Annotated in this window: 36 protein-coding genes and 1 pseudogene (1 of these 37 running past the window's edge); 24 read left to right on the top strand and 13 right to left on the bottom strand. The window is 69.7% G+C overall.

All coding sequences use genetic code 11. The features are described 5' to 3' along the window. Together B100_RS0130750 and B100_RS0130745 are read left to right on the top strand one after the other, a co-directional pair. Window positions 1–1,212, top strand: partial view of a glycosyl hydrolase gene (locus B100_RS0130750; RefSeq protein WP_024888217.1) — the final stretch only. The gene continues 1,575 nt to the left of window position 1, outside the view; the window shows 1,212 of its 2,787 coding nt (coding positions 1,576–2,787); its start codon lies off the left edge, out of view; it ends in the stop codon at window positions 1,210–1,212. A 116-nt stretch (window positions 1,213–1,328) separates the two neighbouring features. Then, window positions 1,329–2,066 (top strand): hypothetical protein, encoded by a 738-nt coding sequence (locus B100_RS0130745; protein ID WP_024888216.1) that lies wholly within the window; start codon window positions 1,329–1,331, stop codon window positions 2,064–2,066. A 34-nt stretch (window positions 2,067–2,100) separates the two neighbouring features. Here B100_RS0130745 and B100_RS0130740 read toward each other — a convergent pair whose 3' ends face one another. Genes B100_RS0130740 through B100_RS34960 form a run of 4 tightly spaced genes read right to left on the bottom strand, consistent with a single transcriptional unit; the run spans window position 2,101 to window position 12,012 of the window. Next, a complete protein-coding gene (locus B100_RS0130740; RefSeq protein WP_024888215.1) occupies window positions 2,101–3,183 on the bottom strand; it encodes a DNA helicase in 1,083 nt (360 codons plus the stop codon). Then, window positions 3,180–5,030 carry a DUF1998 domain-containing protein gene (gene drmB / locus B100_RS0130735; RefSeq protein ID WP_024888214.1) on the bottom strand — a complete coding sequence of 617 codons (1,851 nt, stop codon included), beginning with the start codon at window positions 5,028–5,030 and terminating at the stop codon, window positions 3,180–3,182. The genes B100_RS0130740 and drmB overlap by 4 nt, the downstream gene beginning before the upstream one ends. Continuing rightward, entirely contained in the window at window positions 5,027–8,155 is a 3,129-nt protein-coding gene (locus B100_RS0130730) for a helicase-related protein (RefSeq protein ID WP_024888213.1), read from the bottom strand. The genes drmB and B100_RS0130730 overlap by 4 nt, the downstream gene beginning before the upstream one ends. A gap of 53 nt (window positions 8,156–8,208) precedes the next feature. Next, window positions 8,209–12,012 carry a sigma-70 family RNA polymerase sigma factor gene (locus B100_RS34960; protein WP_078541270.1) on the bottom strand — a complete coding sequence of 1,268 codons (3,804 nt, stop codon included), beginning with the start codon at window positions 12,010–12,012 and terminating at the stop codon, window positions 8,209–8,211. A 223-nt stretch (window positions 12,013–12,235) separates the two neighbouring features. Here B100_RS34960 and B100_RS0130720 point away from each other — a divergent pair, with 223 nt between their 5' ends. The 4 genes from B100_RS0130720 to B100_RS0130705 all read left to right on the top strand — a co-directional run bounded on the left by B100_RS0130720 (window position 12,236) and on the right by B100_RS0130705 (window position 26,960). Continuing rightward, window positions 12,236–18,571 carry a protein kinase domain-containing protein gene (locus B100_RS0130720; RefSeq protein ID WP_024888211.1) on the top strand — a complete coding sequence of 2,112 codons (6,336 nt, stop codon included), beginning with the start codon at window positions 12,236–12,238 and terminating at the stop codon, window positions 18,569–18,571. A gap of 38 nt (window positions 18,572–18,609) precedes the next feature. Then, on the top strand, window positions 18,610–21,558 hold the full coding sequence (locus tag B100_RS0130715) for a helicase-related protein (RefSeq protein WP_024888210.1): 2,949 nt from the start codon (window positions 18,610–18,612) through the stop codon (window positions 21,556–21,558). Then, on the top strand, window positions 21,558–25,586 hold the full coding sequence (locus B100_RS0130710) for an Eco57I restriction-modification methylase domain-containing protein (protein ID WP_024888209.1): 4,029 nt from the start codon (window positions 21,558–21,560) through the stop codon (window positions 25,584–25,586). The genes B100_RS0130715 and B100_RS0130710 overlap by 1 nt, the downstream gene beginning before the upstream one ends. Before the next feature lie 123 nt (window positions 25,587–25,709). Continuing rightward, the gene (locus tag B100_RS0130705) at window positions 25,710–26,960 is read left to right on the top strand and encodes a hypothetical protein (protein WP_024888208.1); all 1,251 of its coding nucleotides are present in this window, start codon (window positions 25,710–25,712) and stop codon (window positions 26,958–26,960) included. Between the two features lie 64 nt (window positions 26,961–27,024). On the opposite strand, the gene B100_RS0130700 is transcribed toward B100_RS0130705, so the two are convergent. Continuing rightward, window positions 27,025–27,213: a DUF397 domain-containing protein gene (locus tag B100_RS0130700; protein WP_024888207.1), complete on the bottom strand. Its 189-nt coding sequence runs from the start codon at window positions 27,211–27,213 to the stop codon at window positions 27,025–27,027. Further along, on the bottom strand, window positions 27,210–28,070 hold the full coding sequence (locus tag B100_RS0130695) for a Scr1 family TA system antitoxin-like transcriptional regulator (protein ID WP_024888206.1): 861 nt from the start codon (window positions 28,068–28,070) through the stop codon (window positions 27,210–27,212). Before B100_RS0130695 ends, B100_RS0130700 begins: the two co-directional genes overlap by 4 nt. Before the next feature lie 230 nt (window positions 28,071–28,300). Here B100_RS0130695 and B100_RS0130690 point away from each other — a divergent pair, with 230 nt between their 5' ends. After that, window positions 28,301–29,749, top strand: coding sequence for a hypothetical protein (locus tag B100_RS0130690; RefSeq protein WP_024888205.1), 1,449 nt, complete (start codon window positions 28,301–28,303; stop codon window positions 29,747–29,749). Window positions 29,750–30,026: 277 nt separating this feature from the next. Beyond that, a complete protein-coding gene (locus tag B100_RS0130685) occupies window positions 30,027–33,578 on the top strand; it encodes an nSTAND1 domain-containing NTPase (RefSeq protein WP_051490101.1) in 3,552 nt (1,183 codons plus the stop codon). Here B100_RS0130685 and B100_RS0130680 read toward each other — a convergent pair. Further along, the gene (locus B100_RS0130680) at window positions 33,572–33,871 is read right to left on the bottom strand and encodes an NIPSNAP family protein (protein WP_024888203.1); all 300 of its coding nucleotides are present in this window, start codon (window positions 33,869–33,871) and stop codon (window positions 33,572–33,574) included. The two genes, B100_RS0130685 and B100_RS0130680, sit on opposite strands and share 7 nt — an antisense overlap. 1 nt (window position 33,872) lies before the next feature. After that, window positions 33,873–34,058 (bottom strand): DUF397 domain-containing protein, encoded by a 186-nt coding sequence (locus tag B100_RS0130675; protein WP_024888202.1) that lies wholly within the window; start codon window positions 34,056–34,058, stop codon window positions 33,873–33,875. Window positions 34,059–34,659: 601 nt separating this feature from the next. Between B100_RS0130675 and B100_RS0130670 the strand changes: the two genes are divergently transcribed. The 4 genes from B100_RS0130670 to B100_RS34485 all read left to right on the top strand — a co-directional run bounded on the left by B100_RS0130670 (window position 34,660) and on the right by B100_RS34485 (window position 38,797). After that, the gene (locus B100_RS0130670; RefSeq protein WP_024888201.1) at window positions 34,660–35,178 is read left to right on the top strand and encodes a hypothetical protein; all 519 of its coding nucleotides are present in this window, start codon (window positions 34,660–34,662) and stop codon (window positions 35,176–35,178) included. Window positions 35,179–35,244: 66 nt separating this feature from the next. Next, entirely contained in the window at window positions 35,245–36,861 is a 1,617-nt protein-coding gene (locus tag B100_RS34955) for a hypothetical protein (protein ID WP_024888200.1), read from the top strand. A 232-nt stretch (window positions 36,862–37,093) separates the two neighbouring features. Continuing rightward, entirely contained in the window at window positions 37,094–37,597 is a 504-nt protein-coding gene (locus tag B100_RS0130660) for an ATP-binding protein (protein WP_024888199.1), read from the top strand. Between the two features lie 708 nt (window positions 37,598–38,305). Then, window positions 38,306–38,797: a hypothetical protein gene (locus B100_RS34485; protein ID WP_037723826.1), complete on the top strand. Its 492-nt coding sequence runs from the start codon at window positions 38,306–38,308 to the stop codon at window positions 38,795–38,797. Between the two features lie 15 nt (window positions 38,798–38,812). Here the strand turns inward: B100_RS34485 and B100_RS0130650 are convergent, their stop codons facing one another. Further along, complete coding sequence (locus B100_RS0130650) at window positions 38,813–39,328, bottom strand: tellurium resistance protein (protein ID WP_051490100.1); 516 nt, start codon at window positions 39,326–39,328, stop codon at window positions 38,813–38,815. Between the two features lie 404 nt (window positions 39,329–39,732). On the opposite strand from B100_RS0130650, the gene B100_RS0130645 reads away from it, so the two are divergent. From B100_RS0130645 to B100_RS0130625, 5 genes are all read left to right on the top strand, one after another. Further along, window positions 39,733–41,172 (top strand): hypothetical protein, encoded by a 1,440-nt coding sequence (locus B100_RS0130645; RefSeq protein ID WP_486585742.1) that lies wholly within the window; start codon window positions 39,733–39,735, stop codon window positions 41,170–41,172. A gap of 62 nt (window positions 41,173–41,234) precedes the next feature. Further along, window positions 41,235–41,663, top strand: a complete 429-nt coding sequence (locus B100_RS0130640; RefSeq protein WP_051490102.1) for a hypothetical protein — start codon at window positions 41,235–41,237, stop codon at window positions 41,661–41,663. Between the two features lie 37 nt (window positions 41,664–41,700). Beyond that, window positions 41,701–42,366 carry a VWA domain-containing protein gene (locus B100_RS0130635; RefSeq protein WP_024888195.1) on the top strand — a complete coding sequence of 222 codons (666 nt, stop codon included), beginning with the start codon at window positions 41,701–41,703 and terminating at the stop codon, window positions 42,364–42,366. Window positions 42,367–42,662: 296 nt separating this feature from the next. Then, window positions 42,663–43,463 carry a protein phosphatase 2C domain-containing protein gene (locus B100_RS0130630; RefSeq protein ID WP_486585741.1) on the top strand — a complete coding sequence of 267 codons (801 nt, stop codon included), beginning with the start codon at window positions 42,663–42,665 and terminating at the stop codon, window positions 43,461–43,463. Further along, a complete protein-coding gene (locus tag B100_RS0130625; protein ID WP_024888193.1) occupies window positions 43,460–44,413 on the top strand; it encodes a hypothetical protein in 954 nt (317 codons plus the stop codon). The genes B100_RS0130630 and B100_RS0130625 overlap by 4 nt, the downstream gene beginning before the upstream one ends. Before the next feature lie 45 nt (window positions 44,414–44,458). Here the strand turns inward: B100_RS0130625 and B100_RS0130620 are convergent, their stop codons facing one another. Both B100_RS0130620 and B100_RS0130615 read right to left on the bottom strand, forming a co-directional pair. Continuing rightward, window positions 44,459–44,959: a hypothetical protein gene (locus B100_RS0130620; RefSeq protein WP_024888192.1), complete on the bottom strand. Its 501-nt coding sequence runs from the start codon at window positions 44,957–44,959 to the stop codon at window positions 44,459–44,461. Between the two features lie 48 nt (window positions 44,960–45,007). Then, window positions 45,008–45,406 (bottom strand): hypothetical protein, encoded by a 399-nt coding sequence (locus B100_RS0130615; RefSeq protein ID WP_024888191.1) that lies wholly within the window; start codon window positions 45,404–45,406, stop codon window positions 45,008–45,010. A 326-nt stretch (window positions 45,407–45,732) separates the two neighbouring features. Here B100_RS0130615 and B100_RS37830 point away from each other — a divergent pair, with 326 nt between their 5' ends. From B100_RS37830 to B100_RS0130590, 6 genes are all read left to right on the top strand, one after another. Beyond that, the gene (locus B100_RS37830; protein ID WP_486585740.1) at window positions 45,733–47,334 is read left to right on the top strand and encodes an AAA family ATPase; all 1,602 of its coding nucleotides are present in this window, start codon (window positions 45,733–45,735) and stop codon (window positions 47,332–47,334) included. Window positions 47,335–47,430: 96 nt separating this feature from the next. Then, window positions 47,431–48,201: an AAA family ATPase gene (locus B100_RS37825; protein ID WP_486585739.1), complete on the top strand. Its 771-nt coding sequence runs from the start codon at window positions 47,431–47,433 to the stop codon at window positions 48,199–48,201. Next, entirely contained in the window at window positions 48,198–48,605 is a 408-nt protein-coding gene (locus tag B100_RS0130605) for a hypothetical protein (RefSeq protein WP_024888190.1), read from the top strand. The genes B100_RS37825 and B100_RS0130605 overlap by 4 nt, the downstream gene beginning before the upstream one ends. 97 nt (window positions 48,606–48,702) lie before the next feature. Further along, a complete protein-coding gene (locus B100_RS0130600) occupies window positions 48,703–50,541 on the top strand; it encodes a DUF4357 domain-containing protein (RefSeq protein ID WP_024888189.1) in 1,839 nt (612 codons plus the stop codon). Continuing rightward, window positions 50,538–51,749: a 5-methylcytosine restriction system specificity protein McrC gene (locus tag B100_RS0130595; protein WP_024888188.1), complete on the top strand. Its 1,212-nt coding sequence runs from the start codon at window positions 50,538–50,540 to the stop codon at window positions 51,747–51,749. Before B100_RS0130600 ends, B100_RS0130595 begins: the two co-directional genes overlap by 4 nt. A gap of 39 nt (window positions 51,750–51,788) precedes the next feature. After that, window positions 51,789–53,918, top strand: a complete 2,130-nt coding sequence (locus B100_RS0130590) for a UvrD-helicase domain-containing protein (protein WP_024888187.1) — start codon at window positions 51,789–51,791, stop codon at window positions 53,916–53,918. 31 nt (window positions 53,919–53,949) lie between these two features. Here the strand turns inward: B100_RS0130590 and B100_RS0130585 are convergent, their stop codons facing one another. Both B100_RS0130585 and B100_RS37820 read right to left on the bottom strand, forming a co-directional pair. After that, window positions 53,950–55,608 (bottom strand): N-6 DNA methylase, encoded by a 1,659-nt coding sequence (locus B100_RS0130585; RefSeq protein ID WP_037723823.1) that lies wholly within the window; start codon window positions 55,606–55,608, stop codon window positions 53,950–53,952. A gap of 685 nt (window positions 55,609–56,293) precedes the next feature. Continuing rightward, window positions 56,294–56,639: pseudogene (locus B100_RS37820) on the bottom strand (esterase family protein); the annotation flags it as partial. A gap of 362 nt (window positions 56,640–57,001) precedes the next feature. Between B100_RS37820 and B100_RS0130570 the strand changes: the two are divergent. After that, the coding region (locus B100_RS0130570; RefSeq protein WP_037723831.1) for a putative T7SS-secreted protein at window positions 57,002–57,671 on the top strand (670 nt) is incomplete at its 3' end.

Genomic DNA, 57,671 nt, shown 5'->3' with positions numbered 1-57,671 from the left:
AACCAGGAGTCGTCCTCGGAGTCGACCAACCTGAGCGCAGCCCTCATCCTGTGGGGCTCCGCGACCGGTGACACCTCGCTGCGCGACCTCGGCACCTTCCTGCTGACCACGGAGTCGGAGTCGATCGCCCAGTACTGGTTCGACGCCGACGAACAGGTCTTCCCGTCCTCGTTCGGGCACGACACGGCCGGCATGGTGTGGGGCAGCGGCGCCGCCTACTCGACCTGGTGGACCGCGAACCCCGAGGAGATCCACGGCATCAACGTCCTTCCGGTCACCGGCGGTTCGCTGCACCTGGGCGGTGAGAAGGCCGCGATCCGGCGCAACCTCGCCGAGATGGAACGGGAGAACGGCGGTCCCGCCGTCGAGTGGCGCGACCTCCTCTGGGAGTTCGAGTCGTTCGCCGACCCGGCCTCGGCGAAGGCGAAGTGGGACGCGGGCAACGGCGGCTACACCCCGGAAGAGGGAGAGTCGAAGGCGCACACCTACCACTGGATCAACAGCCTCGCCACTCTCGGTGCACCGGACGCGACGGTGACGGGTGACATCCCCACCTCCGCCGTGTTCACCAAGGGCACGACCCGGACCTACGCGGCCCACAACCACGGTTCGACCGCCCGCACCGTGACCTTCTCCGACGGCAAGACGCTGTCGGTGCCGGCTCGTTCGACGGCGACCAGCACGGGGACCGGCTCCACGGACCCCGACCCGGATCCGGACCCGGAGCCGCCGACCGGCAACACCTTCCAGCTGCGCGCCGGTGGTGTCCTGACCACGGCGACCGGCGGTACGGCGGGCAGCGACACGATCGCCTCCGCCAACGGCGCCAACCGCGACGGCACCCCGTACCAGCCCTTGGTCTACGAGGTGCGGGGCGTCAACGGCACCCTGGCCTCGGGCGCCCAGACCTCCTTCCGCCTCCAGATCGACGCGGGCACGACGGTCGGTCTCGGCCAACAGGCGCGGGTGAGCTACGACTTCACCGGTGACGGCAGCTTCGACCGGACGGAGACATACCAGTACTTCGCTACCGACCCGGTGACGGGCTGGGAGGAGTACACCCAGGCCCGCGGCCTCAAGTCCGCCACAGGCACCCTGAGCGACCTCAGGGGCGGCACGGTGCGCCTCGAGGTGTGGAGCGCCATCGGCAACGGCACGTCGAAGCTGCAGACGGGCACGGACAAGTCCGTGGTGGTGATTCCGTACAGCTGAGTCGCTGTGAGCGGTGGTGGGGGCCGGGCCTGCGGGGGCCGGTCCCCACCGAGCCGGGCGTGGGGTCGGGATAGGGTCACGCCCACGGTCAGAAACCCTTCCCGGTAGCAGGAAACATGGACGTACTCACCACACTCGCCGGCTTCCCGAACGCCGCCCCGCTCGCCGGCCTCGACCAGGCATGGACGTGGTCACTCGGCCCGGTCCTGCACTTCGCGGGCGCGGTGACAGCGGACGGGAGCCGGCTGTGGCAGACGAATCAGCGCGGCGCGCATGACGAGGACCTCGCGCGAGCTGTACTCGCTTTCGCGCGGCAGCATGAGGTGGGGCTGATCGTGGAAGACCGCCCCATCGCGGCGGTACGCGGCTTCTCCGCAGCCGGTTACGTCTTCGACGCGGTGACCGCCGCGGCTCCCGAGGTGCACGGCCACCACAAGGCGCAGAACCCTGACCTCACCGCCGTCACCCACATCGTGTTCCCGGCGTACGTGACAGAGGTCTCCGGACGCGAGTCACTGGAAGAAGCGCAGGCTCGGTACCAGAAGATGCTCAGTCCGGCGGACATCGGCCGGGATGCCATGCCCTTCCTGAAGATGCGCTTCGGCAATCCCCGAACCGGCGGCGGCAGCATGAACCCCGGGCGCGCGCTGACGTACCCCCGGATACTGCGCCAGGAGATCCCTCAGCTGGAGGGGGTACCCGGTGGATACGTGGAGTGGGAGAACCGGGCCGACGAGGTGTGGCGGGTCGCGTGGGACGGAGAGTGGGTGCTTGCCGGAGCGGCAGGTGAGAGGCGTGGCATGAGCCTCGACGACGTGTTGGACTTCGCCGACCGCACGCTGCTGCTCAGTTGACGAGGGCTGGTCGGAAGTCACGCAGCCGCTCGTCCTATCCCCGGTGCAGCACCCGTGGGTTCACCTGAGCCAGCAAAGGCGGCTCCACGTCCCCCTCGTAGCCAAGGTGCAGTTCCTGCCGGGCCCGGGTGGCCATGACGTAGTAGGACATCCGTATCCCCGCGGAGGTGGGGTCCGTCGCCGCGTCGTGGTGCGTGTCGGGGATGACCACGGTGTCGAAGCTGAGTCCTTTCGCGCTGGCGCGATGCACGATCACGATGCCGGGACGGGCCAGGTCCAGATTCCGGTAGAGGTTCCCCTTGGACTCCGAGGTGTACAGCTGAGGTTTGAGCCGTGGGGCACGGTTTTGGACGCTGCCGAGCAGTGAGAACTGCATGTGCTTGGTGGCCGCGACGACTCCGATGCTCTTGCTCGGCTGTGTCTGGGCCAGCAGGATGAGCAGGTCCGCTGCGCCCCGCTCATGGAAACGGTGGAGGCGTGGGACCGGTCCCTGCCGTCCCGGGAGGACCGGCGAGCCCTTCCCCGTGTGGAAGTGAGCGGCGAGTTCCGCGATCTGCTCAGCGTTGCGGTGGTTGCCGTCGAGGTCGTGCCGCGTGCACCGGCCGAGGTTGCGGACGATCTCGTCGAGGGTCGAGTTGGTGTCCGTGAGCCGCTGGCACTCATCCGCGAAGACGGTCGTACGAGCATGGAGCATGCGGCAGAGCAGGTAGAACTCGGGCGGCAGGTCCTGGCCTTCGTCGACGACCAGGGTGGGCGCGGTGGACGCGGGATCGGCGGCCCGGTTGTGGAGCGCGTCCCAGTCGTACCATCCGTCTTCGGTGCGGGGCGGTGTCGCGCCGTACCACTCGGCGAGCCAGCGGTGTGCCGTCATGACGCGGACCGACCGGTCCGCCGCCCCCAGCGCGTGCACGGTCCCCGCGAGCGACTGGCGCAGTAGGTTCGAATAGGTCAGCAGGGCCACGGGTGTGCCAGTGAGGGCGAGCATGATGGCGCGCTGCGCGGCCAGGATGCTCTTGCCGCTGCCCGGTGGCCCGCTGACCAGATGGTTGCCGTCGAAGGGCAGGCCGTCGAGTTCCGCGCGCTGGTCGGGGGCGAGGTCGAGGTAGGTGATGGTCATGGCTGCTCCAGGGCGTCGGCCGCGGCGGCGCGGGCCGCGCTGACGATGGGTTGCAGGTAGCCGGGGACCCGCTCGCCGCCGATGACGAGGGCCCGGTCCAGGAGGCTGTTCCCGGCCTCGCAACTGGTCTCCGGCAGCAGAGCGCAGGCGTGGCAGGCAGCCCGGTTGAGGTTGCCGAACCCCTGGCCCGTGTGTTCGGCGCACAGCGGGTCGGCGGAGCACCAGGCGGCCGACTCGGTCATGCGCAGCAGCGTTTCGGCCAGCCGGGGTGGTTCGCCCTGGCGGACGAGTCCGCCCAGGGTGCCCTCGGCGTCACCGGCGGCCGTGTACACGAGGACGCCGTACTGGTCCTGCTCGGGTCGGGCGTAGATCCGCTCGCGCAGGCTCGCCGTCGTGTAGCCGGACTCGAAGGACAGCTGCCGGATGAGCAGGTGGGCCAGGGTGTGCAGGAGGACGAAGCGGGGTGACAGTTCCGGTCCGGTCACGCTCTCCAGTCGGTCTCTCTGGAAGGAGCGGTCGAGGTCGGCACGCATGCCCTGGACGCGCCTTCGTACGTCCGGATCGTCCTCCCAGTCCTTCAGCGCGGCGCGGTCAAGGGTGAGGAAGATGCCTTCGCCGAAGACCTCGACGGCGGGCAGCCACTTCAACCGGCGGGAGGTGTTGGCAGGGACGACGCCGGCCTCCGGGGAGACCCGCGTGAAACCCGACAGGGCGCGGACCTCGCGGAGCCGGTCGGCGAGGACGATGCGGCCGAAGCGGGCAGCGAGACCGGCCCAGGGTTCAGCGGTCTCCCCCGCCAGTCCGAGCGTCGTCTCGCGCAGCGCGAAGTCTCGGGTGGCCGGCGGGACCGGTGCCGTGAACGCGGCCCATTCCTCCCTGCTCAGGTCCGGCTTGGCGAGGCCTTCGGACGCGGCAGCGGTGGCGGTCGGACCCATGGCTCCCGTCTCCTCGGCGAGGAGAGCGTCCAGCAAGGCGTCATCGGCCCCCGTGTCCTCCTGGATCATCTGCCGGAAGAGCACGGCGCGCGGTGATGCCGTGTCCCGGCACAGTGACACCCACAGGTGGTGTTCGCGCACCTGGTCCGCGAGCGCGTCGTCGGCGTGGGCGGGTACGTCGGTCTCAGGGATGTCGAGCGCCGAGTGCACGATCGGGTAGTACAGGTTGCCGGCGGTGCGTTGCACGATCTGCACGGGCCTCGTGCACGGTACGGCCTCACTCGCGCGCTGCCACGGGTTGCGGCCCGAGCAGCGCATGCCGTGCGTGCCGAGCACGTCGAGCAGGTCCCGGACGGCCCCGCAGTCCTTCGCTGTACAGGCGACGGACAGCGCTTCGAGGCCGGAGGCCCGTTCCGAGACGAGGAACTTCAGTTTCTCGCGCTCCCCGCACTGCCGCCGCTCGCCCCCGTCCCGCCGTGAGTGCGCCCAGAACCACCAGTCGACGTCGCTGAGATGACCGGCCTGGCAGATCTGCACGAACCGCATGGGTGCGAGCGTCCGCGCCGGGGAGCAGGACGGGCAGCGTGGTGCCTGTCCGTGTTTCTCATCGGCGATCCGCCATCGCTTCATGCGTCGGCACGCCCCGCAAAACAGCCAGGAGGGGAAGCGGATGTAGGGCGCTCCGGGCGCGTCGGCGATGTCGAAGCGGTCGTTGGCGGTGGCGGGTGCGGCGAAGAAGCCGGAGACGCCCAGGCGGCCCGCGAGCCGAGCCGACTCGATCGGCTGCCTGCCGCGTGACGGCCAGTCGCCGATGCCGGTGGCGACGAACGACTCGCCCTGGATGTCGAAGACGGCCCCGACGCCGAAGGGCACCACGGTCTGCGACTGACGTACCCGGAGTGTGCGGCTCACAGGTCGGCTCCCTTCACTGTCACCTGGCATTCCCGGTCGACGCTGCGCATGGAGTTCGGTGTCTCCCACAGGCCGTGGACCTGCTCGAAGCTCTTGATGAGGTTGGACTGGCCCTTGCCCTGGCTGCGGTAGTACAGCTCGCGGCCGTCCTTACGGGCCTGGCGCGCGAGGTCCTCCCACTCGGATAGCAGCCCGGCGAGTTCCTTGCGCACCGCGTCACCCGCGTCCGGCTCCGCGGTCTCGGCGCGGGCGGCCAACTCCTCGATCAGCATCTCGGCTTCCGGTGTCCGGTCGAGGACGGCTCCCGCCTGGTTCTCGGCCGCGAGTCCGAGCCGGTGCCGTACGAGGACGATGAGCACGGCGTGCAGGGCGCGACGTCGGGAGGGAACGGACCAGGGGGTGACGCTGGTGGGTTCGACGTGCCGGTAGAGCGCCCGGTGGTAGACGTCGAAGGTCTCGTAGTGCGAACGGTCCCTGGGACGGGTGGCGTTGAAAAACGTGACGACCAGTCCGGGTACGGAGTGCCGGCCCACGCGGCTGGTGGCCTGGATGTACTCGGCGGTCGTCTTGGGCTGGCCCTGCATCAGCATCAGCGCGAGCCGCTTCACGTCGACACCCACGGACAGCATGTTGGTGCAGGGCAGGAACGACACGGACTTGGTGTCGTCCCAGCTCTTCTCCAACCGGTCCAGCAGCACGGGCTGCTCGGAGCGGGGCAGGTTGCTGGTGAGTTCCTCGACCTGCTGGTCCGGCAGGGGGCGTACGCCGTTGCCGCAGTCGAGTCCGGCGAGCTGGGAGGGGATGTCGTCGGCGGCGGCGGTGACCGTGCGGCCCAGTTCGCGCAGGCTGTGGTGGTAGGCGACGAGGGTCCAGTAGGCGTCCCGGTGTTCCTCGGGCAGTTCCCAGGCTCCCTGGAGCAGGGCGGCGGCGGTGGCGACGGACGCGCGGCCGGCCGTGTGTCCCTGGGCCATGACACCGACGTAGCGGCGGCCCGGCCGGGAGGTGTCGGGCTCGGCGAAGTAGGAGTGGCGGGCGTCGAGCCCGGCGGGCGGGAAGAGCTGGACGTCTCCCCCGTAGAGGGCGCGCACCTGTTCTCCCGAGCGGCGGATGGTGGCCGTGGACGCCACGACCTTCGGGCGGGTTCCGTCCGGTGCGGTGCACAGCCCGAGGACGGCGGCCTCGTAGAGCCCGACCGTGGTGCCCAGCGGGCCGGTGAGCAGGTGAAGTTCGTCCTGGATGACAAGGGACGGAGGACGGTTCCCGGTGCCGGACCCGAAGAGCCGCCCGGCTCGGGGTTCCCAGGCGAGCCTGGCGAACTTGTCGACGGTGCCGAGGACGAAGGTGGGCGGACGGTCGTACAGGTGTTCGTCCACGACGGCGATGGGCAGCTCGTCGTGGAAGAGGCACGCGTCCCTCGGGCAGAAGAAGACGAAGGAGTCGGCGGCGGCGCGCACCCCGTAGTCGCCGATGTCCGGCGACTTGTGGGCGGGCAGGATGCGTGTGCCGCACCACGGGCAGCGGTCGAGGATGAACACGTCGTCCGGGGTGGCGGCGGCCCGCGCGGTCTCGAAGTCGCGGCGCGCCTTGTCGTAGCTGTTAGCAGTGGTGGTCTCACCGACCCACAGCCCGATGGAGAACGGCTCCTCACCGTAGGTGGCCGGGTCGGCGCGGCGCATGGACTCGAGGGCGCACACGGTCGTGGCGGCACGCTGGAACTGCTGCGTCGTCAGCAGGCTGAGGGTGTAGCGGCTGAGTACGGCGGTGCCTCCGCCGTCCTGCCCGCCCCGTCGCAGCACCATCACGAACGCGGCCAGCAGCAGGTACGCCTCGGTCTTGCCGCCACCGGTGGGGAACCAGATGAGGTCCGTGACGGCGCGGTCCGGGTGCCGGGGGTCGGCGGCGCCGTCGACGGCGAGCAGGAAGAACGCGAGCTGGAAGGGGCGCCAGGTGGCGTCCGGGAACGGCTCCGGGTTCGGCGGTACGCCGTTGTCGCGGCGGGAGCGCCGGGTGCCGGCGAGGTCGGCGGCGGAGTGGCGCATCTGCAGCGCCATGGCGTGGTTGGCGGCCCGGAACGCGTGCAGCAGTTCAGGGCGCCGGGGGTCGCAGAGGGTGCGTACGCCGGACTCGATGCGAGATACGGCAGTGCCGATCCGTGCGAGCACGCGCTGGGCGGCCTCGCGTCCCCACTCGGGCACCTCCGTGCTGAGCTGACCGACGTACCAGGCGCGGTAGGCGGAGGCGAACTCGGCTATTTCCTCGCGGAGTTGGTCGACGGAGACGGCCGGGTCGGCGAGGTGGGCGAGGTTGAGCACCGGTGTGTCGGTCAGTCCGGCGGCTCGTACGCCCGTGACCTCCGCCTCGGGCATCACGGCCGCCCGGAGTCCGGTCACCGCCTGCCCGCTGTCGTCGCGCAGTTCCTCGACGGCGCACCCGTGGCCCACGGCGTGGGTGCGCACGTGGCGGTACTGGAGGCGCAGTTCCTGCTCCTCCAGGTCGCGGCTGGCGAGGCGCACGCTCGGGTACTGGAGCACTTGACCGTCGACGGGCCGTGCCCGCAGTTCCACCTGGAACAGCATCCCGTCCCAGTGGGCGGTCTTCCCAGTGGCGGGGTCGTACTGGGCCGCGTTGACGAGGGCGACGGTGACGAGCTTCCCGGAACCGAAGTTCCTGCGCGTGATACGAAGTTCGGCTCGCCCGTCCAGTACGGAGACGTGATGGCGGTCGGAACCGAGGAGGTGTGTCTCTGCGGGGATCGCGACCCGTTGCCAGGTGCGGCCGCGCTGACCGCTGCGCGACCGGGTCAGGTAGCGGGCGGCGGAGCACTCGACCTCGAGGGTCTCGGCGTCGGTGTAGAAGCTGAATCCGAGCGAGGACGGCAGCCAGGAGTTCGACTCCGGTACGGGGTCGCCCGCCGGTGCGGTGTCCTCGGCTCCCCGCTCGGTGCCGGCACCCTCGAACTCCTCCCTGGAGAGGTCGAGCTGACCCTGCAGATCGGCTTCCTGCGGATAGAGGGTGCCCATCAGGTACTGCCGGTCGGGCGGTGCGTCGAGCGTCTCGTCGTCGCCGTCGACGGGACCGACGAGTTGCCGCCGCAGGTAGGAGACGAGTTCCTGTCTGGGGTCCATGGCATTCCTGGTCTTCTTGAAGGGGTGAAGGGACGAGGGGAGGGTCGGCGGGCTCAGGACCTGCGCCACCGGTCCCGGAGGAATCCGCGGCCGCGTTCCGCTTCCTGCGCTGCGGCCAGTTGCGCCTGGGCCTGGTCGAGCTGTGTCTGCAGGGCCGTGATGCGCAGCCAGGCGTCGTGCTCACTCTGTGCGATGCGCTGTGCCGCCTGTTGCTCGGCCTCCTCGGCGCGCCAACGGGCCGACTCGGCGAACGCCACCCGTTGCACGAGGGCCTCCTCGGCGTCCCGCAGTCGGGCCTCCAGTTCGGCGATGCGCAGGTGAGCACCCCGGCGGTACTCCTCCCGTGCCGACGCGGCGGCACGCTCCCGTTCGGCGACGGCCGCCTCGGCCCTCTGTACTCGGGTCTCCAGTTCGGCGATCCACGCGCCGGCGGCGCGTTCACGCTCGGCGGCAGCCGTCTCGGCTTCACTCAGCCGCGACTCAAGGTCCGCGATCCGCGCCTCGGCACCCTCGCGGTACTGACGCAGACGCAGTTCCAGGACGCCGGTCCGGTCCCGCTGCTCGTGCGCCGACCGGGCGGCCTCCTCGGCCTTCTGCGCCCTGTCCAGCACCGACCGGTACGCCGCGTGGTGCTGTTCCTTGAGCTGTGCGACGCGTACCTCGGCCTCGGCACGGACGCGCCGCTCACGCCGGAGCAGGAGGGCGTCCATGCGCGCGAACAGCACCTCCTCCCACGCGTCGAGTTCACGTTCGGACTCCACCCGGACGGCCGCGACGCGCTCTTCCGCGGCGCGCCGCTCCTCGTTCAGCAGACGCTCGTGTTCCCGCATCAGTGAGGCGAACCGGTCCTCATCCAGGGCCTGGTTCTCGGCCGGCAGCCGCTCGGGCCCTGCCGGCAGCTGTGCCTCCCGCGCCGAATCCGAAGGTTCCGACGCCTGATTCCCGTCCCTCGCGCCACCCAGCGGAGTCCTGGGGGTACCGAGGTCGTCGCTGCCTTCTTCCGCCGTGGGACCGACCGACTCCGGCGATGCCGCCATGAACCTCCGGAGCGCATCACGGACGGCGACGCGCGACGCGGCGCGGACCAGGGGCTTCGTGGCGAGGTAGGCGCGGGGAGTCACCCCGGCCAGCACGTCGGCGGGCGACTCGAAGAAGTGCTCAGGTCGCAGCCCTCTCTGCTTGACCGCGGAGACGACGTCCACGAGCGTTTCCAGGGCCTGGATGACAGGGCGATCGAGCATGCCCCGTTGGCGTGCCGCCCGCACCACGGCATCGGCGGCCGGTGAGCCGAGGAGCACGGACAACTGGAGATGCCCCAGGGCCAGCAGCGCGTACTCGGCAAGCCAGGACACTCCCCCGCCCAGCGGCGGTTCCGGCAGAGCCAGGGCCTTGTCCCAGTCGGCGGTGATCTGCGGGGACGCGACCGGGGTGTCGGTAGCGACGACGTCAGAAGCCTGTCCTGCCGTGTCCATGACCGTCTCCGCTGCCGCCTCGGGCCGCAGCGCCTTGGAAGCGTCCGCCTCCACTACTCGCGTCCGCTCCCGCGCGTCGGCGTCCCGGTTCCTGGTTGGCACGGTGGCGAGGAATTCGCGCAGGGCGTCCCGCACGGCCAGTCGGGACTCGCGGTTCACCAGGGGCCTACGTTCGAGATAGTCGCGGGGCGTCGCTCCGACGAGCGCCTTGGTGGGACGGTCGAGGAAGTCCTCCGGCGTTCGCCCGGCAGCCACCAGTGCGTCGAAGACGCGGCGCAGCACTTCCAGCGCAGTCAGTACCTCACGCGACAGGCGTTCGCCTTCACGGGCATCCCTCACCGTCTTGTCGGCGGCCGACCGGCCCAGCAGTGCCGCAAGACCATCGTGGCCGAGCGCCGCCCGCACGTAGTCGACGAGCCACCAGAGCTGGTCGACGGGTGCCTCGGCCATCTGGCACGCACGCTCCCAGTTGGCTGCGACGACGTCCGGCACCGCGTCAGTGGTGACGACAGCCGGCGCCGCACCCGCGTCGACAGCCTCCTCTGTGGCCAGCGCCGCACAGGCGTCGACGGCCTCCTGCGTCTGAGCAGCCGCACGGGGATCGACCGCGTCCTCGGCATCGACAGCCGCAGCGGCGCCGGCGTCGTCATGGGCGTCCGTCGTCACCGTGTGTCCGGGCTCCGCCTCGACGACCGGAACGGCGTCGGCATCCTCGGCCTGTTGTGCGGCCAGCCGGGCAAGGCGCTCCGCCCTCATCCTGCGCAGGGCGAGCCGTATGCGGAGGGACCGGGCCGCCTGAGCGGAACGGGCGACCCGTGCCGCCCTCTTGGCCTCGGCGTCGCGTTCCGCCTCACGCTCGGCCTTCTCGCACGCGGCCTCGATGCCGACAAGGCCCGCCTCGCGCAGCCGGACGCGCAACGCCGGTCGCGCCTTGCCCTCGATCTGCCGGATGCGCTCCCTCGTCACCCCGAACTCGCGGCCAAGTTCGTCCAGCGTCGAGGGCTCGTCCCCGTCGAGCCCGAGCCGCCGCACGAGGATGCGCGCCTCCCGTTCGGTGAAGGTGTCCACCACGGCCAGCACGTCGTCCACATACAGAGCACCGACCACGTGCGTCTCCACCGGCGGCAGGGTGCAGGTCTCCTCCACGAAGTCCGCCAGTGTCGCCCCGTCGCCGATGACACGGTCCAGGGAGTCGGTGCGGTGGGTCAGGCGTCGGATCTCCTGCACCTTCTGCAGGGTCATGTCGCACCGCACCGCGACATCGGCGTCGCCCGCGCGCCGCCCCTCGGCGGCGAGGGCCCGTTCGGCCCTGGCGACTTTCCGCATCTGTTCGTGCATGTGCACCGGGACCCGGATCAGCGCGCCCTCGTCGGCGATGGCCCGGGTGATGGCCTGGCGGATCCACCAGGTGGCATAGGTGGAGAACTTGAAGCCCTTGGCGGGATCGAATTTCCGGACGGCCCTGAGCAGGCCGAGGAAGCCGTGCTGGAGGAGGTCCTCGTAGTCGAGCCCTTGCTCCAGATGGGGCCGCACCAGCGCGTGCACGAGTCGCTGGTTGTGCAGGACGAGGCAGTCCCGTGCCCGGATTCTGAGGTCGTCCGGCGGGAGGGCCGTCAGCTCGTCGTCGGTCGGTTCCTCGGCGATACGGTCCGGCCCGCCCCGCACCAGCACGGCCAGACCCACCTCGGCCTGCGCGCTCAGCAACCGGCCGCCGGGGTTCCGCACGCGTCGGTCGGTGTCCAGAACGGCGTGCGCCGCGGCTACCGACTCCGCGAGGTCCCCCTGCACCACCGGTCCGGCAGGCGGCTCCTCCAGGTCCACCCCGTCGACTCCGGCATCCTCCGGATCACCGGCTGCCGAGCCCTCCGAATCACCGGTGTCTTCTCCTGCCGCTGCCGACGACGTTGCCGTCTCACCGGTTCCCTCTCCGTCCCCGGTGCCCTGCTCCCCTTCTGGCGCCCGCACCAACGTCTCGGTCCGCAGCTGAGCGGCCTCACGCGCACTGAGTCCGGCGAGCCGCACCACACCGTCGATGACCCGCGAGGTGACGTAACCGTCGGCGTCCGCGTACCGGGTGAGCAGGTGTCGCACCGGAGACAACCGTGGGAACACACTTTCCCCACAGTTCTGTGCAACCTTTCCACCGTCTCGACGGTCGCCTTCTGTGTGCACGTGCAATTCCCCCACGGGCAGTCCCAGCCGGGCCAGCTCGTGCCGCAGTCGCTCCCGCTCTGCGTCCCCCAGGGCGAGGTTCCGCACGCTCTCGGCGAAGACGCGTTCCGGTACGACACCCTCCACGGCCGCACTCCGCAACTGCGTCAGCAGCGCACCGAGCGCCGCGCGCAGAGCGGACGAGCCACTGTCGTCCGCAGCCAACCGCGCCATGAGTCCCCTCCCGCCGATTCCACAGCCACGCTAGGGGTGATGCGTTGATGATGTCAACAGATACAACGGCTACACCTTCACCCCTCCTTCGTGTACGGTAACGCCTACTGCCGCTTGCCCTCTGTCACGATGAGTGGGCGCAGCGACACGTGAGGGGGGTTCCCGTCGGCCCGGGCAGGGCAGGACGCGGGAACGTGCACGAGGGACGAAGGAGCGAGGGGCAGTGAGCAAGGAGCTGGTCGACGGCAGGTTCCGCATCGGACAGGTCGTCGGCAGGGGCAACATGGGGGAGGTTCACCGGGCGGAGGACCTGCACGCCCCGGAGGGCACTCCCGAGCGCGCCGTGGCCGTCAAGACGATCCTGCGCCGCCGCACCGGCTCGCAGATCGACACCGGTGGCGACACCAAGGCCGTGCAGCGCTTCTCCCGCGAGGTGCGCATCACCCGGAGGCTGCGCCATCCCAACCTGACCCGTCTGGTGGCGGGCGGCATCGACGAGCAGGCGGGCGGCCTGCCCTACCTGGCCATGGAGTTCCTGGACGGCGAGACCCTGCGCGACCTGATCGAGGAGGAGTCCCAGCTGCCCGTCTCCTGGGCCGCCGCGATCGGCGCGCAGATAGCGGCCGGCCTCGCCGCCGCCCACACCGCCGGTGTCGTGCACCGCGACCTGAAGCCGGCGAACGTGATGCTCACGCAGGGCGGCACGGTCAAGGTGCTGGACTTCGGCATGGGCAGCATCGCCGACGACCCGGACCAGACCCGGCTGACCAGCACCGGCGTCAGCGTGGGCACCGCCCGCTACATGGCCCCGGAGCAGTGCCAGGCCAAGCAGGTGACCCAGGCCGCCGACCTCTACGCGCTGGGCTGCGTGCTGTACGAGATGCTGGTCGGCGTTCCCCCGTTCACCAGCGAGTCCGCATTCGAACTCGCCGACCGCCATGTGAACCAGCAGCCGGCCCCGGTACGCGCGATCCGCCGCGAGGTCCCGGTGGAGCTGGCCCGACTGGTGGAGCGTCTGCTGGCCAAGGATCCGGCGGACCGTCCCGCAGACGCGGTGACCGTCCGGGAGGCGCTGCTGCCGCTCGCCGTGCCCGACGCCGGGGCGTCACTGCTGCCGCACTGGGCTGCGCTCGACCCGACCGTGCCCGTGCGCGAGGCGGCGCCCGCCCCGGCCTCCGCCCCTGCTACGGCCGCCGACGACGAAGGCGAGGAGCCCACCGCCGCGCAGGCCCCGGCCGCCGGAGCCGGCATGGACGTCTTCGGCGTCCACCGGGCCCTCATCAAGGACTACCGCTCCTTCACCGAGGGCGGCACCGTCATCCGTGACGACCGCATCGCCGGCTTCGTCGAGCAGGACCTCGACGACAAGTCACAGTGGCCGGACCCCTGGCTGTCGCTGAACCCGTTCTTCCAGGGCGGCGGCACCGTCGTCGAACTCGCCCAGCAGAAGGTGCTGCACGCCGAGTGCGCCCGTATCTTCCAGGCGAAGAAGACGGAGGGCGGCACCGTCTGCGACGGCCGCCCGCTCACCCTCCACCGCCACCAGCGCGACGCCATCGACGCCGCCGCCTCCGGCGCCTCGTACGTGCTGACAACCGGCACGGGGTCCGGCAAGTCCCTCGCCTACATCGTGCCGATCGTCAACAAGGTGCTGCACCAGCGGGACGAGGAAGGCCCGAACGCCCCCAAGCGCGTGCGCGCGATCATCGTCTACCCGATGAACGCGCTCGCCAACAGCCAGCTGCGCGAGCTGGAGAAGTACCTGCGCGACGGATACGGCACCGGGAAGGAGCCGGTCACCTTCGCCCGTTACACGGGCCAGGAGGACGACGAGAAGCGCAAGGAGATCCGCGACAATCCGCCGGACATCCTCCTCACCAACTACGTGATGCTGGAGCTGATGCTCACCCGCCCCGCCGACCGGGCGAGCCTGATCCGGATGGCGCGGGGCCTGGAGTTCCTGGTCTTCGACGAACTGCACACCTACCGGGGCCGTCAGGGCGCCGACGTGGCCCTGCTCATCCGCCGTGTCCGCGAGGCCTGCCAGGCCGAGGAGCTTCAGTGCATCGGCACCTCGGCGACCATGTCGACGGAGGGTACCTGGGAGGACCAGCGCCGTGTGGTCGCCCAGGTCGCGAGCACCCTGTTCGGTACGAAGGTGCGGTCCGAGCACGTCATCGGCGAGACCCTGGTCCGCGCGACCCGGGAGGCACCCGACACCGTCCCGGCCGAGCGCCTCACCTCCCCCGCCGCCCCGCGCGCCTACGACGACCTCGTCCGCGACCCGCTGGCCCGCTGGATCGAGAGCCGCTTCGGCCTGGTCGAGGACGCGGAGTCGGGACGCCTGGTCCGCCAGCAGCCGGCGAAGATCGAGATCGCCGCGAAGGAGCTCAGCGAGCAGTCCGGCGTGCCCGAGAAGGACTGCGTAGCCGCCATCCGCGCCACCCTGGAGGCGGGTTCACAGGCCCGCCACCCGCTCACCGAGCGCCCCCTGTTCGCGTTTCGGCTGCACCAGTTCCTCTCCAAGGGCGACACCGTGTACGTCACCCTGGAGGACAAGCTCTCCCGCCACCTCACCCGCTCCTACCAGCTCGAACAGCCGGGCAGCGGCGGCAAGTTGCTGATGCCGCTGGCGTTCTGCCGGGAGTGCGGCCAGGAGTACCTGACGGTGTGGCGCACCGAGAAGGACGGTGAGGTCCGCTACGAGGCCCGCCGCGACACCTCGGCGACCGGCGGCCGGCAGGGCGACGGCTACCTGTACGTCGACCACGAGCGGGAGTGGCCGTCGAACGTGCAGTACGCCGTCGACGACCGCCGGCTGCCGGAGTCCTGGCTGGAGGTGGACGACCGGGGCCAGGAGGTCGTCAAGCGCACCTACCGCGACCGGGTACCGCGCGCGGTCACCGTCGACCCGTACGGCCAGGAGGGCCAGGGCGAGCTGAAGGCCGCCTTCATCCCGTCCCCGTTCCTCTTCTGCCTGCACTGTGGGGTGGCGTACGAGCAGACGCGCGGCCGTGACTTCGCCAAGCTGGCCACGCTGGACCAGGAGGGCCGTTCGTCGGCGACGTCACTCGTCTCGGCGTCCATCGTGCGGTCGCTGAAGTCGGTGCCGGAGGAGGCCCTGGACAAGGAGGCGCGCAAGCTCCTCACCTTCGTCGACAACCGGCAGGACGCCTCCCTCCAGGCGGGTCACTTCAACGACTTCGTGCAGATCACCCAGTTGCGCGGGGCCCTGTACCGTGCGGCGCTGGACGCGGGCGAGGGCGGCCTGCACCACGAGGAGCTGGCCTCGGCCGTCACCAACGCCCTCGCCCTCGCCCCCGGCGACTACACCGGCGACACGGACCTCTCCCCCGGCCTGGCCCGCAACGCGGCCCGCACGCTGCGCGACATGGTCGCCTTCCGGCTCTACCTCGACCTGGAGCGCGGCTGGCGCATCACCATGCCCAACCTGGAGCAGACGGGCCTGCTGGAGATCGACTACGAGGACCTGCACTGGGTGGCCGGCAAGCAGGACCGCTGGGAGACCACGCACCCCGCCCTGCGGGACGCCGACCCGGCACTGCGCGCGGAGATCGTCAAGGCGCTCCTCGACGAGATGCGCCGCTCGCTGGCGATCGACGTGTCCTACTTCCGCGACGACACCTTCGAGTCGTTGCAACGGGCCACCGAGGAACGGCTGGTGGACCCGTGGGTGTTGTCGGCCGGTGACAAGCCGAAGGTCGGCACGGCGTACCCGCACCCGTCGCGTCCGGGCGCCGACCGAGCCAGCCTGTTCCTGTCGGCGCGCGGCAAGTACGGCAAGTACCTGAGGCGAACGGACACTTCCTTCGCCGGGCTGGACCAGGACGACCTCCAGCTGATCATCACCCAGCTGCTGACGGTGCTCGCGAAGGCGGGCCTGGTGAAGGAGGTCGAGACCGCCCCGCAGCGCCCCGGCCGCTTCCGCCGCCCGTCAGGACCGACGACGACCGGCTACCGGGTCGCCGCCCAGTCGCTGGTCTGGCGGGCGGGCAAGGGCGAGTCGGGCGCGCACGACCCGCTCACCCGCACCTACCAGAGCGGCGACGGCCCGCGCATCAACACCTTCTTCCTCAAGCTGTACCGGGAGACCGCCGACGCGCTCGCGGGCCTGTTCGCCCGCGAACACACCGCGCAGGTGGCGCCGGAGGACCGGGAGAAGCGCGAGGAGGCGTTCCGCAAGGCGGAGTTGAAGCTGCTGTACTGCTCCCCCACGATGGAACTGGGCGTCGACATCTCCTCGCTGAACGCGGTGATGATGCGCAACGTGCCGCCCACGCCCGCGAACTACGCCCAGCGGTCCGGCCGTGCGGGCCGCAGCGGCCAGCCCGCGCTGGTGACGACGTACTGCGCGACGGGCAACAGCCACGACCAGTACTACTTCCGCCGCTCCGAGCGCATGGTCGCGGGCGCGGTCGCCCCGCCCCGCCTGGACCTCGCCAACGAGGACCTGGTCCTCTCCCACCTCCAGGGCATCTGGATCGCCGAGGCGGGCCTGCGTCTGGGCCGCTCCATCCCGGACGTGCTGGACGTGTCCCACCCGGACACCGGCGACCGCCCCGACCCGGCCCTGGAGCTGCTGCCCGACATCCTGGACGCCTCGCACGACGACGGCGCGCAGCGCCGCACGGTGGACGCGGCCCTGGCCGTCCTGGGCCCGCTGCTGAAGGAGTTCGCCGACACCACCTGGTGGCACGACGACTGGATCCAGGACAAGGTGCGCACGGTCCCGGAGCGCTTCGACCGCGCCTTCGACCGCTGGCGCAGCCTGTTCCGCGCCGCGCTGGACGACCAGTATGTGCAGAACAAGCGCCGTCTCGACTACAGCCTCACGGAGACCGACCGCAACCGCGCCAACGCCCGCCGCCGCGAGGCGGAGACACAGCTCAACCTGCTGATGAACGAGAGCGTCGACAGCAAGTCGGTCCTCTCGGACTTCAACCCGTACCGCTACCTGGCCTCCGAGGGCTTCCTGCCCGGCTACAGCTTCCCGCGCCTGCCGCTGGCCGCGTACATCCCGACGATCGGGCGCCGTCGCGGGGACGGTGACTACCTCCAGCGGCCGCGTTTCCTCGCCATCCGCGAGTTCGGCCCCGGCTCACTCATCTACCACGAGGGCGCCCGCTACCAGGTGACCCGCATCCAGCTCCCCCCGGACTCCTCCGGCGAGCTGACCACGGGCGAGGCCCGCCGCTGCGCGTACTGCGGCTACCACCACGACCCGAAGGACCGCGAGGACCGCTGCGGCTTCTGCGCCGAGCCGCTGAGCTCAGCGACGTACGGCCTGCTGCACCTGCACACCGTGTACACCACGCGCCGCGAGCGGATCTCCTCGGACGAGGAGGAGCGGCGCCGGGCCGGCTTCCGGCTGGAGACGTCGTACCGCTTCCACGACCACGGCGCCCGCCGGGGCCGCCTGAACGCGACGGTCGCCGACGCGGCAGGCGGGCAGCTCGCCGAGATCGCCTACGGGGACTCCGCGACCATCCGCATCACCAACACGGGCCGGGTGCGGGCCAAGAAGGACGAGCCGCCCGGCTACTGGCTCGACCTGGCGGACGGCCGCTGGATGAACGACAAGGACGCGTCCGAGGCGTCCGGCGACTCCAGCGAACTCCCGGTGATCGACGCCGACGGCAACGAGCGGCGCCGCAAGAAGCGGGTCATCCCGTTCGTGGAGGACCGCCGGAACATCCTCGTCGTCACCCTCGACGAGGCGCTGCCCGAGCCGGTCGCGCTGACGCTGATGTACGCGCTGGAGCGGGGCATCGAGGCGGCCTTCGAGCTGGAGGACGCCGAGCTGACGGCCGAGCTGCTGCCGCCGGACGACGGTCCGCGCCGCCGCATCCTGTTCATGGAGGCCGCGGAGGGCGGCGCGGGCGTCCTGCGCCGCTTGCAGGCGGAGGACGACGCCATGGCGAAGGCGGCCCGCCGCGCCCTGGAGATCTGCCACTTCGCCGCCGACGGCACGGACGAGGGCGGCAAGGCCCACCGCGGCGACCGCGCCTGCGCGCTCGGCTGCTACGAGTGCCTGCTGACGTACGGCAACCAGCTCGACCACGCGCGGATCAACCGCCACACGGTGGCGGCGCTGCTCGTGCGCTTCGCGTCGGCGACGGCCACGCGGGAGGTGCGCGGGGAGTCGCGGTCGGAGCAGTACCGGCGGCTGGTCGCCGGGACCTCCGTCCCGGCCCCGGCCGAGCCCACGGTAGTGGAGGCCGCCGCGGCCGCGGAGCTGGTGGAGCAGGGTGACTTCCTGGGCTGGGTGAAGGCCAAGGGCCTCAACCTGCCGACGGAGACCAGCGCCCTCCTCACCGAGGCCAACGCCATGCCCGACTACGTCTACCGGCAGCCCGGCACCCGCCTGGCCGTCTTCGTCGACCTGCCGGACACGGAGCAGACCGCCCTGCGCGACGAGGACGCCGAGGAACGCCTCTTCGATGCCGGCTGGGAGGCCGTCCGCTTCCGCCCCGGCGACGACTGGGACGCGCTCGCCGGCCGCTACGCCGACTGCTTCGGCAACCCGACCACCAACTGACCGCCGCACCTCTCCGTTCCGAGGATCTGACGACTGACATGGCACTCACGTACTCCGCAGGCTCCCTGGTCACCGCACGCGGCCGGGAGTGGGTCGTACTCCCCGAGAGCGAGCCCGACCTGCTGGTGCTGCGCCCGCTGGGCGGCTCGGACGACGACATCGCGGCGGTGTTCCCGGCCTTCGAGACGGTGAAGGGCGCCGAGTTCGCCCCGCCGGTCCCCGGCGATCTCGGTGACCAGCGGGCGGCCGGTCTGCTGCGCACGGCGCTGCGCGTCGGCTTCCGCTCGGGCGCGGGCCCGTTCCGCTCGCTGGCCGGGATCGCGGTGGAGCCGCGCGCATACCAGCTCGTCCCGCTGCTGATGGCGTTGCGCCAGAAGACGGTCCGCATGCTGATCTCCGACGACGTCGGCATCGGCAAGACGGTGGAGGCGGGCCTGATCGCGGGCGAGTTGCTGGCGCAGGGCGAGGCGACGGGCCTGGCGGTGCTGTGCTCGCCCGCGCTGGCGGAGCAGTGGCAGCAGGAACTGCGGTCGAAGTTCGGCATCGACGCGGAACTGGTGCTGTCGTCGACGGTCTCCCGTCTGGAACGGGGCCTGGACCTGGGCCAGTCGCTGTTCGACAAGTACCCGCACGTGATCGTCTCCACGGACTTCATCAAGTCCACCCGCCACCGTGACGACTTCGTACGGCACTGCCCCGACCTGGTGATCGTCGACGAGGCGCACACCTGCGTGACCTCCGACGACTCGAAGGTGAGCACGCAGAACCAGCTGCGTTACGAGCTGCTGCGCCGTGTCGCGGAGGACGCCGAACGGCACCTGCTGCTGGTGACGGCGACCCCGCACAGCGGCAAGGAGTCCGCGTTCCGCAACCTGCTGGGCCTGGTCAGGCCGGAGCTGGCGCACGTGGACCTGGACTCGGAAAAGGGCCGCAAGCTCCTCGCCCAGCACTTCGTGGCCCGCAAGCGGGCGGACGTACGCCAGTACCTGACGAAGGAGGACGGTCTGGCGGACGACTCGCTCGCCGAGCGCACGGCGTTCCCGTCCGACCGCTACTTCAAGGACGAGACGTACAAGCTGTCCCCCGAGTACCGGGCGCTGCTCGACGACGCGATCGCGTACGCGAGCGAGCGCGTGGAGGAGGCGGACGGCCAGGGCCGGCGCGAGGCTCGCATCGCCTGGTGGTCGGCGATCGCGCTGCTGCGCTCCCTGGTGTCGTCGCCGAGGGCGGCGGCGCAGACCCTGCGCACCCGGTCCGCGGCGGCGGTGGCCGCGTCGGCGGAGGAGGCGGACCGGCTCGGCGCCCCGCTGACCAGCGACTCGGCGGACAGCGACGCGCTGGAGGGCATGGACGTGGCCCCGGGCGCGGAGACGGAGGAGAACGCGGGCTCGCGCCTCGCCGAACTCGCGAAGCGGGCGCAGGGGTTGGAGGGCCCGGCGCAGGACCTGAAGCTGAAGGCGCTCATCAAGCACCTCAAGGCCCTGCTGGCCGACGGCTACAACCCGATCGTCTTCTGCCGCTACATCCCGACCGCCGAGTACCTGGCGGAGCAGCTCGGCAACGACCCGGAGACGAAGAAGCGCAGCCCGCTCGGCGCGAAGACGGTCGTCAAGGCGGTCACCGGCACGCTCTCCCCGCAGCAGCGCATCGACCGCATCGAGGAGCTGGCGGCGGAGGCCGGCGAGGACGCTGCCGCGCGCCGCGTCCTGATCGCCACCGACTGCCTGTCGGAGGGCGTGAACCTCCAGCACCACTTCGACGCCGTCCTCCACTACGACCTGGCGTGGAACCCGACCCGCCACGACCAGCGCGAGGGCCGCGTCGACCGGTACGGGCAGAAGCGTGACGAGGTCCGCGTCATCACGCTGTACGGCGACGACAACGGCATCGACGGCAAGGTCCTGGAGGTGCTGATCAAGAAGCACCGCCAGATCAAGAAGGACCTGGGCATCTCGGTGTCGGTGCCGGACGAGATGTCGACGGGTGTCACGGACGCGATCGTGGAGTGGCTGCTGCTGCGCGGCCGGCAGGGCGAGCAGGCGGCACTGTTCGAGTCAGACTCCTTCCAGCAGAGCTTCGCGGACCTGGAGCAGGACTGGAACTCGGCGGCCGACCGCGAGAAGGCGTCCCGGTCGCGGTTCGCGCAGCGCTCCATCCACCCGGAGGAGGTGGCCCGCGAGGTCGCCGCCGTTCGGGAGGCGCTGGGCGGTGCGGGCGAGATCGACACGTTCGTACGGGAGTCGCTGAACGCGCTGGGCGCGGTGCTGCGGGACTCCGGCGACTCCGGCGCGGACTTCACGGCACAGGTCGGCGGCACGCCGGTGGGCCTGCGGGACGCGCTGGCGCCGGTGGTGGGGGCGGAGACGGTCGAACGGGACCGTCCGATCCCGTTCCGGTCGACCCCGGCGGTGGCACGGGGCGAGGCGGCGCTGGTCCGCACGGATCCGGTGGTGGGCGCGCTGGCGTCGCACGTGCTGAACGCGGCCCTGGACACGCAGGCGGACGGCGCCCGTCCGGCCCGCCGGTGCGGCGTGGTGACGACGGACGCGGTGACGACGCGGACGACGCTGCTGCTGGTCCGCTACCGCTTCCACCTGACCCTGCCGTCCCGGAACGGCGAGAAGCAGGTGGTGGCGGAGGACGCCCGCCTGCTGGCCTTCGAGGGCGCCCCGAGGAACGCGGTGTGGCTGCCGCAGGAGCGGGCGGTGGAACTGCTGGAGGCGCGGGCGACGGAGAACACGGCCGCGGCGTCCGGCGAGCGCACGATGACCCGCATCCTGGACCAACTGGGCGAGGTGACGCCGTACCTGGAGTCGTACGGCGACGAGCTGGCCGCCGAGCTGGACGCCTCCCACCGCCGGGTGCGCGCCGCGTCGGGCGAGATCGTCCGGGGTCTGTCCGTCACCGCCCAGAAGCCCGCCGACGTCCTCGGCGCCTACGTCTACCTGCCCGCGACCGCCTCTGTTCCCGCTGGAGTGTCCGCCTGATGTCCGCCACCACCCGCAACCAGGTGTTCACCGCCGTCCACACCGTCGGCGGCCTGCTGCCGGCCGACATGCTGGTCCGCATCTCCGAGGGCAGGGACGTCCCCGGCTCCAAGCCCGCCGACTACGGCCTGCCGTCCTCGCGGTCGGTACGGGACGAGGCCGAGCGCAGCTGGGAGTACCTGAAGCCGCTCTGGCGCGACCTGCGCAAGCACCTCCCCGAGGACACGGAGACGGGCGTTCCGGCCGGCGACCCGACCGGCCGCGCCGACACCGACTGGCTGGCACCGCTCTGGCGGGAGCTGGGCTTCGGCCGGCTGACGCCGGTCGGCCCGGCGGGCATCGCGGCCGACTCGGACGCGGAGAAGAAGTTCCCGGTCTCCCACCGCTGGGACCACGCCCTGATCCACCAGACCGCCTGGAACGCCGAGCTGGACAAGCGCCCGGCCGGCGCGGGCACGGTCCCGCCCCAGTCGATGCTCCAGGAGTGCCTGAACCGGACGGAGGCCCACCTGTGGGGCGTCCTGACGAACGGGCGCCAGGTGCGCCTGCTGCGCGACTCCAGCGCGCTGGCCACGGCGTCGTACGTCGAGTTCGACCTGGAGGCGATCTTCGACGGGGAGCTGTTCAGCGAGTTCGTGCTGCTGTACCGGCTGCTGCACGTGTCGCGGGTCGAGGTGGCGGAGGGGGCGGCGCCGTCTTCGTGCTGGCTGGAGAAGTGGCGGACCGAGGCCATTGCCAGCGGCACGCGGGCGCTGGACCAGCTGCGGAAGGGCGTCCAGGAGGCCATCACGGCGCTGGGCACGGGTTTCCTGCGGCACCCGGAGAACGGCTCACTGCGCGAGGACGTCCGCCCGAAGCCCTTGCAGAAGGCGCTGCTGCGCCTGGTGTACCGGCTCCTGTTCGTCTTCGTGGCGGAGGACCGCGACGCGCTGCTGTCGCCGGGCGCAGACGGAATCGCGCGCGAGCGGTACGAGACGTACTTCTCGTCGGCCCGCCTGCGCGCCCACGCCCGGAAGCGGCGTGGAACCTCCCACGGTGACCTGTACGAGGCCCTGCGCATTGTCCTGACGGCTCTCGGCGAGGAGAAGGGTCGTCCCGAACTGGGTCTCCCCGGCCTCGGCGGCCTGTTCAACGACACGGACACGGACGCCCCTCTGCGCGGCCTGAAGCTCTCCAACGAGGCACTGCTGACGGCCGTACGCCACCTGTCTCAGGTACGAGACAGCAGCTCGGGCCGCTGGCGGGCGGTTGACTACCGGCACCTCGACGCCGAGGAGCTGGGATCGGTGTACGAGTCACTGCTGGAACTTGAGCCGAAGTACAGCGCGGCCGAGCGGACGTTCACGCTGATCGAGGTGGCGGGCAACACCCGGAAGACGACAGGCAGCTACTACACGCCGTCGTCGCTCATCGAGTGCTTGCTGAACTCCAGCCTGGACCCGGTGATAGAGGACGCCATGAAGCGCGGCGAGGAAGCAGCCGCGCAGTCGGGTGCGGCCGACCCGTCGGACGCGATCGTGAACGAGCTGCTGTCGTTGACGGTCTGCGACCCTGCCTGTGGTTCCGGGCACTTCCTCGTGGCGGCGGCCCGCCGTATCGCCAAGCGGGTCGCGGCGGTACGGGAGCGCAACCCCGAGCCGACGTTGAACGCAGTCCGCCATGCACTGCACGAGGTCGTGGCCCGCTGCATCTACGGCGTGGACCTCAACCCGATGGCCGTGGACCTGGCGAAGGTCTCACTGTGGCTGGAGGCTCTGGAGCCCGGTAGGCCGCTGAGCTTCCTGGACGCCCACGTGAAGCAGGGCAACGGCTTGATCGGCGCCACGCCCAAGCTCCTCCAGGGCGGTATCCCCGACGAGGCGTTCATCGCGACGGAGGGCGACGACAAGAAGCACGCGAAGGCCCTGGAGAAAATCAACCAGCAGGAACGGGTCGGCCAAGGCAGCCTGTTCGACTTGGGTAGCGAGTCAGTCAAGGTAACCAACACGGCGTTCGCCAAGCGCCTGCGGTCCATCACGCTCGTCGATGCGGAGGAGTTGACCGACGTACGTCGGCAGGAAGACGCCTACGAGAAGTGGACCGGCTCGTCCGAGTACCAGCGTGCTCTGCGCGTGGCCGACGCCTGGTGCGCTGCTTTCGTGTGGTTGAAGACTCCCGAGGCGCCTCGGCCAGTGACGTACGCGGTGTTCAAGGCCCTGGAGGACTCCAGCAGTCAGGGGGTGGCAGCGGAGACCAAGGCCGAGATCGACAGGCTGCGCGAGCAGTTCGCGTTCTTCCACTGGCACCTAGAGTTCCCCGAGGTATTCTCCGTGCCGGAGGACGGCCGAGGTGTGTTTCCGGACACTGGCTGGGCGGGAGGCTTCGACTGTGTCGTGGGGAACCCGCCGTGGGACAGCGTGGAGTTCAAAGAGCAGGAGTTCTTCGCGCAGCGGGCACCCGAGGTCGCGGGAGCGTCGAGGACAGCCGTACGGAAGAAGATGATCGAAGCGCTCAAGGACTCCCCTGACACGCTTCCTCTGTACGAGGAGTTCGAAGCGGGCAAGCGGAAGGTCTACGCCGAGAGTCACTTTCTGCGGAGGTCGGGCCGGGTGCCTCTGACGGGGCAGGGAAACCTCAACACGTACGCCGTCTTCACAGAGACGGATCGCATACTGCTCGGGCCGAAGGGACGGGCGGGGGTGATCGTCCCGACGGGAATCGCCACGGACGCACGAACGCAGCACTTTTCTGGCGATCTGGTCCGGCGTGGGTCGATTGCGGCACTATACGACTTCGAGAACCGCAGTGGCCTCTTCCCTGCCGTGGATTCTCGCATGAAATTCAGCATTCTTTCCATGGTCGGCAATTCGCTGCGTGAGCCGGCGGCTAGATTCGCGTTCTTCCTGCACGACCCAGCAGAACTGGATGATCCGGACAAGACGTTTGCGCTGACGCCCGAGGAGATCGCTCTACTCAACCCGAACACCGGGACACTTCCGGTGTTCAGGTCGCGCCGAGATGCCGAGATCACGCTCGGCGTCTATCGGCGGCACCCAGTCCTAATCAACCGCCACGCCACCAGAAGTAACCCTTGGGGGGTGTCCCTCATGCGCATGTTCGACATGTCCCATGACTCCCATCTACTCCATTCACGCGCGGAGCTTGAATCGGACGGATGGCTCCTTGAAGGCAACGTCTTCACCAAGGGAGAGAAGAAGATGCTCCCTCTTCATGAAGGGCGGATGGGCCACCAGTACTCCCACCGTTTCGCCGACTCCGTTAGTTCCCGTGAGTTCACCGCCGCCGACCTCGCATCTGCGGACTTCGTCGTCCAGCCGCAGTACTGGGTCTCGGACGAAGACACCGCCGCACGACTGGCTCGGCGACACTTCGGCTGCACCAGTGCATTGCTCGGTCATCGCCGAGTGGCACGCAACAACGACGACCGGACGAGCATCGCGACCCTCATCCCGTGGGGCGCCGCATCGTATGGATGGATCATCTCCGCAGGGCCGGACGCGAGGCACCTCGTCCTGCTGGAGGCAACTCTCAACTCGTTCGCATATGACTTCACTCTGCGCAATAGCTTTAGTCAGCCGAGTATTCCGCAGAGTACGTCTGAGCAGATCCCTGTACCTTCACCCGAGGTCCTCATGACGCACTCAAGGTTCATTCAGAATCGCGTCGTAGAACTTTCGTATACAAACCATGAACTGCAGCCGCTTGCCGCCGACCTAGGTGACACCAAGGCACCCTTTCAATGGGACGAGGACCGCCGTCGACACATCCGGATCGAACTCGACGCCCTCTTCTTCCACCTCTACGGAGTCTCCCGCAAGGACGTGGACTACATCCTCGACACCTTCCCCATCGTTCGCCGCAAGGACGAAGCAAAGTACGGCACCTACCGCACCAAGGAACTGATCCTCATCGAGTACGACCGCATGGCCGCCGCTGGCCTCACCCTGGAGAATCCGCTCGTCGACGGCGAGAACTACACTTCCACCCTCACCCCGCCTCCGGGCCACGGCCCTCGTCACCTCGCCTGACCGATCTCGTATCCCGGGGTGCCGATGTCTCGTTTCAACGAAGGCACCCGCAAGGCTCAAACGGCGATCGCCGCGCGCACCCCGACTACTTTCCACTGCGATAAGCCACTTTAGGAGCAGGCGATGGACAACGAGATCCAGCTGATCAGTGACGGCGACGGACTGGCGGTCATCGGGAACGCGACAGACGTCGAACGCTTCCTCGCCTCGGAGGGACTGCCGTCAGAGGATCTCGGAGCGCGACGGCTCAAGTCCGTTTTCGGTGCCGGGGCTGCGGTCGCGCAGGCGGGTTCGGATATTGCCGCCAACTCCGGTCGCTGGGTGAAGCTGACCAAGGAATCTGCGGAGCGTGTCAAGAAGTTCGGGCTGATGGAAAGCAAGACGCCAGGCGTCAGCCATGCAATGGTGGGGAAACCCGGCTCGATCAAGAATTGGCTCCAGATCGAGAAGGGGGCCGGCTCGCTCCTGACCAACCCTGCACGTCTGGCTGGTGTCGCGGGGGTCATGGCGCAGGCCTCAATGCAGCAGACCATGGACGAGATCACCGACTACCTCGCCACGATTGACGAGAAGGTCGACGACATACTCCGCGCCCAGAAGGACGCAGTGTTGTCCCGCATGATCGGAATGGATCTCGTGATCGAGGAGACCATGACCATCCGAGAGCAGGTGGGCCGAGTCTCCGAGGTCACGTGGTCGAAGGTGCAGACCGCACCGACGACGATCGCGGAGACCCAGGCGTACGCATTGCGTCAACTCGACGCCCTCACAGAGAAGTTGGAAAGTAAGCCCAAGATCGGTGATCTCGCCACGACGGTCAAGGAAGTCGAGCCCAAGGTTCGGGAGTGGCTCGCTGTTCTGGCTCGCTGCTTCCAACTGCAGGACGCGATCGCGGTGCTCGAACTCGACCGAGTGCTGGACGCGAATCCGGATCAGCTGGACCAGCATCGCCTCGGGCTTCGGGTTGCCCGACAGAACCGGCTGAATCTCATCTCACGGAGTACCGAGCGTCTGGTGGCCCGGATGAACTCGGCTGCTGACGCGGCCAACGCGAAGGTGCTGCTGTACCCGACCAAGTCCCCGGCTGTGGTCCAGTCGAGCAACCATGTGGTGACCGGCGTCCATGACTTCCACACGCGGCTCGGGATCGAGTCCGGTCGCCAGTCATCAGACGCGAGACGATGGGTGGAAGCGGCAACGGAGGTGAAGAACAAGGCGCTTGAGACAGGAGCGAAGGGCGTCAGTGCCGCCAGAAACCTCGGCAACGAGACCCTCGACCGGGCCAGCTCGGTCAAGGTAAAGCTATCGAGCGAGATCGCAGAGCGAGCGCGCCGCCTACGCGGGGACGGAAAAGAACGCGACGAGGAAGGCTGAGCGAGCACCGACCGCCCCCACCGTGGGGCGAGCCGTCAACCGCCCGCCCCACGGCCGACCTCCGTCAGTCCCGCGCCGCCGCGAAGCCCACGAAGTATGCCCAACCCTCACGCCCCACAGCGAACGGCCGTCGTGCCACGTCCTTGGAGTCCCTTACGTGGACGGTCTGCTCGGTGATGGCGACCTCGATGCAGCTGTCACCTTGTGCACTGCTGTAGCTGGACTTGTACCAGTCGAGTTCAGGCGTGCTCATAGCGCTCCTCGCATCCGCTCCAGCAGGCCCCTGGAGTCCTTCGGGGTAAGGGCCTGCGAGCGCAGTCTCGCATAGCGCATGTGGAGCTTGCTGACCTGTTTCGGGTCAGCGATCAGGCGGCCGTTCTCCTGTCCTTCCGCGTAGGCGCGCCAGCTGGCGTCCGGAGTCTCCAACAGTTGGATCGGTCCAGCCATGCATGCGTGATACTCGCTGTCCGCCGGCATGACCTGAAGCGTGACGTTCCTGGGCGCGACGAGTTCCAGCACGTAGTCGATCAGCTCACGCGTCACCTCGGCACCACCGAGACGACGCATGAACACGGACTCTTCCACGATGAAGTCGAACGCCGTGTTGGGCCGCTCCTTGAGCAGACGTTGGCGCTCCAAGCGCGCCTGCACCGTAGCCTCCAAGTCATCGTCGGCCATGGGCGGGATGTCGTTTTCGCAAAGAGCCCGCATGTAGCCCTCCGATTGCAACAGCCCGGGAACCAGCCGACACTCATACGTGCAGAGGCTCACTGCCACCCGCTCCAGCCGAGCCCACTGCCTGAACCAAGCCGCCAGCCCCGCGTCCCCCCTTGTCAGGAACCGCGCCGAGTGCCGCAGCGCCCCCGTGTTCCCCAGTGCCTCCTCCGCCCGCTCCACGAAGGACGCGTCCGGCATTCGCCGACCCAGCTCCACCGACTCCACCGTGTGCTTGGAGTACCGGACCAGCTCCCCGAACTGCACCCGGCTCAGCCCCGCATGCTCGCGCAGCGCCTGCACGACGGCCCCGAACGTCCGCAGACTGTCCGACGGATCCGGCTCCCGCTCGCACTCCCCACCCGACACCGCCGGCTCCACGTGATCGGTCGTCATCCGAGGCCCACCTCCAGGTGCTCGCACTCCAGGTCCCTCTCCCTGAGAACGCCCAGAGTGGCCGGAAGACATTCGTACGTTCCACCGAACGTGCCCGTACGCTGACGCAGCGTACGGGCCGCTGGCTTGAGATGACGCCCCGGCTACGTGGCGTCGGGGGACGGTTGTGCCGCCGTTCTCACCGAGGCCGAACCCCCTGCGCGCGTCGGCGGCGCCGATAAGGTCAGCCTGTGACGTACATAGTGACCCTCACCTCACTTCAAATGGCCGAGAACGAAGGCGACTGGCTCATCACTGAGCGCTTCACAAAAGGGCTGCCCACAGGGCTCGACACGTCCGACACCGGCACCCGGTTAGCTTTGCTGGTGTGCGACAACAGGACGCATGCCTCCCACAACAGCCGCAGGGAGTTCTCCGAGCACGGCCGCTTCATCACCTGGATCGGATCCGTACAGCGCTTCAACACCGTGGGGCCGGTCGACAGCAGCATCACCATCGAACCCATGCGCAGATGCCCGAAGCCGGTGGCTTTGGACGGCCCCGGCGGAATCCTCGCCTCCCTTTCTTCGCCGTACCGAGCACACGTGGAGCAGGCCCTCACCGGAAGCGCAGGACACATCGGCGTAAGAACCTGGCAGGCGCTCCAGGAAGCCCTCCTTCGGAGCCACCCCGAGCTGGCCCGGTACATCGAGTGGCTGCTCGCCAATCTGAACCCGGTCATCTTCGACGTAGACGACGCAGCGGACCGGGCATGGCAGGAGCAGCGGGATGCCGCCCAGTCCCTGACTCGGGTGACCGACTTCCCTCACTCCGCGCTGTCTGCCTGGAGACGCCCCGACTCACGGGATGCGCCGTACCTCGCGGGCCTCGTCCCGGACCCGGTGGAGAACAGCCTGATCGACCACGATGTGCGCGCCGGCCTGGGTAGCGGGGCCCCTCTTTACTTCGATGACTGGCCAGGACTCGATAACGTGCGATGTGACATCCACGTGCTGGAGGACACCGCCGGACGCCGCCTCGAGGTCGTCAACGTCAATGCCACTCCGGTCGAGAGCCGACTGGGCACGGACATGATCTACTACCATCACCCCACCCACAGCTTCGTCCTCGTCCAGTACAAACGCCTGGGCTCTCGGGACAAGGAGTACCGGGTGAACAAGCAACTCCTCGACCAGATGGACCGTTTGGAGCGGGTTGCAGAACTCAGCTCGAAGCCTGTGCGTCCCCACGAGTGGCGCCTCTCACAGGACGCGTGCTTCCTGAAGTTCGCACACTGGCGGGACGGAGCAGTCCCCACCTCCGAGTTGGCGCGCGGCATGTACATCCCCCTCTCCTATGCCCGCGTCCTTCTGGACAACGACTGCACGCTCGGGAGTAGGGGTGGGCGCCTCTTCAGCTACGAAAGGGTCGGCCGTTATCTCGTCGCCTCAGAGTTCGCGGAGTTGGTAAAGCTCGGCCTGGTCGGGACTGTGGGAACGAGCATCGAACAGTTGCGGGACTTCAGTCTGGAGCGCGCCCGCGAGGGATACAGCGTCGTACTGGGGGTCGAGACTAGCGAGGAGACGCCGCGTGACCGGTCCGTACGCGTCCGTCAGCGCACCGCGAAGAAGAGGCCGAAGGTGATCTCCTACTCCCCACAGACCCCACAGCAGCAGTCGCCCGACACTCCGGGCTTCTGATCTGCGGAAGGGCCGTAGCCTCCGCCCGTGCCCCGCTCCGCCCAGGTGTCCCTGACGGAGGGGGCATGGCTGATAACCGCAGGTGTTCTTGAAACCACCCCTGCATCCGCAGATGATGCTCACGCTTCCTCGTGCACCGACCGATACGCAGGCAGGGCACCGCCCCGGTGCACGAAGGAGCACTGACTGCTGAACGGAACGGGGGCGTGACAGTGCCGCGCAGGTATCGAGCCGGTCGGCAGGGGGCCGGTGTCGTATGAGGCAGCGCCTCCAAGTCGTGTTGCAGATTCTGCTGGCGCTGGTCGCCTGCCTTCTCGGCATCGTCACCAACTACGCCACCAGCAAGGACGACGCGCCCTGGGCGCTGGAGATGATCCAGCAATGGTCCGTTCCGGCCATCGGGCTGCTGGTCGTCGCCATGGTGGTCGGGCAGGTCGTCGTGTACCGGCTGGAGAACCCGGCGCCCGCACCCTCGGAGTGGCCCCGTGACCGGATTCCGTACCCGGGGCTGGACGCCTTCGGCGAGGACGAGGCGGCCATCTACTTCGGCCGGGAGGCGCAGGCCGCCGAGCTGACGCGTCGGCTGCACGCCTCCGCGACCCGCCCCGCCGACCGGTTCCTGATGCTGACGGGTGCGTCCGGCAGCGGCAAGTCCTCGCTCGTCCGGGCCGGGGTCATGCCCCGGCTGCGCCGGCGCCGGTGGACGATCGTGCCGACGTTCTCACCGGGGCCGAACCCCCTGCACGCGCTGGCCGCGTCCCTGGCCGTGGCCGGTGGCGGCAGGGAGACACCCGACGCGGTGCTGCGGCGGCTGCGGCAGGGGCCGGAAACCCTGGCGGCCGAGTTGTCGCGGTTGCGGGCCGGGCAGTTCCAGCGGGTGCTGCTCGTCATCGACCAGTTCGAGGAGCTGGTCACCCTCGCGGGTGAGCGGGAACAAGCCCAGTTCCTGGAAGCGCTGCACGCGTGTCTGCGGCAAGAGTCCTCCGTCCGGGTCCTCACCACGTGCCGGGTGGACCTGCTGGGGCGGCTGCTCGGGACCGGTCACGCGCCGTTCCTGCAACACCCGGTCGCCATTGGCACGTTGAGCCGGGCGCAGCTCGCCCAGGTGGTGGAGCGACCGGGCGCACTGGTGGGCATCTCGTTCGAGCCCGGTCTCGTCGAGACCATCGTGGACGACACCGGTACGGATGATGCGCTGCCCCTGCTCGCCTATCTCCTCCAGGAGCTGTACTTCGCCTGCGGTCCGGGCGGCACGGTCACCGAGGAGACGTACCGGCAACTCGGAGGCGTAGCGGGGGCGCTGGCCCGGCAGGCCGACAACACGGTCGCCGCCCTCGGCACTCCGGGCGGTATCGACTTCGCGCTGCGGGTGCTGCTGAAGTTCGTCACCGTCGAGGAACGGGACCTCGCCCGCCGTCCGGTGCGGCTGTCCGAGCTGACCGACCGCGAGCGGTACGTGGTGGACGCCTTCATCGAGGCGCGCCTGATCCGTTCTTACGCCGCTGAGGGAACCACGGGAAACGCGGACGGCCACCGGGACGCGTGCGCGGAGGTGACGCACGAGGCGCTGTTCCGGCAGTGGGCGCCCCTGCGCCAGGAGGCGGAGGCGCGGGCGGAGCGGCTGCGGGAGCGGGCCGAGTTGGAGCGGTGGGCCGCCGACTGGGAACGGTCCGGGCGCAGTGCGGACTACCTCCTCACCGGTGAGCGCCTCACCGTCGCCCAGCGGTGGCTGGCCGCGTTGGAGGAGGCCGGGCAGGCGTCGGCTCCCGCCCGTGCGCTCGTCGACGCCTCGCAGCGCCGGGACCTTGCCTTCCTCAGCCGTGTCTCGGAGAGCATCGGCCGGCAGGTGCTCGCCAGTGCGGAGACCGAACCGGAGCGGGCACTGCTGCTCTCCCTGGCCGCGCTCGGCGAGTGCGCGCCGACCCCGGCCGCGCAGCGGGGACTGATGACGGCGCTGGCCGCGAGTCACCTGCGGACCCGGCTGGACGGTCACACGGACACCGTCCGGGATGTCGCCTGGTCCGCCGACGGACGACTGCTGGCGACCGCCTCCAGGGACGGCACGGCCCGCGTGTACGACGCGGAGTCGGGACGTTCGCTGCGAGTACTGCCGTGTGACGGCGCCATGGTCGAGTCGGTGTCCTTCTCCCCCGACGCGACACGGCTGGCCACCGCCGGGCGCGACCAGGTCGTACGCGTCTGGGACGCCGTGTCCGGTGAACCGGTCCGGCAGCTCGCCGGTGCCGGTGACATCGGCCGGCGGGTGGCGTGGTCGCCGGACGGGGCGCGGATCGCCGCCACGTTCAAGGACCAGGTGGCCCGGGTGTGGGAGGCCGACAGCGGCCGACTCGTGCACGAACTGCACGGCCACACGGGCGATGTCTGGGGCGTGGCCTGGGCGCCGGACGGCTCGCGTCTGGCCACCGCGTCGCACGACCGGACGGTGATCGTCTGGGATGCGGTGACGGGAGCGGCTGCGACGACCCTGACCGGGCACACCGAGTTCGTCGAGGGCGTCGCGTGGTCGCCGGACGGAGAGTCGCTGGCCACCGGGTCCGGCGATCACACCGCCCGGATCTGGGACGCCCGCACGGGCGCCCTGCGGCTGCTGCTGCGCGGCCACGCGGACTACGTGTGGAACCCGGCCTTCTCACCGGACGGCCGGCTGCTCGCCTCCCCGTCGTCCGACCGGACGGTGCGCGTCGTCAGCACCGAGGACGCGAAGGAGGTCGCGGTGCTGCGCGGCCACACCGACACGGTGTGGTCCGTCGCATGGTCGCCGTCGGGCACCCAGCTCGCCACCGCGTCGACGGACGGCAGCGGCCGGGTGTGGGACCTCCGGCCGCGGGGAGCCGAGTCCGTTCTGGTCCAGGGGCACGACGGGCCGGTGAACCAGGCGGTGTGGTCCGGTGACGGAACCCGCCTCGCCACCGCCTCGGACGACGGGACGGCACGGATCTGGAGCGCGGACTCCGGCGCACCCGCCGGGCCGGTGACGGCGCCGGGCGAGCGGGTGTGGAGTGTGGCGTGGGCGCCGCACGGCGACCGTCTGGCCCTCAGCACCGCAGACGGACTGGTGCGTGTGGTGGACGGCTCCGGCGGCACGGTGTTCGACCTGCGCGGTGAGCCCGTCGAAGGCTGCTCCTGGTCCTCGGACGCCCGGCGCATCGCGACCGGCGGGCACGACGGCACCGTACGCCTCGTGTCCGCCGTCGACGGCACCGAACTGCGGAAACTGACCGGGCACCAGGACTGGGTGGGACGCGTGGCCTGGTCGCCGAGCGGGCGGAAACTGGCCAGTTGCTCCGACGACCGCACCTGCCGCCTGTGGGACACCGCCGACGGCACCCAGCTGACCGTTCTGCGCGGACACGGCAACTACGTGGAGGACGCGGCCTGGTCCCCGGACGAGGCGCGGGTGGCCACGGCCTCCGGCGACTGGACGGCCGCCGTGTGGGACGCGGTGACCGGTCGGCGCATCGACGTGCTGAAGGGCCATGAGGGGCGGGTCCGGGCCGTCGCCTGGTCGCCGGACGGCCGCCGTGTCGCGACCGGTTCGGACGACCGGACGGTGCGGCTCTGGTCCGCCACCACCTTCGAGGAACTCGCCGTCGTCGGCGTCCACCGGGACAAGGTGTTGTCGGTGGCGTGGTCCGGGGACGGTACGCGGCTGCTCACCGCGTCCGCCGACGGCACCGCGCGGGTGTGGCCGGCGGACCCGGATCACGACCAGCTGGAGGCGCGGGCGCGCGGGCGGGTGTTCCGCACGCTGGACGCGGAGGAACGGCGGCAGCACCTGCTGCCGCCGGATCCGGCGGACGGTCAGTAACGCTGCTCGACCGTGCGGTCGTCGGTGTGCAGGAGGTAGTCGTCCGGGTCGAGGCCCATCGCCTCGCGCTCGGGCGACGCCCAGTACAACGCGTTGCGCTCAGCGAAGGTCTCCGGGCCCTCATAGGAGATCAGCCAGACGAACTGGTTGCGCTCCCGGTCGACCCAGGCCCCGCCGATCTCGAAGCCCAGCTTCAGCCGCAGCGGCACGATGTCGTTGCGCCACCGCTCCACCCACTCGTCGAGCAGCCCCTCGCGGACGGTGTACGTACGCAGCTGCGTGGTCCTGGCCATATCAGTTGGCCCCGAGGAACGCGACGAACTGCGACCAGCCGTTCCGGCCCACAGTGAATGGCCGACGCATCACTTCCTTGGAGTCCCATACGTGGACGGTCTGTTCAGTGACGGAGACCTCAACGCAGTTGTCACCGGCCGTGCCGCTGTAGCTGGACTTGAACCAGGCCAGTTGCGTGCCGCTCATAGCTCTCCTCTGATCCGCTCCAGCAGGCCCACGGAGTCGTGAGGGGTGAGGGCCTGTGCGCGGAGTGTCGCATACCTCCGGTGCAGGACGGCAGCCTGCTTTGATCAGCGATCAATCCGCTCTCCCGGCCTTCGGAGTAGGCCAGAGATCTCCCATTACTTCTGCGACCGCCCTGGAGCCACTGGCGCGACCAAGGCGAGAACCCCGATGGTGTGCGGCCCCGGCGCAGGAGGCCGCAACCGCTGGCGCTCCTCTAAACGGTGATGCCCGCAACCTCGGCGGCGATCTTCCGGCCGCCGCCCGCCGGATATTCCGCCCCGTCCGCTCCGGCACCACTCCCATGCGCGACCCCGTCAGCCGGTGACGCCCCCCGGTTCCGCGGCCGGACCACAGGAAAGGCCGGAGGGCAGCGGGGCCGTGCACCGCGAGGCAAGGAGCCCCGCACGCCGCACAGGGGTGCCACGAGAACACAGGAGCACGCAAGGCCTCCACCGGCGACGGAAAGCTAGGCCCCTAGGGGTTGAAGGTATCCCGGCATCCTGCCAGGATGGTCGGCGATCGCTGGGCAAGTTGCCCTGCGCGCAGCCTATTGGGGGAACTCGTGATCCACATCGCACTCGGGCCCATCCGCTACGTCAACCCGAAGGAGGACCAGCTCGGGCGGGACCACGTCGGCTGGGACCCGGCCATGGACGACGAGGCGCTGTTCCGGGCCAACCGGGGCTGCTGGGTCCTCGGTGAGCGCGCCGAGAAGGAGCAGTACGCCCTGCTCTCCGCCGACGGCGAGGTCCGCATGGCCATCGAGATCGACAAGCTGGTGCCGGTGGCCGGGGGACGCAAGGCCATGGAGGGCCGGTTCCTCGAGCCGGGCCACGAGGTCTACGACGCCTACGTCAAAGGCGAGCCCCCCGTCACAACCCACCGCAACCCCATCGCCTACTTCGCGTCCCCGCACGACGCCCGCATGTGCCAGTGCGGCTGCGGAGAGTCCGTCTCCACCGGCTGGTTCCTCATCGGCCACGACCAGAAGGCGCTGCACTCCCGGGTCGCCAAGATCGGCACCGTGCGCGAGTTCATCGACTGGTTCGACAACACCTACGTCGAACCGGCGGCCGAGTAACCGCCTGACCGCCCCGGCCCCGGCGAAGGACACGCGGCACTCGACCACTCACGGAGCAGACCCCTCATGCCCTACGCGGCCGACGACACCCGTAAGGTCCAGACGGCGGTCCTCGACGGGGCCGACTCGGACCGGCCCGTGTTCCTGCCGTACGACCACGACGACTTCGACGACTTCATGCGGACCCGCACGCGTGAGGACTTCTACTGCGGCACGCTGCTCGGCGGTTGCGGCAAGCAGCTGACCGCCAAGCGGTACACGGACAAGAAGTGCCACTTCGCCCACCGTCCGCCGGTGCACTGCCGTCGTACGCGGACCGACGAGGCCAGCGCCGACCACCTCTACATCGGTCAGGCACTCGGGCGGTGGCTGGCGCGGGAGGGACAACGGGACACGGACATCACGTACCCGGACCTCGGTTCGGGCCCCGGTGGCGCCGTCGTAGTGCGGTTCGGGGCGGGGCGGCGTCTCATCCGCGTGCAGCTGTCCCACCTGCCCATCGCCGCGTGGGAGGCGGCCCGCGCAGAACTCTCCGGCACGCATCAGAACGTCCAGTGGGCCTACGGACCGCACAGCGGCCTCGGGCACGGTGAGGCGCAAGCCGCTGGACAGGCCGTCCGCTTCACCTGCCGCACCGAAGGCGGGAACCGTGTGGTGTACGTCGGGACGCAGGACACGGACCGCACCATCGAGTGGACCACTTTGGACCGGTGCCGGCTGACGGACGAGGGGATCGCCGTGCCCCGCCCCGTCGGCAGCGCGGCCACGGTCGTCTTCCCCCTCGCTCCCGGCAGTGTCGCCTTCACCGTCACGGACGAGGAGACCACTTCGGACGGTCCCACCCGCCTTCTGTACCAGGCCGACATCCAGCCCACCGGCGCGGCCGTGGTCCGCGCCCGGGTCTCCCTCCCCCGCTCGGTCGCGCCGCCCCAAGCCCACCGGCTTCACGTCCTGGACGGCACGCCGCGTCTCCATCCTCCCGGTGTCCCGGCCGAAGGTGCCTGGCTCATCCGGGCCGACGGCTTCACCTCGCTTCCCACGCCGACGGACTCCCGCTGGCCGGGCCTGCGCCCCGCCCCCGTTCCGAACCCCGCCCCGGAAGGCCGGCGTGACTCCCGGGGGTTCACCGCCGGGACGACCAGGGTGGGCGGCGAGTACGGCCATCTAACACCCCAGGAATTCTCGAAGCTGAACAGGTCACAACGGCGGAGGTACTGGCAGAAGGTCAGACAGCGCACCCTGGCCGAGCAGAGTGCGCAGGCGGCCTCCGGCAAGCCGCCGGTACGGTCGGGCAAGGCCTTTCCGTGGGCCGCTCCCGGGATCACCAAGCACGACGTGGTGAAGGCCGTGCGTGGCGCCTTGGTCTCGGCTGCGCGCCGCCAGGTCTGCGTCGGCTGGCACACACTCGGCGAGGCCGCGGGACTCAAGCCGGACGACCTCTCCGACCTGGCACGCACCTCGATCCTGGTGGCCGTCGACCATGCAGCCGGCCCCGAGGGCGTACTGCTCTCCTCACTCGTGGTCTCCTCGCGCAACGCCCCCGTCCCGTACTTCGACGAGATCCTCGGCCGCCTCGGCCGCCCGAGCGGCCTGCGGCCCATCGAGCTCGGCCAGGTACGGAAGACGGAGCAGGCCCGCGCCTTCGCGGCCTACGCCCACCCGCCGGATCACGGGAGTGCCTGAACGGCAGAGCGACCCTGCACTGCCGGGCGGGGAACGCGCGCTCCGAAGGCGTACGCCGCATCGGCACGGGCCTCACGAACGCCTGCGCCTGGTCGGTCGACGTCTGGGTAACCTTCCGTTCTCGGACTGAACATCGGACTCCCGTACCACGCACAGTGAACGTCCGTACGGTGACTCGACGTACGAACCGCACTCCTGGCGCAAGCCCCTCACACGCCGTCACGCTGGTCTCATGAACGTGAGCACGCCCCACATTCCCACCGCCGCCAGGACGTTCGCCCAGCAGCTGTCGTCCACACGTCGAGGCGCGCGGCTCGCCCGCCTGTTGGCGGCGGCGGAGTTCCGCGCCTGGGAAGTATCACCGTACGTAGCCGAGCGCGCGGAACACATCGTGGCCGAGCTGGCCGCCAACGCGGCGTTGCACGGCCGGGTCCGGGGCCGGGACTTCCGCCTGGAGCTCCGCTCCGAGCCGGCATCCGGCCTCCTCCGGATCGAGGTGACCGACGCGGGCGGGGGCCACCCCCCCTTCCCCTTGACGGACTTCACCACGCCACCGGAGGCGGAGTCGGAGTCGGGCCGGGGTCTCCTTCTCGTCACCGCCCTGGCCGACCGCTGGGGCACGCAGCCGTATCCGCCGAGCGGGAAAACCGTGTGGGCCGAGGTGTCTCACCGGCCGGCGTGCGACGCGTCGCCGCGCCCTGCGGAGCCACGCGTCGTGCGGAGCGGCCCGAAGTGAATGTCCTGAGTCCGGCACTTCATCCCCACGCACGTACCGGCGCTCCGTTGAGGTCTCTCGGGCAACTCGGGTGAGCCGTCGACAGAAGGCGTACTCACCCGCGGTCCGTGCACCTGTCCACCCCACGCACGTACCGGCGCTCCGTTGAGGTCTCTCGGGCAACTCGGGTGAGCCGTCGACAGAAGGCGTACTCACCCGCGGTCCGTGCACCTGTCCACGGTGCCAGGACGACGAAGTCGGTCAGTCCCCGCTGCCGCCGCACCTCACGTACAGGCCGGCCGCGACGAGCGGAGCGGCCTTGACCAGTTCCTGCACTCATGGCGCCACCGTGTGGCTCGTGCTGTTCACGACCCGCAGGAGTGATCGCCCGGCTTCATCCGATCTCACACGGGTGGGGGCGAGTTCCCGTGACATGCGAGTGGCCCTCGCAAATACGCAGCTCTGAAAGAGGAATGACGCGGCCACAGGGGCAATCCGGCCGCTCAGAACTGTGTGGCCTTGTGGTGTGAGCGTCGCTGTCCGGTCCGGCGGTTCGGCGGGGCGCACAGAGGCAGGGACAATCCGAGGCTCCGGCTGTTGACAGTGCTAACACGCAACCGTCATGCTTTCACTGGTAACGGGGGAACCGAGCTCTGCTGGTCCGTCCGACCGCTTGAAACCTGCCGGCGGCAACGCCCCCATCACCATCGATTACCCCCGGGAGAGACCGTGGCTCCGCAGAACCAGCCGTACACCGCACCCGGCATACGACCGCTGCGCAAGCGCAAGAGACTGTGGGCCGTCGGCGCCGCCCTTTTCGCGCTGGGGGCGATCGGCGGCACCCAGTCCGCACAGGACGAGGTGGACGCCGCTCAGGCATTGGCCGCCAAGCCCGTGCCGACCGTCACGACCACCGCGACGGCCACCGTGACCGCCACCCCCGAACCGAAGCCCGCCCCTACGGTCACCAAGACGAAGAAGGTCACGACCCCTGGCCCGACCGTCACCGTCACCAAGACCGCCCGGGCCGCCGGCACCGGTGACAGTGTCGGCAGCAGCAGCGACAGCGACTCCGGCACCTGCTCCATCGTCTCCAACGCGGGCAACTGCTACCAGGCGGGGCAGTACTGCCGGAACAGTGACCACGGAGCCACGACCACGACCGCGGGCGGCGCTCGGATCACGTGCACGTACCGGTCGAACGCCTGGCGCTGGGCCTAGTCCTGACGGTGCCGCCTACAAGGGCGGCTTGGCGCCCGGGACCCAGTCGAAGCCGAAGCCGTACGCGTGGTCGATGAGTTGCTGATTCGACAGGTACGGCTCGGCGGTGAACCAGCGGACTTCACGCCGCAGGTCCAAGGCGTTCCCGCCCCGCCCCGGTGTGACCAGGGCGATGGCGCAGGACGTGGATCCGGCAGGGGAATCGTCCAGGTGGATGCGCCAGGTGCCCTCCGGCGCGCCGACGGTGACGACGCCTCCCAGCGTGCGGAAGTCGGCCGCGCCCTCATAGAGGTACACGTAGGCGAGCAGCTTGGCGAACTGGTGCCGGTGCTCGAGGCTGATGCGGAGGGTTTCGCCGTCCGAGCTCTCGCCGGTCCGGTCGTCCTGGTCGAGACTGACGTAGGGCCAGGCGTCGAGGTCACCGAACTGTGCGCCGAGAGGTTGCACCGCGGTGCCCAGTCCGTCACGGGTCAGCACCAGGCACCCCAGGTCGAGGTCCGCCTCCGACGTGACCGACCAGTTGAGGTTCATCCGGAGAACCCCTCGGCCCGTGATCGCGGCGCGAGGCGTCTGCTTGGTGAGCTCCACGGGACGCACCGGTGACCCCCACTGGGTCCGCGTCGCCGCGCCGGCGGCCCCCCTTCCTCCGGTCAGGTCGATGACCGTCCGCCGCCTGCCGTCACCGCTCAACTCATGCCCCTATACCCCAGCAACCTACGCAGCTGTCTTACGCCACGCCGTCCACGCCATGTGATCGTCGTCTATTATTGCCCGATCAGTGAAGGAGATGTGAAGGTTCCTGTCACTTCGTTCATGCGGCAGGGGTACGTGAGGCGCGCCGTCGCCCTGTTCCCGCCGCGCTCGGCTCTGTACAAAGTCCCGGCTTCACCGGGCAAGGGTGGGGAATGTTCACGGGGACACATTTCGACAAAGGGGTGACGGCACGTCACCTCGAGGACGCGGCGCAGAATCCTGCGCTCGCCCCACGCGCGGAAGAACTGCGCGCACTGGCACAGGCACTCGACTCCACCGACGTGGATGCCCTCGACGCCTGGGCCGATCTCGACCTGATGACCCACTTCGCCCGGCCCGAGAGCATCGCCGAACCGGTGGACGCCCGTAAGGGCGAACAGCTCGACTCGGCGCTGGACTGGGTGCTGGGAGCGCTGGTCTTCCTGCCGTTGCTCTTCACCTGGTTCGGTCTGTGGCAGGCGTCGAGTGCCTACGGGGCGCTCACCGGGGACGATCCCAAGGCCGCGGGCCGTCCGTTCCTGCAACTGTGGCAGTCCGGGTTCGACGGGCACCTGAGCGAGACGTACCGCTTCGGTCACGTCGCCGTGGGCGGGTGCCTGGCCCTGGTGATGCTGTTCCTTCTCACGGCCGTCCACGGTTACCGGCGTACCGGCGCCGAACGGCGCGAGGAGCAGGCCCGCGGGCGGGCCGGCGCGGCTATGGCCCGTCTGGTCCCCGTCCTCACGCGCGCCCAGCTTTCGCTCAACGAGCACCGGTTCGCCTCACCTCAGCGTTTCGCAGCAGAGCTCAACTCGGCGGCCGGACGACTGCAGCGGATGCACACCAAGGCCATCACCACGCAGGAGGCGCTCAGTCGAGCCGCCGAAATGGTCAGCGAGGCCGCGGACAAGGCGGAGCGGCGTCTCGCCCAGGCGGAGGCATACGTACGCCCCATCGAGCAAGTCGTGCTGCGCATCGAGGAGAGCGTGCGCGACAGCGGCACGGCCCTTCAGGCGGCCGTCCAGGGGCTGGACGACCCGCTGACGCAGGCGGGCCGCCAACTGGCCGACGCGGTCAGGGGACAGACCGGTGTCCTGGACAAGGCATTGGAGGATCTGAGGACGGCCGGCGACAGCATGCGCGACGTCCTGTCCCGTGCGGCGGACCGGCTGGAAACGGCGGTCGGTGACAACGGTGAGCGCGTGCGTGACGCGCTGTCGGACGCTGCGCGGCAGGTCGAGGACTCGCTGACCGTGCTGGCCGCCTCCCAGCGTGGATTCACCACCGGCATCGAGGTCGTGGCGGACGTCAACGGCCGTCTGCTCAACGACCTAGGTTCGGTGGCCGATCGAACCGGTGAGGCCGCCGATGCGTCACGGGAGGCTCTGGCTGGTATGGAGGCGCGCAGCCGCGCCGTGCAGGAGGCGACGGACCGCTTCGTCACCGTCACCGAGACCCTGGAACGGGCGCTTCGCGAAACGGAGGCCGCACGGAACAAGGCCGAGGACGCCCGGATCGAGGCAGAAGCAGCTCGCAGCGAGGCCGAGACGGCGCGTGCGGGTGCCGAGGCGGCCCAGCGGCGCGCGGAGAGCGATCTACGGCAGGCCGAGCAGCTGCGGGCCGGGATCGGACCGGCTCGGTGAGCCCTCTGAAGAGGCGTTTCCGGTTCACACCGCTTCACTTGGCCGGGTGGCTCTTCGCCGACATGTTGCTCGTGCTTGCCCTGGTGTCGATGGGAGACCGCGGTGACCCTCTCGCCGCGCGCCCGGAGACCGAGCCCTCCAAGTCGGCGGTGGCCACGCCGTCACCCGAACCGAGCCGGACGCCGATCGGACCACGGTCGGTGGCACGCAAGCCGGTGACGGTCCGTCTGACCGCAGCCGTCGGCGACAGCACGCGGATGGTCGAACAGCTCCGTGCCGCAACCACCCGTTACGAGGGCCGCGAAGCCGCCATCGTCCTGACCTTCGGCCAGGCACCGGAGCCCAGCGACGGCCAGGCGTACGCGCGGGACGTGAACAAGGCCCTGCGGAAAGCGCGACCGGACATGTTCACCGACGCGACGACGCGGGACTTCTGGAACGGCGGCCCCTCGGGCTCGGCCGATCTGGAGATCTACTTCTACACCCGTTGACGGCTACGCCGTCTCATCAGCCCAGGAGAAACAGCTCATGCAGCTCCTTCCCTTCTACATGGTGTGCGACGAGTCCGGCTCCATGGCCGGCGGCGGCGTGGACGCCATCAACGCGGCGTTGCCCGACCTGCACCAGGAGATCAGCACCAATCCGAGTGTCGCGGACAAGACGCGTTTCGCGCTCATCGGCTTCTCCACCCAGGCCTCCGTGCTGCAGCCCCTCGCCGATCTGAGCGAGCTGACGCAACTGCCGTCCCTGTCGGCGGGCGGCGTCACTTCCTTCGGTGCCGCCTTCCGCCTGCTGAAGGACACCATCGAGAAGGACGTCACGGCCCTGAAGAGCGAGGGCCACGACGTCTACCGGCCCGTGGTGTTCTTCCTCTCCGACGGCATTCCTACGGATGAGGGCTGGCGCACCGCGCTCAACGAGCTGAACGCCTTCCGCTACGCGCCGAAGATCATCGCGTTCGGCATCAGCGACGCCGACGCCGCGACGATCACCGAGGTGGCCAACTTCAAGGCGTTCATCCAGCACAACGACTCCATCTCGCCGGCCGTCGCACTGCGCGAGTTCGCTTCCAGCCTCACCCGGTCCATCGTCAGCTCGGCGACCAGCATGGCCGCCCAGGGCGGCGACGGGTTCCAGCTCCAGGTGGACGAGCAGGTGCCCGGGTTCACCAGCCTTTCCCTGGACAAGCTGTGAGCGCCCCGATGCAGTACGGAGAGTACGGGGAAGTTCCCCATGGGGATGTGCCAGGTCCCGACGGACGCGCCCACGATGACGAGCTGGACGCACACTTGGCGGGCCTGCCCACCGGAATCGTCCAGGACACGCGCACGCTCGGGACTGCCGATCCCACGCCGCAGCCCCCGCCTCCGGCGGCAGAGCGCTTCGATCCGGCTCCAGCGGAGCCGGGAGACGTTCCGTCGCGCGGGGCGCCGGCGCACGTCGGCCAACGGCCCCCCAGCTACCCGCCGCACCCGCTTAGATGTCCGTCCGTGCGGGACAGCGACCACTTCGCGGCCCTCACCCCGGCCGTGCTGCTGGACGGGGCCCAGGTCGGACGGCTGACCGTACGGGCGGCGTCCATCCGCGGTGACTCCCACAACTGGGAGGGAAGCTGCCGCCAGGACTCCATGACGGTGACCCGCGTCGGTCCGCCCGGGGCCGAACTGCTGTTGCTGGCAGTCGCCGACGGGGTTGGCTCGGCGAGGCACTCGCACGAAGGCTCGTACCTCGTCACTCGCCAGGCGGCCCTCCACCTGGACCGGGAGGCGGAGAACATCCATGCGGCGCTGATCGCCCGGGACGAGGGTGAGCTCCGCGCGATCGCCAACAAGGCGGTTGCCGGCGCGGTCGGCGAACTGCGCATCGGGCAGGACTACGCCACCACCCTGCACGTCCTGCTGGTGCCGACCGACGCCCGCATCCGCGAGCGTGTCGTCATCAGCGTGGGTGACGGCGGGCTGTTCGTCCTGCTGGACGGGCAGTGGCATCAGACCGATCAGGTGGACGACGGAAGTCTCTTGGACACCCGCACCGAGGCTCTCCCGCACGCCTACCGAAGCGTCAAGGCCAAGCTGCTGTACAGCGAACCGGGTCAGGTTCTCCTCCTAGGCACCGACGGCATCACCAACCCGCTCACCCAGAGGGATCCCGCGTTCGCCCAGCATCTCGCGCACGCGTGGGGCGGGCCGCAAGCACCCTCGCTGTCCGACTTCCTGTGGCAGGCGCAGACACGGGCCAAGTCCTACGACGACGACCGGACCGTCATCTGCGTGTGGGAGGGACCGGAGTGAGCGCGGATGACGGAGCCGACGTCGCACGGTCGTCGCTCACCGTGGGAGAACGGGTCGGCAGCGGCGGCCAGGGTGACGTCCACGCGGTCACGGGCGGCTCCCTCCTGTTCAAGGAGTACAAGGAGCCCTCCAAGGTCAACGGCACCGCCCTCGCCGACCTGGTCGCCTTGCGGCAGGGCCTCGGTCAGGCGGACAGGAGCCGTCTCGACGCCCTTGCTGCCTGGCCCCTGTGCCGTGTGCTCGAGAGCGGCCGAACGCTCGGCTTCCTCATGAGACGCGCCCCCGCCCACATGACCTGGCGGACCGCTGCGGGGACGACGAAACTGGTCGAACTGCAGTATCTGATCCGGCCGCCGAAGGCGGCCTGGCAGGGCGTCGTTCAGCCGGGCCCGGAGCAGCGCAGGGCTCTCGCGCTGGCCTGCGTCGAGGCGATTGGCTGGTTCCACGACGCCGGGCTCGTGATCGGTGACATCTCACAGGCCAACGTCCTGTGGTCCCTCTCGCCCGAGCCCGCCGTCCACTTCCTCGACTGTGACGGTTTCCGCCGTGTAGGGCGGGCGGCGGTCCAGGCCCAGGCCGCCACACCGGACTGGAACGATCCGCTCGCGCCCTCCACCGACGCGACGGTGGACACGGACGCCTACAAGACCGCCCTGGTGGCGGGGCGCATCGTCGCCCAGCAGCCGTACGTCCTTCCGGGCCAGGACCTGCAGCCTGTTCCCGGCTGCCTCAACGAGCGCCAGACCGACGGGGTGCGGAGGCTCTTCGCGCAGGCCGCGGGCGAGCGGGGTACCCGGCCTCGGCCCAGCGAGTGGCAGACCGCACTCGGCGAACGTGGCGTCATCACGCTCACCGCGGCCACGCCTCGAGTTCGGCCTTCCATCGACCACACGGTCCTCGACGGAGCGCGGGACAGGACACCGATCAGGCTGCGGGGGCCTGTCCAGTAGAGAGGGCGGCGGCTTCCTGCCTGGCGCGGGAGCCGCCGTCCCGGGTCAGGCCGACGCCGTTTCCCAGCGATAGGCGCCGACGGATGCGTCGTACGGACGCAGCAGCGGCTCAAGTTCGGCGCGCACCAGGTTGGCGTCCGCCGGCGGCAGTTCCAGTGACGCCCGCCGCATGCGGACACTCCATGTCGCCGGGTCCGGGAAGACCGACAGCCGAGGCACCAGGTCACGCAGGACCAACCCCTCGCGGAATTGCGCCAGGCCGGACACGTCGAGGCGGCATCCCTCCGCGAAGGAGCGGTCGCCGAAGACGACCGGCTCTTCCAAGGCCCGTACGGGACTGGTGACCTGGGCCCGGGCGATCACGCGACCTAGGTCTCGGGTGGGGTTCCGGAAGCAGCCGCGCGTCGTGTACAGGAAGACCTCGTCGCCCTCCTCCAGCGTCCGCGCCGACTTGGCCCGCCCGCGCGGGAACGCCATCCGCTGCTCGGTCACCACCCAGCTCAAGGCGGCCCGGTCTCCAATGATCAGCAGGTGCGCGGACGACATGCCGTTCACCTTACCGAGGCACCCGACAGCCGACCGCCGTCCTGCCGGTCAGAGGCCCGCCCGCTCCAGCAGCACCAGAAGCGCCTGCGGCTTCACCGTCTGCACCGACCGCACCTGCCCGAGCCCCAGTTCGTCCCGGCTCACGGGGGCGCGGTACAGCGCCCGCGTCGCCGCGGTGAGCAGGGTCGCGCCGACCAGGTAGGAAACATCGGGGTCCTCCGGGTCGTCCCAGGGCTCTTCGTCGACTTCGGCCACCGCGGCGACCGCCGATTCCGGGTGCGTGAAGAAGAACCAGAGGCGGTCGCCCGTCTTCATGCGGTTGCGACGGCTGAGCCAGAGCTCGAGTGCGGGCTCCTCCTCCGCGAGCCGGAGCATCGTCTCCTTGTCGGACGGCTCCCCGTCAAGCGTGTCCTTGTTCGGATTGAGGATGTAGATCCAGTCCGCCACTGCTCCCCCTCGGTCGGCACCCGCGAACCATCACGGGAGCCCGCGTGCACGTCATGTGCTGCCCGCAGCGATTTTTACACCACATGGTGCCAAGTCGCTCCGGCAACCGCAGCATCCCCGTCCCTCGGCAGCGGCGCTGGGCGCACGGGCGCGTTCAGCGGCTGATCCGGTACGAGGCCTTCCTGCGTACACATATTCGAGGACCGTGAATATTAGTCAGCGTGTTGACGTCATTCACAGGATCACGTCATCGTTGATGCAGCAACACGCCGTCCCATCAGTCCCAAGCACACCCTCCATCAGCACTGGCGTAGAAGGAGCAACTCGTGATCCGCCCTCCACAGACCTCTGCCGACTCGCTCGCCGACCGCCCGGTCTCGGTACGGGAGCTTCTCCTCGCCCGGCTCGACGGCTCGGATCTCACTCCGGAGGTACGGTCCCTGCTGCGCGAACTGCTGCCCGACGAGCGGGCCAGGAACAGCGAGGGCCGGGCCGGGCCGGTGCAGCTGCGTTCCATCACCGCCGCCGGTTGGCGCGGCATCGGCCCGCGTACCACGCTCGAACTGCCCCCCGGCCCTGGGCTCGTGGTCGTGGCTGGGCCCAACGGCTCCGGCAAGTCGAGCTTCGCCGAGGCGGCGGAGACTGCCCTGACGGGACGCAACTCCCGGTGGGAGAGGCGCCGGGCCGGTGACTGGAAACAGGGATGGCGCAACCTGCACAGCCCCGACGTGGTGCCCGAGGTATCCGTCGAACTGAACGTCGGCGAGCACGGTGAACCCGTCACTGTGCGCAGGGCCTGGCACGGAGCCAAGGTGGACGAGGCGCGCACACACGCCGAGGGGCCCGACGGCTCGGAGCGGGAGCTGGACGAGATCGTCGACGCCGACGCGCTCGACCTCGCCCGGCCCTTCCTGCCGTACAGCGAACTCGGTTCGATGATCAACGGCACGCTCTCCGACCTGCACGATGCCTTCTTCAAGCTCCTCGGTCTTGAGCTGCTGGCTGAGCTCGACGAACGCGTCAAGGATGCGGTGAGCGAGTGCGAGAAGGCCGACAAGCACGAGAAGCTGCGCACGGAACAATTGCGCCGCGAACTGGCCGAGCTGGACGACCCCAGGGCCCGGGACGCGGCGGAGGCGCTGTCCGGCAGTCGGCCGGACACGGACAGAGTGCGGACACTGCTCGCGAGCCGGTCCTCGACGGCCGAGGCGGAACTGGCGGGGTTGCGACGACAGGCGGGCCTCACCGGTCCCGATCTGCGCGAGGTCTCCGGTGCTGTCACGCGGCTGCGTGAGGCGGCGGCTGGCGCGGAGGACGCCCGGCACGGCAGCGCGGAGAACGCCCGGCGTCTGGCCATGCTGCTGGAGGCGGCTCTGGACCACCGGAGGCGGTCCCCGTCCCTGGACTGCCCGGTGTGCGGCAACGCCGGACAGCTCGACCAGGCATGGGCCGAGCGGGCGCGGGCTGAGGTGGAGCGGCTCCAGCGGGAGGCGGTCGAGGCCGAGACCGCTCTGCAGGAGGTCACCAAGGCCCGGCAGGCACTCCATGACGTGATCGAACCGGTCCCAGTGTGGCTGCAGACGCACGACTCGCCGCTCGCCGAGCTCTGGCGGCAGTGGGCGCGGTGCCGGAGCGTCACCGATGCCACGGAGCTGGCCGGCCTGGCCGAGCGAGCCGCCGTCGCCCTGGACGAGGCGTGCCGGCAGGTACGGGAGGACTCGGTCCGTCGGCTGGCGGACCAGGACGGCGAGTGGCAGCCGATGGCCGTTCGGCTCACCGACTGGCTGGCCGTGGCGGAAGCGGCCGAGGCCGCCCGCGCCCGCCGCCCCTACGTGAACAAGGCGCGTGCCTGGCTGCGGACGGTCATCAACGAGCTGCGGGACGAGCGGCTGCGTCCCTTCGCCGAACGCTCGCAGGAGGTGTGGTAGCAGCTCTGCGAGCACAGCAGCGTCACGCTGGGCTCCGTCACCCTGGCCGGCACTCCCGGTCGGGGCAGGGTGGAACTGGGCGTCACCGTCGACGACATGACCGCGCCCGCGTACAGCGTGATGAGCCAGGGCGAGCTGCACTCGCTGGCGCTGTCCCTGTTCCTGCCGCGCGCCACGCATGAAGCCAGCCCGTTCGGCTTCCTGGTCATCGACGACCCCGTGCAGTCCATGGACCCGGAGAAGGTCGAGGGACTGGCCCGTGTGCTCGACACTGTGGCGAAGGACCGCCAAGTGATCGTCTTCACCCACGACACCCGGCTTCAGCAGGCGATCGACCACCTCGGTATCCGCGCCACGGTGCTGCGGGTCACCCGTCAGACCGACTCCGTGGTGGCGGTCGAGACGGTGACCGACCCTGTGGACCAGGCACTTGCTGAGGCGCGCGCCATCTCCCTCGACCGTTGGGTGCCCCAGGACGTGGCCGACCGGGTTCTGCCGGCCATGTGCAGGGGCGCCGTCGAGGTCGCCTGCCTGATGACGGCACGCCGCCGCCTCCGCGACGAGCACGGTCTTTCACTGCGCGAGGTGGAGGAGCGCATCGCGTCTGTGGAACGCACCAAGGAATACGCGGCTCTCGCCCTACTGGGCGACGGGAAGCGGAACGCGCAGAGCGCCGTCGAGCGGATCCGGCAGGGCGGCTGGAAGCTCATCGAGTTGTTCAACTCCGGTACGCACTCCGCTCTGCCCACGGTCGACGACCGCAGGGACCTGGTGTCCGGCACCCACGCTCTGGTGACGGCCATCCTCCGCTCCGGCACCTCGCTCACTCGCGTACCGGCCCCGGCTAATGGCGGAGGTCGGCGATGACGGCCGTCCCGGAAAGGCTTGTCACCGACGCCGACCGACTGCTGCTGCCTCCTGCGGGGGTCGCACAGGGCCTGGCTCCCGGTCTGCGGGCTCGTGCCGCCGCGGTCCTGCTGCGCATGGCCTTGGAGCAGGCGCTCGACACCTACTGGCGGCAGGTCACCCCCCGGATGACCCGGGTGGGCAAGCACCGGATGCTATGTCTGGAGTGGTACGCGGGACGTGACACCGCGCGCCGGTGCCGTACGACGTGGGCGGCGCTCAGCGCGGTCTGCCACTACCGCACGTATGAACTCCCGCCCGCGCCGGCCGAGATCCGGATCCGGCTGGAAGAAGTCACCGCGCTGCTGGCCGTCCTGGACGCCGGGGCGGCAGCGGCACCGGCGGGCCACCGCGCGGAAGCGTGACCGGCGGTTCGGTTCTTTCCGAGGCAAGCGGCGGGGTCGACCGACCGACGCATAGGGTCCTGGAGGAAGCACCAGGGCCCACGGACAAGGAGTAGGTGTGAGCGAGGAGTACGAGCCCCCCTCCGGGACGGCGCGGTATCCGGAGTTCCGGCTGCGACTGCCGGGCGGCGGCCCCGAGGCGCGGGGCCGGCTGCTCACGGAGAAGGGCACGAACGGCAGTCAGAAGTTCGTCGTCCTGGCCGGATCGCCCGGCCGGGCGGAGGTCGTGCCCTCGTTCCCGCACCGCATGCCGTCGTCGTTCCGGCTCCGTCAGCGGCTGATCGCCGAAGGTGTGCTGGTCGCGTCCGCCTCCCGGCCCGGCTGGCTGGAGACGACACGGGACGTCGAATGCAACTCGCCGTCGGCCGCGGCGGAGATCCTGGTCGGGCGCAGCGCCAACGGGTGGACCGAGTGGAAGTCCGCCGCCGACGGGCATCCGCTCGCCGACTATCTCGACCAGGTCTGGTGGGGACGCAGCAGGGCCTGGCTGGTGCGGGGGTCCAACGTCGCCGGTCTCGACCTGGTGCAGCGGCTATGGCTGCCCGAAGGGCTGGTCTCCCTCGCGGCACGTCATCTGCGCAAGGGCATCGAGCAGGGCGTCAGCAAGGACAGGCTGCGCACGGCCGTCGACGAGGACTACGCGTCCACCGCGACGTACAACCAGAAGATGCAGCTGGTCGAGGACGTGCACGCGTTCCTCTCCCGCATGCGGCCCGGCGACACGATGTGCACGATCTCCGGTGGGCGACTCCACGTCGGTGAGATCTCGGGCCCCGCACAGCAGGTCGATTCCGAGGACGGACGGTCCAATCTGCGGCGCCCGGTGGACTGGGCGGCGCAAGGACATCCATACGACGAGCTGCCCGAGGAGCTGCAGCAGCGGCTCTCGGCTCAGCACGACGTGGTCGACCTCACCGTCGTCAAGGACCTGATCGACGGTCTCGGACTGAGTGACCAGGACCTGATCGACGAGGCCGAGGCCACCGACCGCGATCCCAGCATCGAGATCCCGGCCCTCACGGCCCGCCGCGAGCTCGAGCTGCCCCGGCCGACGGCGGAGCTGGCCTCCGACCTGCTCGTGCACGACCTGGCGTGGCTGGCGGAGGTGTGTGACCTGCTGTGGGACGAACGCCAGCTGGTGCTCTACGGTCCGCCCGGCACCGGCAAGACGTATCTCGCTCTGAAGCTTGCCGAGTTCCTGGGCGGCGGTCCCGAGCAGGTCAAACTGGTGCAGTACCACCCCTCCTACTCCTACGAGGACTTCTTCGAGGGGTTCCGGCCGCAGGAGGACCCGGAGACCTGCGAGGTGGCCTTCCGGCTCACCGCAGGCCCGTTGCGGGAGCTGGCCGATCTCGCGTCCCGTGAGGGCAACTGGCACATCCCGCACTTCCTGATCATCGACGAGATCAACCGGGCCAACCTGGCGAAGGTCTTCGGTGAGCTCTACTTCCTGCTGGAGTACCGCAGCAAGTCAGTGCGCCTGACGTACTCCGGTGACGACTTCGCGCTGCCGCCCAATCTGTTCGTGATCGGGACGATGAACACCGCCGACCGGTCCATCGCCCTCGTGGACGCGGCGATGCGGCGGCGGTTCGCGTTCGTCGAGCTGTCGCCGCGCACCGAGCCCACCAGTGGGCTGCTGAGACGCTGGTTGAAGCGGGAGGGCAAGGACACCGAGCCGGCCGATCTGCTCGACGCCCTCAACTCGAGGATCGACGAACCGGACTTCCGTATCGGCCCGTCCTACCTCATGAAGAAGGGGACGTACCGGGACGGTGGCCTGGAGAGGACCTGGCGGACGAAGATCCTCCCGCTGCTGGAGGAGCACCACTACGGCGAGGGTGTGGACGTCGAGAAGCGGTACGGGCTCGCGGCGCTGCGGGAGTCGCTGGGGTGACGCGGGTCGTCGAGCTCATCGAGCACGCGCCGGCGGTGAGCGTTGCGCTGCCCCCCGACGTGGGGCGGGCGGTCACCGCTCTGCGGATCGCGGACGCCGTGCCGGACACATACTCCCCCGGGCGGTGGCTACTGCGGGCAGGAAGCAAGGTCGGGGCCGTCACCCTCGCCGTGCCGGGAGGTGGCGAACGGTTCACGCTCCGGATCGTGCCCAAGGTGCCGATCAGCCGTCTCTTCTTCCTGCTCGGCTACAGCCTCGACCCCGCCGGGGCCTGGCGGGACGGCGAGGTGGACGTGACCGAGCACGAGGATCTGCTGCCGGCGCTCGCGCACGCGGTCGAGCGGCAGGTGGACCGGGCGTTGCGGCAAGGACTGTTGCAGGGCTACCGGGTGACCGAGGAAACGTCGCTGGTCGTGCGGGGGCGGATCCGGGAAGCCGAGCAGATACGGCGCCGCTTCGGAGCGGCACTGCCGGTCGAGGTGACGTACGACGAGTTCACGACGGACATCGCGGAGAATCGGATTCTCCGGGCGGCCGTCGAGCGCCTGTTGCGGCTTCCGGATGTGCCACGGGACGTGCGACGGAGACTGCTGTACCAGCGTGCCCGGCTGGCGGACGTCTCGGTACTCGTGCGCGGTCCCACCCTCCCCGAATGGCGTCCGAGCCGGCTCAACGCCCGCTACCACCAAGCCCTGTGTCTCGCGCGGGCCGTCTTGGAGGGCGCATCGCCCGAGCACCGGCCGGGCGGTCTGCGCATCGAGGGATTTCTGTTCGACATGAACAAGCTGTTCGAGGACTTCGTGACGAACGCCCTGAGGGAGGCCCTGAGCGGCTCAGGGCACCTCGCTCGGCTCCAGGACGCCCATCACCTCGACGAGGCGGACACCGTCCGCATGAAGCCCGACTTCGTCCTGTATGGCCCGGACAGCACGCCGTGCGCGGTGGCCGACGCCAAGTACAAGGCGGAGAAGCCCAGTGGGTTTCCGGAGGCTGACCTGTACCAGATGCTCGCCTACTGCACGGCTCTCGGACTGCGGGACGGGCACTTGGTGTACGCCAAGGGCAACGCGGGGCACGCCTCCCATCGCGTGCGGCACGCGGGCGTCGTGCTGCACCAACACGCCCTGGACCTCGACCAGAGTCCGACAGGGCTGCTCGCGGACGTCGCGGAGGTGGCCGCCCTGATGGTGAGTGGCGCCCGCGTATGATCGGCGGGCAGTGACCGTCCGGGGTGGGGAGGGCACGTCGTGCCACAGCTGGCGTTCGCCAACAGTTTCTGGGAGAGCTACGACCTCCTGGAGAAACCGGTGCGGGCCGGCGTGCGCAAGGCGATGCAGAAGTTCCAGCAACTCAGCGTTCCCGAGTTGCAGGCGGACAAGGGCCTGCATCTGGAGTCCGTCGAGAAGGCCCGGGATCCGCGGATGCGCACCATCCGCATCAACGACTTCTGGCGCGGAGTCGTCCTGGCTCCGGACGACGGCAGCGATGTGTTCCTGCTCGTCAACGTCGTCCGGCACGACGACGCCTACACCTGGGCCGCCAAGCGGCTCTACACGACGAACTCCGCGACGCGGGCGCTCGAAGTCCGCAACGTGGTGGCGCTCGAACAGCTGACGCCGCAGTTGGAGAAGGCCGCCGCAGTGGCGCCCTCGTTGCTGTTCGCACGCTACTCGGACACCGTGCTGCGTGAGCTGGGTCTCGACGACCAGGTGCTCCGCGCGGTGCGCACCATCATCGACAAGCCGCAACTCGAGGCCTTTGGCACGCTGTTGCCGGAGGACCAGTTCGAGGTGTTGCAGTACCTGGCGGAGGGATTCAGTCCGGAGGACGTCTACCGCGACGTCGTCGCCGTGCGCCGGCCGGTCGCGTCCGCCCCCGATCCGGACGAGAGCCTCGCCGTCGCGATCGCCAACACCACGAGCCGGATCACGCTGGTCACCGGTCCGGACGAACTCGCCGACATCCTGGAGAAGCCGTTCGCGGCCTGGCGGGTCTTCCTGCACCCCTCGCAGCGTCGGGTTGCCTACCGGGTGTCCTACAGCGGCCCCGTGCAGGTCACCGGCGGCCCCGGGACAGGGAAGACAGTCGCCGCCCTGCACCGGGTCAAGCATCTGCTCGACCGCTCCGCGGACAGCCGGATCCTGCTCACGACGTACACCAACGCCCTGGCGGCCGCCCTGCGGGAGAATCTGTCGCTGCTCCTGGACGGTGACGAGGAGCTGCTGGAGCGGGTGGACGTGACCACGGTCAACGCCTACGCGCACGGCGTCGTGGTGCGTCTCGACGGCAAGGCCCCCTCACCCGTCGGTGACCGCGAGGAGCGTCAGGTGTGGCAGCGGGTGGTCAAGAAGCTCGGGTTGCCGTGGACCGAGCAGTTCCTCGCCCAGGAGTACCGGCACGTGGTCCTGGCACAGGATCTGCGTACGGTGGACGGCTATCTCGCGGCTTCGCGGCGCGGGCGGGGCAGCGCGCTGTCCGCCGGCAGGCGGCAGCAGTTGTGGCCGGCGGTCGAGCTGTTCGAGGCAATGCTGCATGAGCGGAAGTGGACGACGTATCTGAAGGTGTGTGCGCGGGCTGCCGAGTTGCTGGCGGCGTCGTCGGCCACGCATGACCATGTGGTGGTGGACGAGGCGCAGGATCTGCATCCCGCGCAATGGCGGGTGCTGCGGGGCGCGGTGGCGCCGGGCAGCGACGACCTGTTCATCACGGGCGATCCCCACCAGCGGATCTACGACGCGAAGGTCTCCCTCGGTTCGCTGGGTATCGCGGTGACCGGGCGCACTCACCGGCTGCGGCTCAACTACCGCAGTACGGAGGAGATCCTGACTTGGTCGACCGGCCTACTGAGTCAGGTGACGGTGGAGGATCTGGGCGGCGACGGCAGCGACACGCTGGCCGGCTACCGCTCGCTGCTGCACGGCCGCAGACCGCAGGTGGCCGGGTACGGGTCGGAACAGGAGGAGGTCGCGGCGCTCGTCGCCCGTGTCCGGGACTGGATCGCCCAGGGCATCCGTCCGTCGGAGATCGGAGTGTGCGCCCGGTTCAACGTTCTGCTCGACAAGGCGTACGACAAGCTGGCGGTCGCCGGGGTGCCCGTGGCCCGGGTCAGGGACAACCCGGGTGCCGATGTGGAGGGGGTTCGGCTCGCCACCATGCACGCGATGAAGGGTCTGGAGTTCCGGTGTGTAGCGGTGCTCGGTGTCACCGCCGGCGCGGTGCCGTTCTCCCGGGAGGTGACGCCGGCCGCCGTGGACGTTCTGCAGCACGAGTCCGACCTGCTGCGGGAGCGATGCCTGCTGTTCGTGGCGTGTACTAGGGCCCGGGAGGCGCTCGCGGTGTCGTGGAGCGGGGCGGTCAGCCCTTTCCTGGCATCGTGAGTCGCGGGCGGCCCGTGGCGCCCGCTTCGCGTCAGTCCTGGGGCCTCAGAGCACCGTTGCCCAGTCCGTCCTGGGCCAGCGCGGCGATCTGACGGCTCAGCTCGGCGACTCTGCGCGAGCGCTCCTCGAACTCCCTGAGTGCACGGAACGCGGATCCGTATCTGCGCTGGGCCTCGATGTCCATCTGGGGGATGCGGGCGCCTTTGCTGTCGAGACGGAAGGTGCCGCTAGAGCTGGTGGAGCGCCGGCTGTTGGCGGTGCTGTGCAGGAATCCCTGGAGGAAGTCGGTGTCGAGCTGGTCGCTGGTCGAGACCGGCTCCGGGTCGCCGAACTCGACCAGGCCCGCCCGCAACAGGTCGGCGATACTGACGCTGGGCCAGTCAAGGATGCTGGTCGGCTCCTCCCCGATCAGCGTCGGCAGCAGCTCCGTCAGCCGGCTTACCTGCTCGGACAGCTCCTGGCGTAGCGTCTCGTACTCGGTTCCATAGTCCCTGTGGGACTCCTCGACATAGCGCCCGGGGGTGAGGTCCACGAGATCGTCCAGAAGGTCAATCTGAGCGACCTCGGTGACTTGCTCGGCACTCGCGTCCAAAGGCCCGTCAGGGTCGTTGGACGTCAGGTCGACCATGCGAACGGTCGTCGCCGAGTCCTCCGACGTCTGCGGACGGCGCAGATGCCATAGATGCACCGGAAGGGCATGAGCCACGGCAGTGCCCGGAGCCAACGCGGTGACCTGCGTCAGGATGCCGCGGCGAACGAGTTCGGCACGAATGCGGCGGCCAGCCTTGCGGTACGCCACCGAGGCAGGCATCACCATGACGACACGACCGCCGGGCGCCGTGTGTGCGTAGGCGTGTTGCAGCCAGGCCAGCTCGCCCTCGGCCCGGGACGGGGTACCGAGTTCCCACCGGGGATCGAGGAGCAGTTCCTCCCGCCCCCAGTCGGTGTCACTGACCGGCGGATCACAGACGACCAAGTCGGCTCTCAGGTCCACCCAACGGTCGTAGCGCAGGGAATCCCCCTGTTTGACGTCGATGTGGGTCTCGGTGGCGAGATCACCCCTCAACTGCGCAAACCGCGCACTGCGGGAGTCGCTCTCCTGTCCGTATCGCCTGACGTCCGGCCCGGAACCGATGGCGAGGAGCAGCGTGCCGATGCCGCATGCGGGGTCGAACAGCACGGCATCGGGGGCGACGTCACCAACGAAATGACGTACGGCGCGGACCAGTCTGGCCGAGGTGACCTGGTCGGAGCCGGCGCGCCGTACGGAATCGGTGAAGCGTTCGGCCAGGGCGCTCACGACATCCGCGGGAGAACGTTCCTCCCCCAGCCGCCGGACCAAGTCGACCGCTTGCTTGGACAGCACAGACGGCTTCGTACCCCTGGGGGTGGCGACGATCTGAGCCACGTCCGCCAGACCGCTGAGGATGTCATCACCGTAGGCGCCGCGCAGTACCTGCCACAGGTGCACCTCGTCGCTGACGTCCTGCCCTTTGCGCTGCTTGTTCAGCCAGGCCTGCACCTCGGCCAGATCGAAGAGGGGACTGTTGGCTCCGCCTCCCGCAGGCGCCGGGAAGTCGTCGTACCGCCGTCTCCAGTTGGACACGGCGGCGCGAGTGACCCCGGCGAGGCGGGCGATCTCGGAACCGGTCACCAACGGGTTCGTCGGACTGGCCGGAGTCTCTGGCATGCGGCCACCGTACACAGAGCAGCTGTCTGCAGCAATACGCGATGGGCGTTGACGGCGTCAACGATGCCTATACGCAGCGCTTGCGACCCAGCCGAGCGTTGCTGCCGTCCGGCGCACCAGGTGTTCGAACCGAGGCTGGGGCCGCCCCAGAAGCGTCATCGCGGCGGCCCGTGCAGCGGAGATGAGTACCGCGACTGCACAGACCAGAGACAGAGCGAATGCCAGTAGTGCGAGCAACGGTTTCTTCGCCTCCCCTCCGAACGGGGCGAGTCGTACGCGCCATCACGCCGACTCTATTCGTGCGGGACGTCCCTCACGTACACGACCCCGTCGATGCGGGGCAGGTGGGACGGGTCCAGCGGGGGCGTAGGCAAAGTACGGGGGGCACGCGTAGGACGGCGGCTAGGTGCCATGCTGCTGCGTTGAGTGGAGCCGCGTCGATCACGTACTGCGGTTCGGGCCTCCACCGCGTTCGGAGGCGGGGCGTCCAGGCCCCGGTGCCTCATCGTTCCGATGACGGTCGGCAGGTAAGCATACTTGTCGCCCAGCCGTGTGCTCAGTGCCCCGACACTCCACCACCCCGCCTTCAGGTTGTCCCACATGCGCATCGCACTCTTGTCCCGCTGCAAGTGACTGTTGTAGACGTAGACCAGCACCGGGCCTCGTGCGACGAGGGCGAGGAGGATGCCGGCCACCATCTCGTCCCGTGTGGCGAGCACCAGTCGCCGTACCAGCCGGCCTGCGGCATTACCACGAGCACGTCGCGGAGGCTATCGGTCTCCGCGACGTCCGTCAGCAAGGTTCAGGACGTGTAGTCGCCGCAGCATCCTTGCAGCAGCCAGAAGGTGGGCCAGTGTTGCCGCCGGTCGGACGGACTCCAGCCGTCCGTAGTCAGCAGGCGGACCTTGACGGTACGGCCGCCCACTGCCGCCGAGCGGACCGACAGGTGCACCTGCCCGTTCCGCGCGATGCGTGACCGCCACGACTTCGGCGCCGCGTCTCATCTTGCACCGAGCGCGTGTCGGTGGCATCCGCGGGGTCCTGGCGACGAACGTCGGTGTGGTCGGTACGAGGGCGCGGATCAGGACGGCGGGGACGAGAAGTACACGGGCTAGGTGACGGCGGCGGTCACAGTGGCTCCCTGCGGTGCTGTTCGTCGCCGCATCAACGGATAGGCGCTAGTTCTGCTCAACCTGCTCTCAGACGGCGTCCACCACAGGTAGCAGTACGGGACAGTCCGCGACTCGGCCGTCCTGGTGGCTCCACCACTGCGCTTTTCCCGCTTGGCACGCAGGCGCAGGCGCCTCAAGGCCACTTTCCCCGCACTTTTGTGCTGTGTAAGTTCACGTGTGTATACGGGTGTTGACGATGTGCGCGTGACGGGGGTTGCGGGATGGTGGGTCACCGGCCGAGTGATTGGCATGTCCTTGCTCTGGACAAGGACCCCACGCCCGGTGACCCCGAGCGGGTGCGGAAGCTCGCGCGGTTCCTGCACGACTTCGCCGACGACGTCTCCGAGGCGTTGCGTCTGGTCAAGGGGATGGCCGGTGAGGGGACGCTGGCGGAGTGGGCGGGGAAGTCGGCGACCGTCTTCAAGGAGGAGTTCTCCGGCGTTCCCAAGAACTTGAAGANGCTGGAGAAGTCGTACGCGATGTGCGGGGACGCGCTCGCGGACTACTGGCCGAAGCTGGAGCGNGCGCAGGCGCTNGCGGACAAGGCTNTGGCGAAGGCGCGTGAGGCGCAGGCGGATCTGACGTCGGCGCAGTCGAAGCTGGCGTCNGCGGAGTCGTGGGTGGGNCGGGCGACGAAGGAGGCCGACAAGTACAAGGACGACCCGACGGGGTCGAAGTCGGACGCGGACAAGCCGGACGAGGCGAAGGTGCGGGCCGCGACCCGGGACGTGCGGAGCGCCAAGAGCGCGCACACGAAGGCGCAGTCGGACGTCACGTCCGCACAGGGCGCGCTGGACGCGGCGAAGAAGATGGCCGCGGACGCGCGGAAGATGCGTGAGGAGGCGGCGCGGGACGCGAAGTCGAAGATCGACGAGGCGTCGGACGCGGGGA

Source organism: Streptomyces sp. CNH189 (genome assembly GCF_000527195.1).
The sequence above is the reverse complement of the archived record's forward strand: the minus strand, read 5'-3'. Positions and strand labels throughout refer to the sequence as shown.

Bases quoted from the DNA above. Each gene is read 5' to 3' on its own strand.
- B100_RS0130730 (WP_024888213.1), bottom strand. From the start codon at position 8,155: ATGGACCCCAGACAGGAACTCGTCTCCTACCTGCGGCGGCAACTCGTC.
- B100_RS0130620 (WP_024888192.1), bottom strand. From the start codon at position 44,959: ATGTCGTCCGCGCACCTGCTGATCATTGGAGACCGGGCCGCCTTGAGC.
- B100_RS0130710 (WP_024888209.1), top strand. From the start codon at position 21,558: ATGTCCGCCACCACCCGCAACCAGGTGTTCACCGCCGTCCACACCGTC.
- B100_RS0130585 (WP_037723823.1), bottom strand. From the start codon at position 55,608: ATGCCAGAGACTCCGGCCAGTCCGACGAACCCGTTGGTGACCGGTTCC.
- B100_RS0130700 (WP_024888207.1), bottom strand. From the start codon at position 27,213: ATGAGCACGCCTGAACTCGACTGGTACAAGTCCAGCTACAGCAGTGCA.
- B100_RS0130660 (WP_024888199.1), top strand. From the start codon at position 37,094: ATGAACGTGAGCACGCCCCACATTCCCACCGCCGCCAGGACGTTCGCC.
- B100_RS0130605 (WP_024888190.1), top strand. From the start codon at position 48,198: ATGACGGCCGTCCCGGAAAGGCTTGTCACCGACGCCGACCGACTGCTG.
- B100_RS0130680 (WP_024888203.1), bottom strand. From the start codon at position 33,871: ATGGCCAGGACCACGCAGCTGCGTACGTACACCGTCCGCGAGGGGCTG.
- B100_RS34955 (WP_024888200.1), top strand. From the start codon at position 35,245: ATGCCCTACGCGGCCGACGACACCCGTAAGGTCCAGACGGCGGTCCTC.
- B100_RS0130675 (WP_024888202.1), bottom strand. From the start codon at position 34,058: ATGAGCGGCACGCAACTGGCCTGGTTCAAGTCCAGCTACAGCGGCACG.
- B100_RS0130650 (WP_051490100.1), bottom strand. From the start codon at position 39,328: ATGAACCTCAACTGGTCGGTCACGTCGGAGGCGGACCTCGACCTGGGG.
- B100_RS0130635 (WP_024888195.1), top strand. From the start codon at position 41,701: ATGCAGCTCCTTCCCTTCTACATGGTGTGCGACGAGTCCGGCTCCATG.
- B100_RS0130705 (WP_024888208.1), top strand. From the start codon at position 25,710: ATGGACAACGAGATCCAGCTGATCAGTGACGGCGACGGACTGGCGGTC.
- B100_RS34960 (WP_078541270.1), bottom strand. From the start codon at position 12,012: ATGGCGCGGTTGGCTGCGGACGACAGTGGCTCGTCCGCTCTGCGCGCG.
- B100_RS0130745 (WP_024888216.1), top strand. From the start codon at position 1,329: ATGGACGTACTCACCACACTCGCCGGCTTCCCGAACGCCGCCCCGCTC.
- B100_RS0130740 (WP_024888215.1), bottom strand. From the start codon at position 3,183: ATGACCATCACCTACCTCGACCTCGCCCCCGACCAGCGCGCGGAACTC.
- B100_RS37825 (WP_486585739.1), top strand. From the start codon at position 47,431: ATGACCGCGCCCGCGTACAGCGTGATGAGCCAGGGCGAGCTGCACTCG.
- B100_RS0130695 (WP_024888206.1), bottom strand. From the start codon at position 28,070: ATGACGACCGATCACGTGGAGCCGGCGGTGTCGGGTGGGGAGTGCGAG.
- B100_RS0130715 (WP_024888210.1), top strand. From the start codon at position 18,610: ATGGCACTCACGTACTCCGCAGGCTCCCTGGTCACCGCACGCGGCCGG.
- B100_RS0130640 (WP_051490102.1), top strand. From the start codon at position 41,235: ATGTTGCTCGTGCTTGCCCTGGTGTCGATGGGAGACCGCGGTGACCCT.